Origin of the sequence: Glutamicibacter sp. (genome assembly GCF_050701915.1) — a bacterium.
Taxonomy (GTDB): domain Bacteria; phylum Actinomycetota; class Actinomycetes; order Actinomycetales; family Micrococcaceae; genus Glutamicibacter.
In genome coordinates this window covers 1-56,177 of sequence record NZ_JBOGEG010000015.1, presented here as the reverse complement: position 1 = coordinate 56,177, position 56,177 = coordinate 1, and the positions used below count along the sequence as shown (strand labels likewise).

The window sequence follows — 56,177 nt, the reverse complement described above, 5'->3', positions numbered from 1 at the left end:
TGGCCGGAGCCATGTTGCCCAGCTCGAAGTACTCTCCCGGGCCGGTAATGGTCCAGCCTTGATTCCGCCATTCAGGGCGGTCCAGGACGTTGCGTCCGTCAATCAGCTGCTTGTTGGCCACTACGTCCGCCAGATCCGACGGGTTCAGGTCGCGGAATTCGTTCCATTCGGTCAGCACCAAGGTCAGGTCCGCGTTCTTAGCCGCTTCCTTGCAGGAATCAACGTAGTTCAAGCGCGGGAATCGTCCGGCCGCGTTGGCGTTGCCTTCTGGGTCATAGACCGAGACTTCAGCACCTTCGTTGTACAGGCGGACAGCGATATCCAAGGCTGGTGAGTCCCGCACATCATCGCTGTTCGGCTTGAAGGTCACCCCGAGTACGCAGACATGCTTGCCTGCCAGCTCATTGCCCAGCATGTGCGAGGCCAACGAGACCACGCGGTCCCGGCGGCGCAAGTTGATCTGGTCGACTTCAGCCAGAAAGCCCATGGTCTGGCTCAGGCCAAGTTCGCTGACGCGTGCCTGGAGGGCCCGGATGTCCTTAGGCAGGCAACCACCGCCAAATCCCACTCCAGCGTTCAGGAAGCGGCGTCCAATGCGCTTATCGTGGCCAATCGCGTCGGCAAGGACCTTGATGTCGCCGCCTACAGTCTCAGTAACCTCGGCAAAAGCGTTGATGAAGGAAATCTTGGTAGCCAGGAAGGCGTTGGCCGCGACCTTGACCAGTTCTGCAGTCTCCAGATCCGTAGCGATCTCCGGGGTGTCCAGGGCAAGGATCGGCGCATAGACTTTGCGCAGCAGCTCCAGTCCGCGTCCATTATCCAAGCCATAGACCAGGCGGTCGGGGCGCAGGGTGTCCTGGACGGCGAATCCTTCGCGCAGGAACTCCGGATTCCACGCGAGCGCGATATTGCTTCCTGGCTTGGCAGCTTGAGCGATCCTCTCGTTCAACCGGCGTGCGGTGCCTACCGGGACAGTGGACTTGCCAACGATCAGCGCTTCGCCGGTGATGTGCTCCAGCAGGGAATCCACGGCACCGTCCACGTAGGACATGTCTGCGGATTGCGAGTCGGCGCGCTGCGGGGTGCCCACAGTAATGAAGTGGATATCAGCGCCGGCAGCGACTTCTGCGTAGCTGTCGGTGAAGCGCAGGCGTCCGGAAGCCACGTGCTTGCGCAGCAGTTCAGGCAGGCCTGGCTCATGGAAGGGCAGAACGCCAGCGGCCAGTGCTTCCAGCTTGGCTTTGTCTACGTCCAGTCCAATGACTTCATAGCCCAGTTCAGCCATGCAGGCGGCATGGGTTGCACCGAGGTAGCCGGTGCCGATCACGCTGATGCGTAAAGTCACGAAAGTCCTTCTCTCCGAGAACGCGAACCGATATCAGTTTCTATTAGTTAGCATGCCACACCCCCGCAGCGTGTTCCGGCGTGGAACGCGCTGCGGGGGTGTGAGTTTTCTTGATATTTACGTATTGGTTGCTGGGAAGCTACTGAGCCTAGAGGGCCAGGTGCTCCTTGACCGATTCGGCCAAGGTCTCAGCTTCGGCCTGAGCCTGCTCGTGGGTAGCTGCCTCGACCATGACGCGCACTACTGGCTCGGTCCCCGAAGGACGCAGAAGCACGCGGCCGGTGGTGCCCAAGCGTGCCTCGGCAGCGGCAACTGCCCGCTGCAGCGGTTCGCATTCTGGAACGCTGGCCTTGTCTACGCCGCGTACGTTAATCAGCACCTGCGGCAGGACGGTCAGCACGGCAGCAAGCTCTTTCAGGGACTTGCCGGTAGCCTTCACGCGGGCTGCAATCATCAGGCCGGTCAGTACGCCGTCACCGGTGGTTGCGTGCTTGGAGAAGATCACGTGGCCGGACTGTTCGCCGCCCAGGGAATAATCGCCCTCGCGCATGCCTTCGAGCACGTAGCGGTCGCCCACGCCGGTCTGCTTGACGGTGATGCCAGCTGCTTCCATGGCCAGGGTCAGGCCGAGGTTGCTCATCACGGTGGCAACCAGGGTGTTGTCCTTGAGTTCGCCGCGGTCCTTCATGTCCAGCGCCATGACGGCCATGATCTGGTCACCGTCAACGACGGTGCCTTCGTGGTCAACAGCCAAGCAGCGGTCTGCGTCGCCGTCGTGCGCGATGCCCAGGTCTGCGCCGTGCTCCAGCACAGCGGCCTGCAGCTTCTCCAGGTGGGTGGAGCCATAGCCGTCATTGATGTTGATGCCGTCTGGATCCGCGCCAATCACGATGGTCTCGGCGCCGGCAGCCTTGAAGACCTCCGGGGAGCAGCCTGAAGCTGCGCCGTGGGCGCAGTCCAGGACTACCTTCAAGCCGTCGAGTCGGTTTGGCAGTGCCTGCAGCAGGTGCATGATGTAGCGGTCTTCAGCGTCGGCGAAGCGCGAGACTCGTCCTACTTCACCGCCGGTTGGGCGTGGCTTTGGCATCTTCAAGCAGGCTTCGATGGCGTCTTCCAGCGCATCGTCCAGCTTCTTACCGCCACGGGCCAAGAACTTAATACCGTTATCCGGAGCCGCGTTGTGCGAGGCGGAGATCATGACGCCGAAATCGGCGTTCAAGTCCCCTACCAAGAATGCTGCCGCAGGAGTCGGCAGCGTGCCGGCATCCATGACGTCAACACCGGAGGCAGCCAGGCCAGCCTCGATTGCGGCAGACAGGAAGTCACCACTGATGCGCGGGTCCTTGGCAACCACAGCAACCGGCTTGTAGCCGTCCTCTGGTTGGCTCAAGCCCAGCACCACCGATGCTGCCTGCGCCAGTTCCAGCGCGAGCTCGGGAGTTAACAGTTCGTTTGCTTTTCCTCGGACCCCATCGGTCCCAAATAACCTTGCCATCGCATTCAATCATATGCCCTCTGCATTGATTTAAACGGCTCAAAGTCCCGGAATAACAGTGAAATGAGAAAAGTTTAATGGGATTTTGCGCTCTTCAGGGTTAAATGGCCAAAGGCCCTGGCGTCCTTTGCAGGTTGCCAGGGCCTTTGGAAAGACCTTGAAGTAAGGTTTAGCGCTTCGAGAACTGCGAAGCCTTACGTGCCTTCTTCAGACCAGCCTTCTTACGCTCGATGACGCGTGCGTCACGAGTCAGGTAACCGGCCTTCTTCAGGGTGGCGCGGTTAGCGTCGCGGTCGATCTCATTCAGGGCGCGGGCGATGCCCAGGCGCAATGCGCCAGCCTGACCGGAGATGCCGCCGCCGTTGATGCGTGCGATAACGTCGTATGCGCCTTCAAGACCCAGAACCTTGAATGGTTCGTTAACATCCTGCTGGTGCAGCTTGTTTGGGAAGAAGTTGTCCAGCTCGCGACCGTTTACGGTCCACTTGCCGGAGCCTGGTACCAGGCGAACGCGGGCGATAGCCTGCTTGCGACGGCCAACAGCTGCACCTGGCACGGTCAGTGGAGCGCGCTCGGTGTCAGCAGCAACAGTCGAAGCTGCGGTCTCGGTAGTGTAAGTCGAAGGGGTCTCACCCTCGAATTCAGTGGTTTCTTCAGCGTTCTGAGCCACGATAATCTCCTATTAAGTATTTCTTCTCGGGGCCAGGACTACTGAGCGACCTGGGTAATTTCCAGTGCCTTTGGCGACTGAGCAGCGTGTGGGTGCTCTGCGCCGCGGTAGACCTTCAGCTTGGACAGCTGGGCATCCGAAAGCTTGTTCTTAGGCAGCATGCCCTTGATAGCCTTCTCGACAGCCAGTACTGGGTTCTTTTCCAGCAGGTCTGCGTAGTTGATGCTCTTCAGGCCACCTGGGAAGCCGGAGTGGCGGTAAGCGCGCTTGTTCAGCAGCTTCTTACCGGTCAGTGCAACCTTGTCTGCATTGATGATGATGACATGGTCGCCCATGTCCATGTGTGCAGCATAGGTTGGCTTGTGCTTGCCGCGCAGCAGGGTTGCGGCCTGGACGGCGAGACGGCCGAGTACTACGTCGGTGGCGTCAATGACATACCACTGACGAGTCTGGTCAGCCGGCTTTGGGGTGTACGTACGCACAGTAATTGCCTTACGTTGATTCGTTTCTGGTCAAACAGTCGCTTGGCTGAAGGCGGTGAGATCCCCCAGTGACAGGCACTGTCGTGTTGTTCTTGTGTTTAGACCAGTACGTCAGGTGAGGACTGATGATAACCGGCCGTCCATATGTTGTTCGCACACCCAGCAGACCAGCGACTATGCAACTAAGCCGTCACGCTTGGGCGTGTAGTGTCGAACGTGGACATACACAACTCATAAAAGTTTAGCGGATTAAAGTGTTTCCGGCCAAAAAAGCATGTACGTCGTGAGCAACAACACCCTTAAGATCCCGGGGATTATTGACTAATCAGCTTTCCATGCAGGCTTCATCGACCTCGGCTTCGGTTCGCCGGGCCCGGGTCAGACGTGCTCGCTCTGCCAGTTCTTCAGCCTCTGGGTAGTAGACCTCTTCAAGAACCAAGGCCCGCGGGTGCGAAAGCTTGGTCTTGGAGTCGCGGACCATCTGTTCCAGCCGCTGGGCCAAGAACCCCGGTTGCTCACGCCCATCCCCCACCATCATCGCGGCACCGATCAGCGCACGGACCATGTTGTGGCAAAAGGCATCGGCCTTCAAATGCGCCAGCACCAAGCCGTCGACTCCGCGGGTGAAGCTGAACTCCTGCAAGGTGCGGATGGTCGTGGCATGCGGACGGGGCTTGCAGTAGGTCAAGAAGTCGTGGCGGCCCAGCACGCTCTGCGCCTCGCGGTTCATCGCTTCGACATCCAGCTCTTCACGGTGCCACGTGGTCAGGTGGCGGGTCAGTGGATCCCAACGCTGCTGGCCATCGGCGACCCGGTAGGAGTACCGGCGGGCCAGCGCCGAGAAGCGGGCATCGAAGCCTTCGGGTGCGCGTTCGGCGTCATGTACCCACACGGCACCATCTTGGCGGCCAAGAATGCCATTGATGCGGCGTACGAGCGCAGGACCAGGAGCCAAGGGCGCCTTGCGTGGCAGGCCCGCGTACTCTTCCTCGGTCAGGTCGAAATGCACCACCTGGTGGCGCGCATGCACGCCAGCATCAGTGCGGCCTGCAACAACCACACGCACGCGGCGGCGGATCATCAATTCCAGGGCCTCTTCAACCAGCTGCTGCACGCCCAAGACATTGGGCTGGCGTGCCCAACCGCTATAGGCGGCGCCGTCGTATCCGAGCACCATGCGCATGCGGATCCATGCTGGTGCTTCAGTGGCCCCCAATGCGGTGGTGCCCATTGGATCGATGCTTTCTGGCTGAGTACTCATGTATTCAATTATGCGTAAGGATACGCGCAACCGTCGAATCAGGTGCCCGCCTTCACGCCGTTATCCACAGGCCCAAAGACGAGAATTACTGCCGGAGGTAGCCTATGTGCATTCCACGGACCTGCCGCACGGGCAGCCGTTCCATCCGCACCACCCTAAGGACTCACCATGTTCAAGAGTGCCGCTAGCTTCATCGCGATATCCGCAGCCGTTTCGCTCTGCTTGAGCGGTTGCAGTTCGGGGCAGCTGAACACAAGGCAGTCATGCGCACTGCTTGATGAATTGGCAGTTGAGCATTCCATCGAGGAAAAGTGGGCCCTGGCGTATATGGGGATTCTTGCGCAGAATTCGGAACCTGCAGTTGAAGCTATGGAAACGGCCATCGTGATCTACCGGGCAGTCTCCGAGCAGACTGGCAATAAGCACTTGCGCACTGCGTTGAAGTCCGAAATCAAGAACTACCAAGACTTCATTGGCCTCATTGCCGGTCGTCCCTTTGACGATCCAACGCTGGCGTCAGACGTCGAGGCGGCCAAGGCCGGACTGCAGGATCAATACACCGTCTATGTGCAGGAAACCTGCCCTGCTTCTCTTCCTGATCCTGCCCCGTCCGCACCCTAGGAACTCGTTTTCTGCAGATCCGGTCATGTCATACGCTGACTGTAATAACTCCTGCCTATAGAATAAACAAGTACTTATCGTTGCCTCACCTGCTGGGCCAGCGGATTATCATCGCCTAAGGATCTCCATGTTGAAAAAGATCGCGGCATCTGCCGCTGTACTCACCCTTGCATCCCTCATGCTCACTGGCTGCGGTGCAGGCAAAATGTCCACCGAGGACACCTGCACTTTTATCAATGACCAGGTAGCCGAGCGCGGACTGCAGGAGAAGGCGGAGGACTCCAGCGCAGAGGTCTTGGCTGGCGACACGTCGGCCTATGCCGAGATCATGGACGAATTTGATTCGATTCTGGGCGAAGCCGCTGATAATACGAAGGACAATAAGCTTGCCACGTCGTTGAATGCGGCATCGGAGCAGACCAAGAAAATGGCTGGACTGATGGCTGAGGGCAACAGCAGCAACCTGATGGAGATTTCGCAGAAGATCGCCGAACTGGATACGGCTGAAGCAGCCGAGGCTACCGAATACCTGAATACTGCTTGCCCGGACATGGATTCGTTCAGCTAGGCAGTTCCAAGATGCGGATGCGTTGGCTCTCCACCTGACAGGCAAGAGCCCTCCGCATCTTCACGCAATCAGGCTTAAACAAAAGATTCCCGTTGGTTCCTTGCGGATCCAACGGGAATCTTTTTCGCCCTTGCAGGCGAGGGAGCATTAGCTCGAAGGGGCTTAGGCCTCTTCGGTCTCAGCAGCCTTCTCGGCAGCCTTGGTGGCTTCCTTGACGACAGCCTGCTTTGGCGAAACTGGCTCCATCACGAGCTCGATAACAGCCATAGGAGCGTTGTCGCCCTTGCGGTTACCGATCTTGGTGATGCGGGTGTAGCCACCCTCGCGGTTTGCCATTGCTGGTGCGATGTTCTCGAACAGTTCGTGAACGATCGACTTGTTGGTGCGCGAACGCGAAGCGATGACAGCCTGGACGCGGCGACGCGAAGCCAGGTCTCCGCGCTTAGCGAAGGTGATCAGGCGTTCTGCGTGTGGACGCAGACGCTTGGCACGGGTCAGGGTGGTGGTGATCTTCTTGTTCTCGAAGAGCTGTGCCGACATGTTAGCGAAAATCAATCGCTCATGTGCTGCACTGCCGCCGAGACGCGGACCCTTGGTAGGGGTAGGCATTGTGGTTCTCCTAGATGAATAACCCGTACTGGACGAATATTTCGTTCAGTCGGATGAAGTAGTGTGTCGCTAGACGCGGGTCTTACAGACCTTCGTCGTATTCGTCGCCATCGTCGATGGCGCTACGAGCGGCCAGATCGAAGCCTGGAGGGGAATCCTTCAGGGCCAGACCCAGTTCAACCAGCTTGGCCTTGACTTCGTCAATGGACTTCGCACCGAAGTTGCGGATGTCCATCAAGTCGGCCTCGGAGCGGGTTACGAGTTCACCCACGGAGTGGATGCCCTCACGCTTCAAGCAGTTGTACGAACGAACGGTGAGTTCCAGATCCTCGATCGGCAGCGCCATGTCAGCAGCCATAGCTGCATCGGTTGGCGATGGACCGATTTCGATACCTTCAGCCTGAGTGTTCAGTTCGCGGAACAAACCGAACAGCTCAACCAGGGTGGTACCTGCGGATGCAACTGCATCGCGCGGGGTGATCGATTCCTTGGTCTCCACGTCAACGATCAAGCGATCGAAGTCGGTGCGCTGCTCGACACGGGTTGCTTCCACGCGGAAGGTCACCTTCAACACTGGGGAGTAGATCGAATCAACTGGGATTCGACCGATCTCGCCATCAATGTTCTTGTTCTGAGCGGCAGACACATAGCCGCGGCCGCGCTCAATGGTCAGTTCCATGTCGAACTTGCCATTGGCGTTGAGGGTGGCGATGTGCAGATCAGGGTTGTGGAACTCCACACCTGCTGGAGGGGTGATGTCCGCTGCAGTAACGATGCCCGGGCCCTGCTTGCGCAGGTAGGCAACGACTGGCTCGTCGTGCTCGGAAGATACCGACAGGTTCTTGATGTTCAAGACCAGTTCGGTGACATCTTCCTTGACACCGGCTACGGTGGTGAACTCGTGCAGTACACCGTCAATTCGAACGCTGGTGACAGAGGCACCAGGAATCGAAGAGAGCAGGGTACGGCGGAGCGAGTTACCTAGGGTGTAGCCAAAGCCTGGCTCCAGTGGTTCGATAACGAACCGGGAGCGGTTTTCGGCAACTACTTCTTCGGTCAGGGTTGGGCGCTGCGTAATGAGCACTTACATTTCCTTTCAGCGAGCGTCCGCTATATGACGCTTCACGGGGGTGGAAACGACGGTAGCCTGAGGTGGCCGTTCGTCTTTTTGCAGGCTAATAAGTCCAAGATAGTCACCGGAGCACCCACGAGGGAATGCTTCGGTGACTTCTTAGGCTAAGCCTAGCGAATCAATTAGACGCGGCGACGCTTCGATGGGCGGCAACCGTTGTGAGCGCTTGGGGAAACATCCTGGATGGATCCAACCTCAAGGCCAGCAGCCTGCAGCGAACGGATCGCGGTTTCGCGTCCCGAGCCTGGGCCCTTGACGAAAACGTCAACCTTGCGCATGCCGTGCTCCTGAGCGCGCTTTGCAGCGGACTCAGCAGCCATCTGGGCAGCGTATGGGGTCGACTTACGCGAACCCTTCATGCCTACCTCGCCGGCCGAAGCCCACGAGATAACAGCGCCAGTCGGATCGGTGATCGATACGATGGTGTTGTTGAAGGTGCTCTTGATATGCGCCTGTCCCTGCGCAATATTCTTTTTGTCCTTGCGACGCGGCTTACGTACCGCTCCACGAGTCTTTGGGGGCATTTCTTCTCCTACGAAAAAAGTATTTGAACTAGATCGCTAAGATTTAGCGAGTCTTCTTCTTACCTGCGACGGTACGCTTCGGGCCCTTACGGGTACGTGCGTTGGTCTTGGTGCGCTGACCGCGGACCGGCAGGCCCTTACGGTGACGAATACCTTCGTAGGATCCGATCTCTACCTTGCGGCGAATGTCAGCCTGAACCTCACGGCGCAGGTCACCTTCTACCTTGTAGGTGGCTTCGACGAAGTCGCGCAGCTGCACGAGCTGGTCATCGGTGAGATCCTTCACGCGAGTGTCCGGGCTGATGCCGGTCGCTGCGATGGTCTCTTCTGCACGGGTCTTGCCCACGCCGTAGATGTAAGTCAGCGCGATGATTACGCGCTTCTCGCGTGGAATGTCCACGCCTGCTAAACGAGCCAAGTGGCTACCTTTCAACGAACGGAGGTCTGGAGCAGTACCTTCCGTGATTGCTCACGGCCCCGGCCTCCGAATCCGGGGGTACACCAGGACTTTCGTCCTAGCTGATACTGCCTAATTGACTACGCGTGGGAATCCCGTAAAAACGGAATTAGCCCTGACGCTGCTTGTGGCGTGGGTTCTCGCAGATCACCATGACCACGCCGTTACGACGGATCACCTTGCACTTGTCGCAGATCGGCTTCACGCTAGGGTTAACCTTCAAGGCTTTGTCCTTTTGCGGTTGCAGTTAAATGTGGAGCAGTAAAAAGCTTCGTCCAAGAACATCCATTCAGCGGCCGTTGCACAAAACTGTGCTTCGCACGCTGGGAAAAACTTGGATTCTGCAGATTTACTTGTAGCGGTAAACGATGCGACCTCGGTTGAGGTCGTATGGGCTCATTTCAACCTGCACTCGGTCCTCTGGGAGGATTCGAATGTAGTGCTGACGCATCTTACCCGAGATAGTGGCGAGCACTACGTGTCCATTCGGCAGCTCCACGCGGAACATCGCGTTCGGCAGTGCTTCCGAGACGGTGCCCTCTACCTGGATGACGCCTTCCTTCTTGCCCATTTTCCCCGCTAACTTTTTTTGTTGGCAATTTCCACCAACAAGTAATTGGTTCTGGTCCTCGATCCCTGTACCGAAAACCCGAGAGTTTTAGGCGCAATTAAATCAGGAACCAACAAACAACGATACGGCATTAGTCCACACAGTGCCAATCGTTCATTGACATTTAAAATGTTAGATCCAGCACGCCACAGCCATGTGGCGTACTGGATCCAATGAATTCCAGGCTGGGGCTAGCCCTGAATCGGCGATGGGGTCACGCCGAAAGGAGCCAGCCCGGCTGCTCCCCCGTCATGCGCGGTCAATACCCAGATGCCGCCCATGTGGAACGCTACGGTGTGCTCCCACTGCGAGGCGTTGGACTTGTCGTTGGTGACAACGGTCCAGTCGTCTTCCAGCACAGAGGTCTCGATGCCGCCGCGAACCAGCATTGGCTCGATGGCCAAGCACATGCCCGGCTTGATGCGTGGGCCGCGGTGCCCGGAGTTGTAGTTCAGCACATCCGGCGCCATGTGCATCTGCGAGCCGATGCCGTGGCCGCAGTAGTCTTCGAGGATGCCCAGCTCGTCGCCTGGCTGACTGGTGACGAAGTCATCGATGGCCTGGCCGATCTGTCCGATGAAGCGTGCGTTGGCCGCCGCGGCAATGCCGGCCCACATGGCCTGCTCCGTGATGTCGCTCAGGCGCTGATCGGCCGGGTCGATGTTCTCGCCGACCAACACGGTGCGTGCCGAGTCGGAGTGCCAGCCGTCGATGATGGCCCCACCATCGATCTTCAGCACGTCGCCGTCCTTCAGCTCGTAGTCCGACGGGAAGCCGTGGACTACCTCGTGGTTGACCGAGGCGCAGATATTCGCTGGGAAACCATGGTAGCCAAGGAAGTTGCTGGTCGCGTTGTGGCGTTCAAGCACCTTGCCAAAGGCCTGGTTGATCGCTTCGGTCCGCACACCCGGGCGAGCCATCGCAGCGGCTTCGTCCAGCGCTTCAGCCAGCACCAATCCGGCCTGGCGCATCTTCAGGATCTCGGAATTGGATTTGTACTCGATTTTCGGCTGTCCTAAAGCCAATGTGATTCCCCTGCCTCAAAGTGTGATGCCCTTGCCATGTGCCGCGGCCGGCAACGGCAAGGTCCATCAATGCAAAAAGTACGCAGGGACCGGGCTGCAACATCCATTGTTGCCGCACGGTCCCTGCGCGTTGTAACGCTTGTGTCTAGGCGTTGACGTTCAACGCTGCAAGAACACGATCGGTGACTTCTTCGATAGCGCCCAGGCCATCGACCTTGCGCACGATGCCGCGTTCCTCGTAGCGCTCCACAACGACGCGAGTCTCTTCGTTGTACAGGCCCAGGCGGTGGCGGATGACCTCTTCGGTGTCATCGGCGCGGCCTTCGATCTCGGCACGCTTCAGCAGGCGGGCTACCAGCTCGTCGTCATCGGCGGTCAGCTGCAGCACTGCGTCCAGGGCGATGCCCTTGTTGGCCAGCATCGCATCCAGCGCGTCCACCTGTGCGCTGGTGCGCGGGTAGCCGTCCAGCAGGAAGCCCTTGGCGACGTCGTCCTGGTTCAGGCGGTCTTCAACCATGTTGTTGGTGACCGAATCAGGTACAAAGTCTCCGTTGTCAATGTACTTGCTGGCTTCGAGACCCAGCGGGGTGCCGCCCTTGACGTTGGCACGGAAGATGTCACCGGTCGAGATGGCAACAATGTCCAAGCGCTCGGAGATCTTTACGGCCTGGGTGCCTTTGCCGGCACCGGGTGGTCCAATAATTAGCAGTCGACTCATCGCAGAAGCCCTTCATAGTTCCGTTGCTGCATTTGAGCATTGATTTGCTTGACGGTTTCCAAACCCACACCAACCATAATCAGGATCGATGTACCGCCAAATGGGAAGCTTTGGTCAGCGTTGAACAGCACGAAGGCAATCAGCGGGATCAACGCAACGAACGCGAGGTACAACGCGCCCGGGAAGGTAATACGGGAGATCACGTACTGCAGGTACTCGGCGGTCGGACGACCAGCGCGAATGCCCGGAATGAATCCGCCGTACTTCTTCATGTTGTCGGCGACCTCTTCAGGGTTGAAGGTAATCGCGACATAGAAGTAGGTGAAGCCGATGATCAGCAAGGTGTACACCAGCATGTACCACGGCGAGGAAGTCGCCGAGTGCTCCTGCAGCCACATCGCCCACTGCGGCAAGGTGCCGTCATCGTTCTGGTTGAACTGAACGATCATCTGCGGCAAAGCCAGGATGGAGCTGGCGAAGATCACTGGGATCACGTTCGCCATATTCAGCTTCAAAGGAATATAGGTGGAGGTGCCGCCCACGGTGCGGCGGCCCACGGTGCGCTTGGCATACTGCACCGGAACACGGCGCTGGGACTGCTCGACGAAGACCACCAGGGCCACAATCAACAGGCCCACCAGCAGCACGCCGATGAATGTCATGATGCCCTGCGCCTGGAAGATGGCGCCCATCGAGGATGGGAAGCCCGAAGCAATGGAGATGAAGATCAGGATGGACATGCCGTTGCCGATGCCGCGCTCGGTGATCAACTCGCCCATCCACATGATCAGGCCGGTGCCTGCGGTGAGGGTGATGATCATCAGCATGATGACAATCAATGAGTCATCCGGGACCAGCGGAAGGGTACAGCTTGGGAACAGGCTGCCGGTACGGGCCAGGGTGACCAATGTGGTTCCCTGAAGCAGTGCCAAGGCGATGGTCAGATAACGCGTGTATTGCGTCATCTTGGCCTGGCCGGCCTGGCCTTCCTTGTGCAGGGCCTCGAAGTGCGGGATCACCACACGCAGCAACTGGACGATAATTGCCGCGGTAATGTACGGCATGATTCCCATTGCGAAAACCGAGACCTGCAGCAGGGCGCCGCCACTGAACAGGTTCACGAATGAATAAAGTCCACCGGTGGTTTCACCCATTGCCAGACACTGCTGAACGTTGCTGTAATCAATGCCCGGAGCGGGAATGAATACACCGACACGATAGATCGCAATGATCCCAAGCGTGAACAGCAACTTGTTGCGCAGATCAGGCGTCCGAAAAACTCGGGCTATGGCGCTGAACAAGCGTCCTCCTGAAGTAAGTGCTTGAGCCTGAGGAAGAGATTCTTCCTAGACCTAACGATTCTAGCGGTCTGTTAGGCAATCCTGCCAAATGCGCCACACGAAATGCACGCAAATGTTTGCAGGAATGACGCTAAACCAACTAATCATCCAAGCAATTATAAGAAATCTTAGAATGTTTCGCCGAGAGAAAAAGAAAGTCCCGGTTCACGTTGATTGCTCAACGCGAACCGGGACCATTCAAAGGCTTGACCCTGTATTAGAGGGTGTTTGCCGAGCCGCCAGCAGCAGCGATCTTCTCGGATGCGGAAGTCGAGAAGGCATCAACCTTCACGTCAACCTTAACCGTGATGTCGCCGGTGCCCAGGACCTTGACGGGCTGGTTCTTGCGAACGGCGCCCTTGGCAACCAGTGCCTCGACGGTGACTTCGCCACCTTCTGGGAACAGTTCCGAGATCTTGTCCAGGTTTACAACCTGGAACTCGACACGGAATGGGTTCTTGAAGCCGCGCAGCTTTGGCAGACGCATGTGCAGCGGAAGCTGACCACCTGCGAAGCCTGCCTTCACCTGGTAACGAGCCTTGGTACCCTTGGTACCGCGACCTGCGGTCTTACCCTTGGAGCCCTCACCGCGACCCACACGGGTCTTAGCGGTCTTGGCACCCTCAGCTGGGCGCAGGTGGTGAACCTTAAGTGCTTTTTCTTCAGCCATCTCTACTTCGCCTCCTCGACCTTCAGCAGGTGTGGGACCTTGTTGACCATGCCAACAGTCACAGGATCGGCGGTGCGCACAACGGTCTGACCGATGCGCTTCAGGCCCAGCGAGCGAACAACGTCGCGCTGGCCCTGGTTTCCACCAATGATGGACTTGACCTGGGTGATTGCCAGCTTGGCATCGCTTGGAACAATGTTCTTAGCCATTGATTAAGCACCTGCCTTCTGGGACTGGATGTGACGCAGCATTGCTGCTGGTGCAACCTCGTCCAGCGGAAGACCGCGGCGAGCTGCAACAGCTGCAGGCTCTTCCAGAGCCTTCAGCGCAGCAATGGTGCCCTGAACGATGTTGATCTGGTTCTGCGAACCCATCGACTTCGACAGGATGTCGTGGATGCCTGCGCACTCCAACACGGCGCGCACTGGGCCACCGGCGATAACACCGGTACCAGGAGCTGCTGGGCGGAGCAAGACAACGCCAGCGGCGGCCTCACCCTTGACCAGGTGTGGAATGGTGGTGCCAACGCGTGGAACGCGGAAGAAGGACTTCTTGGCCTCTTCTACGCCCTTTGCGATAGCAGCAGGAACTTCCTTGGCCTTACCGTAGCCAACGCCGACCATACCGTTGCCGTCGCCAACGACCACAAGTGCGGTGAAGCTGAAGCGACGACCACCCTTGACGACCTTGGAGACACGGTTGATTGCTACAACGCGCTCAAGGAACTTGTCCTTGTCTTCGTTGCGGCTATCCTTCTGGTCGCGACCACGACCGCGGCCTTCGCCACGTCCACGGCCTTCACCACGACCGCGGCCTTCGCCGCGACGGGATCCTGCGTTCTCGGTAGCGGGAGCCGATGCAGTCTCGACTGCTTCAGTAGCTTCAGACACCTGAGTTTCCTTCTTGTTAGTTGCTTCGCTCACAGTGCCAGCCCACCTTCACGTGCGCCGTCAGCAACAGCAGCCACGCGACCGTGGTACTTGTTGCCACCGCGGTCGAAGACAACTGCTTCGATGCCAGCAGCCTTGGCGCGCTCTGCAACGAGCTCACCAATGCGCTTGGACTTTGCGGTCTTGTCGGCATCGCTTGCGCGAAGATCTGCTTCCATGGTCGATGCGCTGGCCAGGGTGATACCCTGCGAGTCGTCTACGATCTGTACGAAGATGTGACGAGCCGAGCGGTTGACAACCAGGCGTGGACGAACGGAGGTACCAACGATGTGCTTGCGCAAACGCTGGTGACGACGACCGCGCTGAGCGGACTTGCTCTTGCCCTTGATTCCGATAGCCATGATTACTTACCAGCCTTTCCGACCTTGCGGCGGATGATCTCGCCAGCGTAGCGAATGCCCTTGCCCTTGTAAGGCTCGGTCTTGCGCAGCTTGCGGATGTTAGCGGCAACTTCACCGACGTGCTGCTTATCGATACCAGCAACGGTGATCTTGTTGTTGCCCTCGACCGAGAAGGTGATGCCGTCAACGGCAGCAACCTTCACTGGGTGCGAGTAGCCCAGAGCAAGCTCCAGCTCGGCACCCTTAGCCTGTACGCGGTAACCGGTACCGTGGATTTCGAGCTTCTTCTCGTAACCATCGGTCACACCAGTGATCATGTTGCTGATCAGGGTGCGGGTCAGACCGTGCAGCGAACGAGCCTCGCGGGAGTCGTTCGGGCGGCTGACGGTAACAGTGTTCTCGTCCTTGGCAACGGTGATTGGAGCCTTGACGGTGATCGAAAGTTCACCCTTAGGACCCTTGACGGCGACCAGCTGGCCGTCGACATTCAACTCAACGTTGGCAGGTACGGAAATCGGAAGACGTCCAATACGTGACATTGTATGTTTCCCCTTTCCCGTTACCAGACGTAGGCGAGGACTTCCCCACCCACGCCCTTCTTTGCAGCCTGACGGTCAGTAAGCAGACCGGAGGAGGTGGACAGGATAGCGATACCAAGACCACCGAGCACGTGAGGCAGGTTGGTGGACTTTGCGTAAACGCGAAGACCTGGCTTGGAGATACGGCGTACGCCAGCGATCGAACGCTCGCGCGATGGGCCGTACTTCAAAGTGATAGTCAGAGTCTTGCCGACTTCTGCAGCTACTTCCTCGAACGAGGCGATGTAGCCCTGTTCCTTGAGGATGTTAGCAATGCGCACTTTCAGCTTGCTCGACGGCATCGACACAGTGTCGTGGTAAGCCGAGTTGGCGTTGCGCAGACGAGTCAGCATATCTGCGACTGGATCTGTCATAGACATGTGGGCTTCAGCCCTTCCTCGTTACGGTTTCCTTAGCGGACCTGTAACGTAGTGAGATTAGTTGTTGGTCTTGAATGGGAAGCCCAGAGCCTTAAGCAAGGCACGGCCTTCGTCATCAGTCTTGGCGGTGGTAACGACAGTGATGTCCATACCACGTACGCGGTCAACCTTGTCCACATCGATTTCATGGAACATCGACTGTTCGGTCAGACCGAAAGTGTAGTTGCCATTGCCATCGAACTGGCGGTCGCTCAAGCCGCGGAAGTCGCGGATACGAGGCAGTGCCAGGGTGATCAGGCGGTCGACGAATTCCCACATGCGATCGTTACGCAGGGTGGTGTGGGTACCGATTGGCATGCCTTCGCGCAGCTTGAACTGAGCGATCGACTTGCGGGCCTTGGTAACCACTGGCTTCTGACCGGTAATTGCGGTCAGGTCGCGTACGGCGCCTTCAATGAGCTTCGAGTCCTTGGCTGCTTCGCCAACACCCATGTTCACGACAACCTTGGTCAGGGATGGTACCTGCATTGGGTTGGCGTAGTTGAACTGCTCCTGCAGGGCAGGGCGGATGTCAGCTGCGTACTTAGCCTTCAGACGTGGCTGGATCTTGGTGGCTGCTTCAGTCATTACAGATCCTTTCCGGAAGCCTTGGCGTAACGGACGCGTACAGTCTTGGACACGCCGTTCTTTTCAACGGTTTCCTCGCGGAAGCCGACGCGGGTTGGCTTCTTGGTCTCTGGGTCAACCACTGCAACGTTGGAAACGTGCACTGGAGCCTCGACAACCTCGATGCCGCCGGTGGTCGAACCGGATTCGGTCTGACCTGCCTTGGTGTGCTTGGTGACGCGGTTAACGCCTTCGACCAGCACGCGGTTGGACTCGGTAATGACCTTCAGGACCTTGCCCTGCAAGCCACGTTCCTTGCCAGCGATGACCTGAACCAGGTCACCCTTCTTGATCTTTGCGCCCATGGTTACAGCACCTCCGGAGCCAGCGAAACGATCTTCATGAACTTCTTGTCACGAAGCTCGCGGCCCACTGGGCCGAAAATACGAGTACCACGAGGATCGGCAGCGTCACCCTTGAGGATAACTGCAGCGTTCTCGTCGAACTTGATGTAGGAACCGTCTGCACGACGGATTTCCTTCTTGGTGCGAACGACGACTGCCTTTACGACGTCGCCCTTCTTCACGTTGCCGCCAGGAATTGCATCCTTGACGGTAGCGACAATGGTGTCGCCAATGCTTGCGTAGCGACGCTTCGAGCCACCAAGAACACGAATGGTAAGGATTTCCTTAGCACCAGTGTTATCGGCAACCTTAAGTCGCGACTCCTGCTGAATCACTTCTTACTCCTGTCGTCTCGCTGGTTCTCATGAATGAGCCTTGCGGAACGGATATGGTCTCCACGATACGTATCGCTTACCCCCACTGGCGCGGGCGCACCGAATGCTGATCCCAAATGCCGGCAGGGCCGAGGCGTAAAATATCGAGGCTGCACTTGCACGGCCAAACGGATTTGGACCGCACTGCATTATGTCGAAGGTGGATAGTCCCCGAACAACATGCGCACAGATTCTTAAGTCTAGCCTAGAGTGGCGCGAATCCGAAATGGTGTGGTAAGAGAAAAGCGAGCGTCGTTCGTCACACCAAGCACTGCGCAGATTCCCTGAATTTCGGGGTTTTGGCGCTGGCCTCCAGCTGGGCAACTGGCCGGTCGAGACGGCGTCAGGGTGCCAATCGTGGTGGACCAGGCGCTGCCGAGGATGAAAAGCAGCTGAATCGCCAAAAGTGAAATTAATTTTCGGTCAGCCCTGGGCAGCGCAAGCATCCGGCCAGCACCGGCAGGAATCATCGCTCAGCGAGCGAACTCGACAGTGGCGCTGACCGCAAGATGATCCGAGCCTTCAACGACGTGAGAAGAATAACCCGTCACGGACAGCCCCTTGGCCAGGATATGGTCAATGCCGATCAATGGCGCGAGCCCCCGGCCAGCTGGCCATGTCGAGCGGGGCCAGATTCCATCGGCCTGCTCATAGCCGTCCCCCAGGGCCCGGAATCCTGGATGGGCGCGAACGGAGTTGAAGTCGCCAGCAAGGATTATTGGATGATCCCGCTGCTGATCCGACCAGTCGTTGACCGCCGCCAAGCCCTGGCTCCATCGTTGCGCATCGCCAACCGGCGGGTAGATATGGATCCCGGCCACGCTAACGACCCCACCGGGTGCCTGCACATCGACGACAGGCAAGGCGTACCAACCGGTGTCCCCTGAATCCAGATCGGTGGTGCGCTCCTGCAGTGGATACTTTGAGAAGATCACAGTATCCCGTTCTCCTCCAGCAGGTGCTTCTAGGCTCCGATAGCCAAGTTCATCCAGGGCATCCAGTCCTGCCAGCTGCCGGTGCATAGATTCGCTGGTTTCAACAAGGACGAGAATCTGCGGATCCGTGGTCCTGATCAGTTCAGCTAGCTGTGCCGGGTCCGCTCCTGCCTTCAAGGCATTGAACGATAAGAGAACCAGCTCGGACTTGTCGCTTCCGGCTTGGCCAGCGGCAGAGCTCAATTGCAAATTGGGCAGGGCGCCGCAGACCAAGAACACCAGCACGAACCCGCTGAAGATCCACTGCTTGCGCAGTAGCCCGATAACCAGAACCACGGCCGGGAAGAGCAACAGGTATGGCTGGAACGCCTGCAGCTTGGGAATCCATCCAGCACCGAGGAAACCCAGAAACGGGAGGACGCCAATGGCTAAAGAAGCAACAAGAACCGTTCCAATGGGCCATCCCAGGCAAGGTTTTCGGGGACGTGTCATCATCCTCTGAGCTTATTCGAAGTAAACGACGATTCCACTCAGGATACTTTCGGCTCCGTTGGATTGCGACCGGGTTCGATTGCGGCTGGCCATTGGCTAATTCATGACTGCTGCGACGCCCACTGCGCTACGCGCTGGGCGCTCTCTTCCAGCGACAGGTCTTCCACCCTGGACATGATGGACCAACGCACTCCAAAGGGATCCAGGATCGAGGCAAAACGGTCCCCCGAGACGAAGTTGCTCAGTGGTTCACGAATGCTGGCTCCGGCGTCCACGGCCCTGGCCACCACAGCATCTGCATTTTCGCAGTAGAACCCCAAGGAGTAGCAGGCGTTCGGCGTAGTTGGCGGGCTGACTAGTCCGTAGGCCGGCGAAGGTTCCCCGATCTGCAAACGGCCATTGCCGAATTCAATTTCTGCATGCACGACAACGCCACCTATTGCTGTGGAATCAAGCACTGTCGCACCGAACACTTCTTCATAGAATGCCAGCGCTGCCCTTGCATTGGGCACAGCCAAGAATGGAGTCAGGCTGGTGAATCCATGAGGGACACCAGCAGTCGTATGTTTTCCCGTCACGCCTAGCGTGGCTTCATCTGGATTTTCCATATCCCTAGGCTAGGACTGTGTGGCACGCTGGTTCTTGTAAATATGCGACAACCTGCACGGGCGGTAGAGGCCATGGAATCAGCACCGGATCCCCGAGGCGTTCTCTACCCTGCCCGGCTACCGGCAATCGAGCGATTCTCTCCCGGTGCAGGCCTCCAGGATTTGGTCTCCTGGTTTTGGCTGGTGGATTGGAACATTGCGCCCGGACGCACCTCACGGCAGGAGCTCCTGCCGTTTCCGCAAATGAATCTGGTCATTGAACCAGAGGGCATCACGCTATCCGGCCCTGCCAGCGGTGCTTCGCACCGCGACCTGTCCGGGAGCAGTTGGGCAGTCTCGGCCTTGTTGCGGCCAGCGGCTGCGCAGGCTCTCAAGGTGGCTCCCGTCGAGTTGCTGGACCAGGAAATGCAGTTCAGCGCACCTGGGCTGCTGGCCGCGATAGCCAAGATCAAGGCTCAACCCGAGCAAGCGGACGCTGGGCCGGCGTGTGCTGAGCGCTTCGGTTCGTGGCTCACCGCTCACCTTCCAGCAGCCACAAGTTCTGGCCTTCAAGCCAATGAGCTGCTCGACACCGTCGCCGCGGAGCGCGGAATCGTAAGGGTTTCCCAATTGGCCCAGCGCCTGTCGCTCAGTACACGCAGCCTGCAACGGATTTCGGAAAGGTATTTGGGCCTGGTCCCGCTGGCGGTGATTCGGCGGTACCGTTTGCAAGAAGCTGCTCATCGGCTGCGCGAGGATCCTGCAGTTTCCATCGCTGGCATCGCTGCGGAGCTGGGATATGCGGATCAAGCCCACCTTGCGGCAGACTTCCGCAAAGTCTTGGGCTACTCCCCCGGCACCTATCGAAAGGCCGAAACTAGTCTGCCGGCACTGCCGCCACGGCACTGATTTCAACCAGCGCTCCTGGCAAACCGAGCTTCGCGACGAAGGCTGCAGTCACCAGTGGCGGTTCAGCAGCTGCCAATTGCGGGCCGATGGCGGCATAAACGCTATCGATGTCGATTCCTTCCACCAGGAGCACATTCCATTGCACAACGTCTTGGAGGCTCGCTTTGGCGGCAGCCAAGGCGAGCTTGGCATTTCCCAGCGCCTTGGCCGCCTGCGCTGCGGCGTCCCCGGCTCCGATCAGCTGCCCGGTGCCGTCTACGGCGTTCTGCCCACCCACATAGATAGTGCTGGCACCCGGCGGGACGATGGCTACGTGGCTGAAACCTGGCGAGTTGACGAGCCCTGCAGGGCGCAGTTTCCTGATCTGTTCCATAGTCCAGTGTGGCATTTTGCCCGCTGCTTTTTAAGACAGAAATGCCCCGAACTCTTCTTGCGAAAAGTCCGGGGCATTCTTCAATCACGAGATCCGTGAAATCGAAGCGAAAGCTTACTTAGCCTTCTCCACGATCTCAACGAGACGCCAGCGCTTGTCAGCCGACAGCGGGCGGGTCTCAGCGATTACAACCAAGTCGCCGATGCCGGCGTCGTTGTTCTCGTCGTGAGCCTTCACGTTCTTGTTGCGACGCATGACCTTGCCGTAAAGGGCGTGCTTAACACGGTCCTCAACGTCTACGACGATGGTCTTCTGCATCTTGTCAGATACCACGTAACCACGGAGGGTCTTGCGGTCGTTACGCTCGGTAGCGTTATCCACACCGTTCTCCTTCTCGCTCATTACTTGGAATCCTTCTTGGTTTCTTCAACCGGAACAACGACATCCTGACGAATGCCCAGCTCGCGCTCGCGCAGCACAGTGTAAATGCGTGCGATATCGCGCTTGATGGTCTTCAGGTTCCCGTGGGAATCCAGCTGGCCGGTAGCCGACTGGAAACGCAGGTTGAACAGTTCTGCCTTGGCCTTCTTCAATTCCTCGTTCAAACGAGCGGTATCGAAGCCGTCCAGGGACTCAATGCTAAGGTCTTTCGAGCCGATAGACATCCCTATTCACCACCTTCACGACGCACGATGCGTGCCTTCATTGGCAGCTTGTGGATTGCAAGACGCAATGCCTCTTTAGCTACCTCTTCACTGACGCCACCGAGTTCAAACATGACTCGTCCTGGCTTGACGTTGGCGACCCACCACTCCGGCGAACCCTTACCGGAACCCATGCGGGTTTCGGCAGGCTTCTTGGTAAGCGGACGGTCTGGGTAGATGTTGATCCAGACCTTACCGCCACGCTTGATGTAACGGGTCATGGCGATACGAGCGGCTTCGATCTGACGGTTAGTCACGTAAGCCGGGGTCAACGCCTGGATGCCGTACTCACCGAAAGCAACGGTGGTACCGCCCTTGGCAGCACCCGAACGCTTTGGGTGGTGCTGCTTGCGGAACTTCACACGACGTGGGATAAGCATTTAAGCCTGTCCTCCTTCCGCAGCCGGAGCTGCAGCGCCCTTGCGATCGTTACGACGACGGCGTTCGCCGCCACGTGGACGATCGTTGCCGCCGCCGCGGCCGCCACGAGCTGGAGCAGCAGCTTGCTGTGCAGCCAGTTCCTTGGCGGTTACGTCACCCTTGTAGATCCAGACCTTCACGCCGATACGGCCGAAGGTGGTCTTGGCTTCGAACTTGCCGAAGTCGATGTTCGCGCGCAGGGTGTGCAGTGGCACACGGCCTTCGCGGTAGAACTCCTTGCGGGACATTTCTGCGCCGCCAAGTCGACCGGAGCACTGAACGCGGATGCCCTTGGCACCAGCGCGCATTGCCGACTGCATTGCCTTCTTCATCGCACGGCGGAAAGCCACGCGGGAAGCAAGCTGCTCGGCGATGCCCTGGGCGACCAGCATGGCCTCCATGTCAGGGTTCTTGACCTCGAGGATGTTCAGCTGAACCTGCTTCTTGGTGAGCTTTTCCAGCTCGCCACGAATACGGTCAGCTTCTGCACCGCGACGACCAATTACGATACCTGGACGTGCAGTGTGGATATCCACACGTACGCGGTCACGGGTACGCTCGATCTCGACGCGGGCGATGCCAGCGCGGTCCATGCCGTTAGACAGCAGGGCGCGGATCTGGACATCTTCCTTCACGTAGTCAGCGTAACGCTGGCCTGGCTTGCTGGAATCAGCGAACCAGTGGGAAACGTGATCGGTGGTGATGCCGAGACGGAAACCGTTCGGGTTAATCTTCTGTCCCATTTAGTTCTCCCCACCCTTCTGCGTGGTTGAAACAACCACAGTCACGTGGCTGGTGCGCTTCTTGATCTGGAATGCGCGACCCTGTGCACGCGGCTGGAACCGCTTCATGGTCGGACCTTCGTCAACAAACGCTTCGCTGATAAACAGCTCGTCCTCATTGAATGCTTCACCTGCGCGGTCCGCGGCGGCACGGGCGTTAGCCACTGCCGATGCGACAACCTTGTATACCGGCTCCGAAGCTGCCTGTGGGGCAAACTTCAAGATGGCCAGTGCTTCGTTGGTCTGCAGACCACGAACAAGGTTGACGACGCGCCGGGCCTTCATAGGCGTTACGCGGATGTGACGCGCAATTGCCTTGGCTTCCATTGCTATCCTTCTCTCGTCTATCGAAGAAGTGCTAAGCGATACTAGTTCCCTTGCGGGGCCTAGCGGCGCTTGCCCTTCTTGTCGTCCTTCACGTGGCCACGGAACGTACGGGTTGGGGCAAACTCTCCGAGCTTGTGTCCAACCATGGATTCGGTTACGAACACAGGAATGTGCTTGCGACCGTCATGTACGGCGATGGTGTGTCCCAGCATGTCCGGGATGATCATCGAACGGCGGGACCACGTCTTGATGACGTTCTTGGTGCCCTTATCGTTTTCAGCAACGACCTTTAGGAACAGGTGCTGATCGACGAAGGGGCCTTTCTTCAGGCTGCGTGGCATGTTTCCAGGCTCCTATCGCTTGTTCTTGCCGGTCTTGCGGCGACGCACAATGAGCTTGTCGCTTTCCTTGTTTGGACGACGGGTGCGTCCCTCACGCTTACCGTTAGGGTTGACCGGGTGACGACCACCGGAGGTCTTGCCCTCACCGCCACCATGTGGGTGGTCAACTGGGTTCATGACAACGCCACGAACGGTTGGGCGTACGCCCTTCCAGCGCATACGGCCGGCCTTGCCCCAGTTGATGTTGATCTGCTCGGCGTTGCCAACTTCGCCGATGGTTGCGCGGCAGCGCACATCAACGTTGCGGATTTCGCCCGAAGGCAAACGCAGCTGAGCGTAGCGGCCCTCACGGGCTACCAGCTGGATCGAAGCACCAGCGGAACGAGCCATCTTAGCGCCGCCGCCTGGGCGAAGCTCAACAGCGTGAATCACGGTACCAACCGGGATGTTACGCAGTGGCAGGTTGTTGCCTGGCTTGATGTCGGCGCTTGCGCCGGCCTCAATTGGGTCACCCTGCTTGAGGTTGTTCGGTGCGATGATGTAGCGCTTGGTGCCGTCCACGTAGTGGAGCAGTGCGATACGAGCGGTACGGTTCGGGTCGTACTCGATGTGAGCGACCTTTGCCGGAACGCCGTCCTTGTCGTGACGACGGAAGTCGATAACACGGTAGGCGCGCTTGTGTCCGCCACCCTTGTGACGGGTGGTGATCTTACCGGTGTTGTTACGGCCGCCTGACTTGGTCAGGGGACGAACCAACGACTTTTCCGGAGTCGATCGGGTGATTTCTGCGAAGTCGGCTACCGACGAGCCGCGAAGGCCCGGGGTAGTCGGCTTGTACTTACGAATTCCCATTATTAATATTCCTCGTTAAAGTGGTCTCCGCTTAGGAAAGCGGACCGCCGAAGATGTCAATCGAGCCGTCCTTCAGGGTGATGATGGCGCGCTTGGTGCTCTTGCGCGTTCCCCACCCGAAGCGGGTGCGCTTGCGCTTACCAGCTCGGTTGATGGTGTTTACGGAGTCAACCTTGACGTTGAAGATAGCTTCAACGGCGTACTTGATTTCCGACTTGTTGGAGCTTGGTGCCACCTCGAAGGTGTACTGACCTTGATCGATCAGACCGTAGCTCTTTTCCGATACGACAGGTGCGATGACCACGTCGTGTGGAGCCTTTGAGAACGCGCTCACTTGGCTTCCTCCTTCTGGACCAGGGCATCGAAGGCAGCCTTGGTGAAGACTACGTCATCCGAAACCAGAACATCGTAGGTGTTCAGCTGGTCGACGTACAGAACGTGCACATTGACAAGGTTGCGAACCGAAAGGGCTGCAACATCGTTGGCGCGATCGATGACGACAAGCAGGTTCTTGCGCTCGGTGAGCGAACGCAAGGTAGCCAGAGCATCCTTGGTCGATGGCGTTTCGCCAGCAACCAAGTTCTCAATCACGTGAACGCGATCGAAGCGTGCGCGATCAGACAGGGCGCCGCGCAGTGCAGCAGCCTTCATCTTCTTCGGGGTACGCTGCGAGTAATCACGTGGGGTTGGACCGTGGACAATGCCACCACCGGTCATGTGTGGAGCACGGATCGAACCCTGACGGGCGCGGCCGGTACCCTTCTGCTTGAACGGCTTGCGACCTGCACCCGAAACCTCGGAGCGGTCCTTGGTCTTGTGGGTACCCTGGCGGGCAGCAGCAAGCTGTGCAACGACAACCTGGTGCAGCAGCGGGACGTTGGTCTGTACGTCGAAGATCTCTGCAGGCAGTTCGACGTTAAGTGCCTTAGTCATTTACTTATGCTCCCTTCACGGCGTTGCGTACGAGAACGACGCGGCCGCGGGCACCTGGAACGGCACCCTTGATCAGCAGGAGGTTCTTCTCAACGTCGATAGCGTGAATGGTCAGGTTCTGAGTGGTAACACGCTCAGCACCCATGCGACCGGCCATCTTCTGTCCGCGGAATACGCGACCTGGGGTCGATGCGCCGCCGATGGAACCTGGCTTACGGTGGTTCTTGTGAGCACCGTGCGATGCGCCAACACCGTGGAAGTTGTGACGCTTCATAACGCCGGCGAAGCCCTTACCCTTCGAGGTGCCTACGACGTCGACCTTCTGGCCGGCTTCGAAGACCTCTACGGAAAGTTCCTGGCCTGCGGTGTACTCGGCAGCGTCTGCGGTGCGCAGTTCTACCAAGTGGCGACGTGGGGTGACGCCAGCAGCCTCGAAGTGACCAGCCAGTGGCTTGGTGACCTTGCGAGGATCGATCTGGCCGTAGCCGATCTGAACTGCGGTGTAGCCATCGCGCTCTTCGTTGATGAGCTTGGTGACAACGTTGCTATCAGCCTGCACGACGGTGACAGGGATCAGGTTGTTGTTCGAATCCCAAACCTGGGTCATGCCGAGCTTCGTGCCCAGCAGGCCCTTGAAATTACGGGTTGCGGTCATAGTTTTCTCGCCACCTCCCCTTAAAGCTTGATTTCGATGTTGACATCCGCTGGCAGGTCGAGACGCATCAGCGAATCAACAGCCTTCGGGGTCGGATCGACGATGTCGATCAGACGCTTGTGCGTGCGCATTTCGAAGTGCTCACGGCTGTCCTTGTACTTGTGTGGCGAACGGATAACGCAGTACACGTTCTTCTCCGTTGGCAGCGGCACTGGGCCGACTACGGTTGCGCCTGCGCGCGTGACCGTCTCAACGATCTTCCGGGCCGAAACGTCAATGACCTCGTGGTCATACGACTTCAGCCGGATGCGGATTTTCTGTCCCGCCATGGCGTCATGCCTCTTTCTGTTAGCACTATCTAAAGTTTCTGTGCCTATATACGGGTCTTTGCAGACCGGCACGCCTTGCTCTGCGGCTGAATCCGAATCAGATCCGGGTTCCTCACCCGCAGGTGGCTCCGACCCCCGCGCTCGGGCGTGTCGCGAAATTTTCAGTCGCAACACTCCCACAAAGTTTTCACTTTATCGAAGGGCCTTATAGCTTGAAGCAGTCGTATCGATCCCGAACCCCAGGCATTATCCTGCGTGAGAGTCGATCCCGGTCGTTCAAACCAGACCGGTTACCCCATAAATGGGGACCGGGTTGCATTGAAGCAACTTATCTAGTCTGACAGGTCGGCAACGATCGCGCAAATCTTTTATGCCTATCCGCGCCCGTGATCTTGACCTCACGCCTAGCGTGGCTCATCATGGCCGGTCGGTTCCTGCCCCGGAGGCGTCGGTGGATCAACAGGGCTGTCCGGATTCGCCGGCACAGAATTCTGCTTGTCGACCTTCACCAGCTTGAAGACCGCGGCAGCAATCAACCCCAAGCCAATGATCACCAGCCAGAGGAAAGCCAGATCACGCAGGAACCACAAGACGGCCAAGGTGATAGCCACCGCACCCCACCAAATGTACAGCCGCTCCCCCAGCTTCAAGCCCCAGGCCACCAAGCCACCGAAGAAGACCAGGCCGATCACCTGCGCATCACCATTGGAGTCGATCAGCGCGGTGAGCAAGGCCAGGCTGCCGGACACCGAGGCGGCCAGCAGGTAGATCTTCTCCAATTGCGCGTTGGCCCTGATATTGCGCCACGCCACCAGCACGACCGCAATGATGCAGGCGTAGGCTGCCAAGTTGCTGGCTCGCGGGGTGCCAAGGATCTGCGCATAGCTGCTCAGCGCAAGCAGCGCACCCAGGAGGATGAAGCCGTCCACCGCGTAGGGCACAAGCCGTTGCGGTAGCTCAAATAGCCGCACCAGCACCGCAACGCCGAAGACCAGCAGCGCTCCGCCTACCACCCGCCAGTTCGCACCGCCATCCAGGTGGGCGATGCCACCGGCCAGCAAGAGGGCCAGGAGCATTCCAGCGAAGTACAACCGCGAGGCGCTGCCGGGCGGATCGGCGTGGCGGTAGCCGAATTCCGGATAGCCGGGCATCGGGTCCTTCATCCGCCCATGGAAGATGGCCAGCAGGTACAGCGCTATGCCCGCGCCAATCAGCGCCCATGCGACATCCATCGGCGCGAGGATCCACGCCCCGCCAGCTTGCCGCATTTCGAAGACGGCACGCAGGATGGCGACGCACAGCATGATGCTGGCTCCGGCGGCATACCAGGCACTCTTACGCGTGTGCACCATCAGGATGAAGGCCAGAGCCAGCAGCAGGTGCGTGCCAACTGCCCACCACGACCCCGCCTGCCACGCGGCGGCCCAAGCAGCCGGGAGGAAGATGGCCAGGCCCAGGGCCATCGAGTACTGCTTATTCGTACGCAACCGCCATTCAAGGAAGAGCGCCGCCAGGCTCAGGGCAAGCAGCATCGCGCAAGCAACCTGCGAACTCCACCACGTGGAGCGGACCCATCCGGTCCCATCGCCCATGGCCAGCGCCGGAATGCTGATCATCAGGATCAGTGACAGGATCGGGGCAAACAGATAGAACTGGCCCTTGGCCACCGTTAGGGTGGTCTCGGCCTTGAATGCGGCCAAGCCGTGCAGTCCGAAGAACAGGCAGGCCAAGAGCGCCGCTCCCCGATCCATGCCGCCCATGAACTGGCCATAGGCCAGCGTCGCCACTGGGATGCCAACCAGCAGCCCAACAGCCATCCAGCGCAATTCCCTGCGCAGCGCTTTGCCCGTGCGGATGCTGGCCAGCAAACGGAACAGCTGCGGGATGGCCACCGAAACCAGCAGCAGGCAGAACCGGCCGTGGATGTCGAATTCCATGCTGTAGGCAAACCACCACACCATGGAGCTGAAGAGCACCTGGGCCAGCGCGGCATAGAGGATCTTCCACTGCGTCTTGGTGCTGCGGCGCAGGCACCAGATGAAATACCCCAAGCTTGCCGAGCCGATGAGGATCGCCAGCAGCCAGATGTCCTTGCCGAAGCTGAGCGCATAGAGCCCCATCAGCAGGCAGGCCGCCGCCAGGTTGACCGGCTTATCCAGCTCGGGGCGCTGAGCAGGAAGATCTCGAAGCTTCCAACCCGAGGCAATGACCAGGCCAACGGCGATCGCGAGGCCAGTGATGAACCAGGCCAGTCCGCCGATGCCAAGGAACAGCACGTTGCCTTCGCTTGCGTAGCCATAGTCGCCAGCGGTTGACAGCAGTCGCAGGCCAATGAGCAGCACCGCGCCAAGCAATGCCGAAGCGGCCATGCGGCCCAGGCGGTGCCCCTGCGCCATGCCGGGATCCAGCAAGGCACGGTTCGCCAGATTCGCCGCCCACAAGATGAACAGCACGAAGAGCACCGCAATCAACGGGGCAGAGTTCTCGGACTTCCCGGAGTCCCCGGCCGTGAGCTCATGGAGCGCAGCGCCGAGCACGCCTGCGCCAACCAGCGTGAGAACCCAGCGCGCACGGCCCGCCATTTCCCTAGGCAAGTCGCGGGCGTTGCGATGAGCCAGCGAAAGCCCGAGCAGGGCCAGGGCGAATACCACCAGCGGGCGCCAGCTGTGGTTCTGCATATCAACCAGCGCTACCAGGGGAAGGACCGCGATGACTCCCGCTTCCATCTTGGCGCTGCGCAGCAGGCCAGGAATGCACAACACCAAGAAGATGGGAACCGCGATGTAGCTGAGCACGAAGGCCTCGAAGCCCTGCGCGTAGAGATAGGCGCCGGTCACTGAAACGACACCCGAGCACCACAGCACCGCACGTTCACTTTGCAGATGCCTGCGCGCCAGTCCAAGTCTCTGCTGGTAGCCGGTGGAGCAGAGCAATACCGCTACGGCCTGGAGCCCGAAGGCGAAGGCGAGCACCAGCCAGGTGCTCGTCCCGGAGAAGCCGAGGTAGTTGCAGCCGGCCACGAGCATCGCCATGAAAGCAGCGCGGGCAGCGTAGGTGCGAAGCAACCGCAGGTTGGGAAGCAGCCTGACGCTGAGCAGCAACTGGGCGGTGAGCAAGGCGAAGATCCAGAACAAATCACGGCTGGTGAGCATCTCGAAGAGGATCACCGAGAGCGCGAAGACAAACGCAGGCAGCAGCTGCGCGGTGCCCAGCAGAGCCTGGAAGAAGATTGAGTGGCGGATCCTTTCGCTGCGTACCCCCAGGAGCATCAGCACAATCGAGAGCACCAGCAGGATCAGCATGTAGTACAGGACGCCACGCTGCATCGCGGCCGCGCTGGCCATGGCGGTGCTGACCAGAATCAGCACGGCGACCCAGGCCAATACACGGGACTTGAACGTAATCGTTGCGTAGCCCACGGCTACCGTACCGATGGCCGAGAAAACCAGCCAGGTCGCAGGGCCGGATATGGTCACGGTGTTGTAGGTAGCGATGGCGCACAGCGGCAGCAGGGCCAGCCCGGTGCCGGCAAAGGCGGCTCCGGCCGGCCGCAAGGATGGCTTCACCGCGAAGGTTACAAGGCCGCCGCCGTAGAAGGCGGCTGACAGCAGGAAGAAGGCGATGAGCTTTGACAGCGGCGGGAGCGCGAAGCTCAGGAATAGTGCGCCGGCGGCAACGATCATCAAGGCCGCGACGTAGAGCGTGATGTTGATGTTGCGCAGTTCGCGCTCGCGCTTGGTAAGCACCTTGATGGGCTTTGCTGGCGCAGCGGGCCGGGGCGGGGCCATGGGGGCAGGCGCGCGGTAGGCGGGAGCAGGACCGGCCGCGGCTGGCTGGAGGTATGGCTGGCTGGCAGGGGCCATCGGTGCAGCCGGCGCCGCATCGCCGCTACTTGATGCCTGCGGCCGGGCTGGCTGCGGCTGGAGCTGCGGTGCCGGGATTCCGGGTGCTTCGGCAGCTGTCGGTGCCGGTGCCGGGGCAGCCGGTGGCCCGGCTTGCCCCAGGTACTTCACTGCCTCGTCGTAGCCTTTCTGCCAGGCTTCGCCCAGTGCATCAAGCTGTTGCTGGCTTTGCGATTTCCCGCGTTGGCCCTGGCGCCGGCCGAGGCCGAAAGCCAACAGGACCAAGATGATAGAAACGATGATCCAGCCCATCATTGAAGCCACTCCCCCACTTAGCGAATTGTTGCGCTCTCCAATTAGACCACCTTCTAGATATATTCACTAGCTGACGCTCGCATTTAACGAAAAAATCCCCCAGCACATAAGTGCTGGGGGAATTTTCAGTCCGCTAGGGAACTACATCCACAAGTATTGACTACTTGGTGATGGTGGTAACCTTGCCCGAACCAACGGTGCGGCCGCCTTCGCGAATTGCGAAGCCGAGGCCCTCTTCCATGGCGATTGGCTGGATCAGCTCAACCGACATTTCGGTGTTGTCGCCAGGCATAACCATTTCGGTGCCCTCTGGGAGGGTGATAACGCCGGTTACGTCGGTGGTGCGGAAGTAGAACTGCGGACGGTAGTTCGAGTAGAACGGGTTGTGACGTCCGCCTTCGTCCTTCGACAGGATGTAGACGTTAGCTTCGAAGTTGGTGTGTGGGGTGATCGAGCCTGGAGCTACGATAACCTGGCCACGCTCAACATCGTCGCGCTTCAGACCGCGAAGCAGCAGACCACAGTTCTCGCCAGCCCATGCTTCGTCGAGCTGCTTGTGGAACATCTCGATACCGGTAACGGTAGTCTTCTGGATTGGGCGGATGCCTACAATCTCAACTTCCGAGTTCAGTGCCAGGGTGCCACGCTCGGCGCGACCGGTAACAACGGTACCGCGGCCGGTGATGGTGAAGACATCTTCAATTGGCATCAGGAATGGCTTGTCGCGGTCGCGAACTGGATCTGGGATGAAGCTGTCAGCAGCGTCCATCAGTTCCTCAACAGCTGCAACCCACTTTGGATCGCCTTCCAGAGCCTTCAGGCCCGAAACGCGGATAACTGGAGCGTCGTCGCCATCGAAGCCCTGCGAGGACAGAAGTTCGCGAACTTCCATCTCCACGAGCTCGAGCAGCTCTTCGTCATCAACCATGTCCGACTTGTTCAGTGCAACCATCAGGGTTGGAACACCAACCTGGCGGGCCAGCAGAACGTGCTCGCGGGTCTGAGCCATCGGGCCATCGGTAGCGGCAACAACGAGGATTGCGCCGTCCATCTGAGCAGCACCGGTGATCATGTTCTTGACATAGTCAGCGTGACCTGGAGCGTCTACGTGTGCGTAGTGGCGCTTCTCGGTCTGGTACTCGATGTGCGAGATGTTGATGGTAATACCGCGCTGGCGCTCTTCCGGTGCCGAGTCGATGTTAGCGAAGTCGCGCTGTTCGTTCAGGTCTGGGTACTTGTCAGCCAGAACCTTGGAGATTGCCGCGGTCAGAGTGGTCTTACCGTGGTCAACGTGACCGATGGTACCAATGTTGACGTGCGGCTTGTTGCGCTCGAACTTTGCCTTTGCCACAAGTTCCTCCTAGAAACATTTACAGAAGACATTCTTCGTCTGCGCGGTTCGCAAACGAACTAGAAATAGTCTACTGGGGGCTTGGATAATTTAGGAAATTCCGGTCCTCTGCGGGGCCTGCATTGTGATGCAAATCCCTCGTTGGCCGTTTGCGGTGCCGGCTCCGTTTTTCAACGGAACCGGCCCGCGATCGGCCACTTCCCCGCTAAGGGGGTCACGGCCAGGTTTTTATTCCGAGACGATTACTCGCCGCGGGACTTCTGGATGATCTCGTCGGCAACTGCCTTCGGGACCTCAGAGTAGCTGTCGAAGGTCATCGAGTAAACTGCGCGACCCTGGGTCTTGGAACGCAGGTCACCAATGTAACCGAACATCTCGGACAGTGGCACACCAGCGCGGATGACCTTGACGCCAGCAGCGTCGGACATCTCCTGGATGGAACCACGGCGGGAGTTCAAGTCACCGATGACATCGCCCATGTACTCTTCTGGGGTACGGACTTCAACGCTCATCAGTGGTTCAAGCAGAACAGGGTTAGCGCGGCGTGCGCCTTCCTTGAATACCTGGGAACCAGCGATCTTGAAGGCCATTTCCGAGGAGTCGACATCGTGGTAAGCACCATCGATGAGGGTAGCCTTGACGCCAACCAGTGGGTAGCCTGCGAGGATACCGTACTGCATTGCGTCCTGGATACCAGCGTCAATGGAAGGGATGTATTCGCGAGGAACACGACCACCGGTTACGGCGTTCTTGAACTCGTAGGTTACGCCGTCAACAACTTCCAGAGGCTCGAACGAGACCTGGACCTTTGCGAACTGGCCCGAACCACCGGTCTGCTTCTTGTGGGTGAAGTCAACCTTCTCCACAGCCTTCTTGATGGTTTCGCGGTATGCAACCTGTGGCTTGCCGACGTTGGCCTCAACGCGGAATTCGCGCTTCATGCGGTCAACGAGGATGTCCAAGTGAAGCTCGCCCATGCCGCCGATTTCGGTCTGGCCGGTGTCTTCGTTCAGGGAGACGGTGAAGGTTGGATCTTCTGCGGACAGCTTCTGGATAGCGGTCGACAGCTTTTCCTGGTCACCCTTGGTCTTTGGTTCGATGGCAACGAAGATCACTGGATCCGGGAAGCTCATCGACTCAAGAACGATTGGGTTCTGCGGATCGCACAGGGTGTCACCGGTGGTGGTGTCCTTCAGGCCGATCACAGCGTAGATGTGACCTGCGTGGATCTCGTCTACCGGCTGCTCCTTGTTGGAGTGCATCTGGAAGAGCTTGCCAACGCGTTCCTTCTTCTGCTTGGTGGAGTTCAGCAGCTGTGCGCCGGACTCTGCCCTGCCCGAGTAAACGCGGATGAAGTTCAACTGGCCGAAGAATGGGTGAGCAGCAATCTTGAATGCCAGCGCCGAGAATGGTGCATCCTCGGAAGGCTCGCGAGTGAGCTCGATTTCTTCGTTCTTTGGATCGTGACCAACCATTGCGCCCACGTCGAGCGGGGAAGGCAAGAAGTCGATAACAGCGTCGAGCATTGGCTGCACGCCGCGGTTCTTGAAGGCCGAACCACAGAATACTGGGTAAGCTTCCGAGTTCACGGTCAGCTTGCGGATGCCAGCCTTCAGTTCCTCGATCGAGACCTCTTCGCCTTCGAGGTACTTCTCCATGAGCTCTTCGGATGCCTCAGCGACATCTTCAACCAGCTTGGCGCGGTACTCTTCAGCCTTTTCCTGCAGGTCTGCTGGGATTTCCTGGACTTCGTAAGCAGCGCCCATGGTGACGTCACCCTTGGAGTCGCCTTCCCAAACGAAAGCCTTCATGGTCAGCAGATCCACAACGCCGGTGAACTCCGACTCGGAGCCGATTGGCAGCTGCATTACCAGCGGCTTGGCACCCAAGCGCTTGATGATGGTCTCTACGGTGAAGTAGAAGTCAGCACCCAGCTTGTCCATCTTGTTGACGAAGCAGATACGTGGAACGTCGTACTTGTCAGCCTGGCGCCAAACGGTCTCAGACTGAGGCTCAACGCCTTCCTTGCCATCGAAGACGGCAACGGCGCCATCGAGCACGCGCAGCGAGCGCTCCACCTCAACGGTGAAGTCAACGTGGCCCGGGGTATCGATGATGTTGATCTGGTTCTTATTCCAGAAGCAGGTAACGGCCGCGGAGGTAATGGTGATACCGCGTTCCTTCTCCTGCTCCATCCAGTCGGTGGTCGAAGCACCGTCGTGGGTTTCACCGAGCTTGTGGTTCACACCCGTGTAGAAAAGGATGCGCTCAGTAGTAGTGGTCTTACCGGCATCGATGTGAGCCATGATGCCGATGTTGCGGACCTTGTTAAGGTCAGTAAGCACGTCCTGTGCCACGTTGTCTCCCTATAAGGTGAGGCCGGAATTGCTGGGCATCGGTTGATGCCCAGCTTTTCCGAGCGGTTCTTACCAGCGGTAGTGTGCGAAGGCCTTGTTGGACTCGGCCATCTTGTGAGTGTCTTCGCGACGCTTCACAGCGGCACCCAGACCGTTCGATGCGTCCAGGATCTCGTTCATCAAACGTTCGATCATGGTCTTCTCGCGGCGAGCCTTCGAGTAGCCAACCAGCCAGCGCAGAGCCAGTGCGGTTGCACGGCCTGGCTTGACCTCAACAGGAACCTGGTAGGTAGCGCCACCGACACGGCGGGAACGAACCTCGAGGGCTGGACGGATGTTGTCCATGGCCTTCTTGAGGGTCGAAACAGCGTCGGCGCCGGACTTTGCTGCGGCACCTTCGAGTGCACCGTAAACAATGCGCTCTGCAGTGGACTTCTTGCCGTCTACGAGAACCTTGTTGATCAACTGGGTGACCAATGGGGAGTCGAAGACTGGATCAGAAACTAGTGGGCGCTTTGGCGCCGGACCCTTACGAGGCATTACTTACCATCCTTCTTTGCACCGTAGCGGGAACGAGCCTGCTTACGATCCTTCACACCCTGGGTATCCAGAGCACCACGAACAATCTTGTAGCGAACACCTGGAAGGTCCTTTACACGACCACCGCGAACGAGCACGATGGAGTGTTCCTGCAGGTTGTGTCCGACACCTGGAATGTAAGCGGTAACTTCGATGCCACCGGCAAGGCGCACACGTGCGACCTTACGCAGAGCCGAGTTTGGCTTCTTCGGGGTGGTGGTGTACACACGGGTGCACACGCCACGGCGCATTGGGTTGCCCTTAAGGGCAGGGGCCTTGGTCTTGACGACCTTAGGCGAGCGGCCCTTGCGGACCAGCTGCTGAATAGTAGGCACTTTCGTGTCCTTCCATTGTCTAAGTTCTTCGGCAACACGACGAAAACGCCTAAGCCTAGAAAAGTTTTAGCGCTTCGCAATGTAGCTAGCTGCTTGCTTTACCGCCCACTCAGAATCAAAAGTCCCTAGGCGTGCGAAAGTGTGGCATTCGTTGCGCAACCTACCCGCAACCCGGACGGAGTCCATTTTGCCACACATAAAACAATTGATCTCAGTCTAGCATTAATCCACCGAGCCACCACGTACAGTAAGCTATCTCACCGACCGGCCACCCTTGGCCCCCGCCGCCATCGAGACGGTTTGGGTAGTGACTACGCTACCGGCCCCAGCTGAACGCCGTGGGGCCACCAGGTGAAAACCACCTGAATCCGCGGCTGGCCGCTGCCTGCTTGCCGGCGGATGCGCTCCGGGCAAATACTGGATACTAAATCTCCCAGGCGATCAATCTACTAATATCCTCTCCCCCTGGCTGCGCGTTTGCCCCAGCGCGCAGATCACGGAGAACTTCCGGGGTTAAACGCCCAATGCCTGCCCGCACAGTGTGCGGGCAGGCATTGGGTCAAACTACCTTACGGTGCCAGGGCTTCCGGTTTAGCGGAAGTCCGAGCCGTGATCGTAGTCGTCCATCGAGATGGCACGGAATTCAGGCGACAGCCCGCCTTCCAGCGCATCGTCGTACAGGCCCGAGGAGAAGGCCGAGGTGCCGGTGAACAAAGTCGCCTTTGCTTCATCGGTTGGCTCGACGTTGACCTGGGTGTAGCGATCCAGACCGGTACCGGCCGGGATCAGCTTACCGATGATCACGTTTTCCTTCAGACCGCGCAGTGGGTCTTCCTTGCCTTCCATCGCAGCCTGAGTCAGGACGCGGGTGGTTTCCTGGAAGGAAGCAGCCGACAACCACGAATCGGTGGCCAGCGAGGCCTTGGTGATGCCCATCAGCTCGTCACGGCCGGCAGCTGGACGCTTGCCTTCCGAGACGGCCTTGCGGTTCGCAGCGGTGAAGCGCGAACGATCGGCCAACTCGCCTGGCAGCAAGTCGGTCTCGCCGGACTCGATGACGGTGACGCGGCGCAGCATCTGGCGGACGATGACTTCCACGTGCTTATCGTGGATGCCTACACCCTGGGACTGGTACACGTCCTGGACCTCGCGGACCAGGAACTTCTGTGCCTCACGCGGGCCGAGGACTCGAAGAACCTGCTTCGGATCCAAGGTACCGCTGGTGAGCTGGGTACCGGCAATGATGCTTTCGCCCTCTTCAACCAACAGGCGGGCACGACGCAGAACCGGGTAGGCCTGCTTCTCGTCGCCGTTGTCTGGAGTGACTACAACACGCAGCTGCTTCTCGTCGTCTTCGATCGACACGCGACCGGAAACCTCGGACATCGGAGCCACACCCTTAGGGGTACGGGCTTCGAACAGTTCCTGGATACGAGGCAGACCCTGGGTGATATCGTCAGCCGACGCAACACCACCGGTGTGGAAGGTACGCATGGTCAGCTGGGTACCAGGCTCGCCGATGGACTGCGCGGCGATAATGCCCACAGCCTCGCCGATGTCCACGGTCTTGCCGCTGGCCAGCGAACGGCCGTAGCACAGTGCACAGGTTCCAACAGCCGAGTCGCAGGTCAGCACGGAGCGAACGCGGATCTCGTCCACGCCTGCAGCGTACAGCTCGTCGATCAGCACGTCGCCGACATCCGAACCGGCGGTAGCCAGTACGGTGCCTTCGGCGTTCTTGACATCGGTAGCCAGCGTACGGGTGTACGCCGAGTTCTCGACGGTCTCGTGCTTGACGCGGATGCCAGCAGAGTTATCCGCAATGGCAACGGTCAAGCCGCGCTTGGTGCCGCAGTCCTCTTCGCGAACGATAACGTCCTGCGAAACGTCCACCAGACGACGGGTCAGGTAACCCGAGTTAGCGGTCTTCAGCGCGGTATCCGCCAGGCCCTTACGGGCGCCGTGGGTCGCGATGAAGTACTCCAGAACCGACAGGCCTTCACGGTAGGAAGACTTGATCGGGCGAGGAATGATTTCACCCTTAGGGTTGGACACCAGACCACGGATACCCGCGATCTGACGCAGTTGCAGGTAGTTACCACGAGCCTTGGAAGTCACCATTCGGTTAATGGTGTTCAGCTCTTCCATGCCGTTCTTCATCGCCTCGGCAACCTCGTCGGTAGCCTTGGTCCAGATGTCGATCAGGTCCTGGCGGCGCTCGGTATCTGCAATCAGGCCCTTGTCGTAGGAAGCCTGGACCTTGGCGGCCTTTACCTCGTAAGGAGCCAAGATGGCTGCCTTATCCATGTTCGAGGTAATGTCCGAGATCGCCACGGTGACACCCGAGCGGGTCGACCAGTAGAAACCGGCGTCCTTCAGGTTATCCAGGGTAGCGGCGGCAATGATCTTCGGGTAGCGCTCTGCCAGATCGTTGACGATCTCCGAGAGCGCATCCTTGCCAGCCACGGTGGCTACCCATGGGTAGTCCCCAGGCAGGGTGTCGTTGAACAGCACCTGGCCAAGCGAGGTATCCAGCAGTGCTGGGGTACCTGGCTCCCAGCCCTCAGGGGCTGGCTGGTCTGCGGAAGGAACGAAGTTCTCCACGCGGACCTTGATCGGTGCGTTCAGGTGCAGTTCGCCCAGGTCCTTGGCCATGATGGCCTCAGATACGGTAGCGAACACGCGGCCGGCGCCCTTTTCGGTTGCACGCTTGGTGGTCAAGTGGTGCAAGCCGATGATCATATCCTGCGAAGGCTGTGCCACTGGGCGGCCATCGGAAGGCTTCAAGATGTTGTGCGAGGACAGCATCAAGATGCGAGCTTCAGCCTGCGCTTCGGGGCTCAGCGGCAGGTGAACTGCCATCTGGTCGCCGTCGAAGTCAGCGTTGAACGCGCCGCAAACCAATGGGTGCAGCTGCAGGGCCTTGCCTTCGATCAGCTGTGGTTCGAAGGCCTGGATGCCCAAGCGGTGCAGGGTAGGTGCACGGTTCAGCAGCACCGGGTGCTCGGTGATGATCTCTTCGAGAACATCCCAAACCTGTGGACGGTAACGCTCGACCATGCGCTTAGCCGACTTGATGTTCTGTGCGTGGTTGAGGTCAACCAGGCGCTTCATCACGAAAGGCTTGAAGAGCTCCAGGGCCATCTGCTTTGGCAGACCACACTGGTGCAGCTTCAGCTGCGGGCCGACCACGATGACCGAACGGCCCGAGTAGTCAACGCGCTTGCCAAGCAGGTTCTGACGGAAACGACCCTGCTTGCCCTTGAGCATGTCGCTCAGGGACTTCAGCGGGCGGTTACCTGGACCGGTCACCGGACGGCCACGACGGCCGTTATCGAACAGCGAGTCAACAGCTTCCTGCATCATGCGCTTTTCGTTGTTCACGATGATCTCTGGCGCACCGAGATCAAGCAGGCGCTTGAGGCGGTTGTTGCGGTTGATCACACGGCGGTACAGGTCGTTGAGGTCCGAAGTAGCGAAACGGCCACCGTCGAGCTGAACCATTGGGCGCAGTTCTGGCGGGATCACTGGAACGGCGTCAAGCACCATGCCCTTAGGCGAGTTGCCATTGACCAAGAAGGCGTTGACAACCTTCAGGCGCTTGAGGGCGCGAGCCTTCTTCTGGCCCTTGCCGTTTTCGATGATGGTCTTCAGCTCTTCAGCTTCGCCCGCCAGATCGAAGTTCTCAAGGCGCTTCTGGATTGCTTCTGCACCCATCGAGCCTTCGAAGAACAGTCCGTACTTCTCACGCATGGTGCGGTACAGTCCTTCGTCACCCTCAAGGTCAGCGACCTTCAGGCCCTTGAAGCGTTCCCAGACCGCACGCAGGCGCTCGGCCTCGGCCTTGGCGCGCTTGTCGATCTGCAGAACGGTCTTCTCAGCCAGGGTGCGAGCCTTGTTCAGCTCAGCGTTCTTGGCGCCGTCTGCTTCCATGCGCTCCAGCTCAGCTTCCAAGTCGGCTGCGACAGCCTTCTTGTCAGCTTCTGCGTTGTTCGCAAGGTTGCGCAGTTCCAGGTCGTGCTGGGCCTGCAGGTTAGGCATTTCGGCATGGCGACGTGCCTCGTCAACACCGGTGATCATGTAGGCAGCGAAGTAGATGACCTTTTCGAGGTCCTTCGGAGCCAGATCGAGCAGGTAGCCCAAGCGCGATGGAACGCCCTTGAAGTACCAGATGTGGGTCACTGGAGCTGCAAGCTCGATGTGGCCCATGCGCTCACGACGAACGTTCGCACGGGTCACCTCAACGCCACAACGCTCGCAGATGATGCCCTTGAAGCGCACGCGCTTGTACTTGCCGCAGTAGCATTCCCAGTCGCGGGAAGGACCGAAGATCTTTTCGCAGAAAAGACCGTCCTTCTCCGGCTTCAGGGTGCGGTAGTTAATGGTTTCCGGCTTCTTTACCTCGCCGTAGCTCCATCCACGGATTTCATCCGCGGTGGCAAGGTTGATTCGCATGAGGCCGAATGAGGAATCGTTGGACATATGGTCCTTTTCTCTCTTCTGTGGTGTCTGAAGTCGATACGAATGAGGGTTGAATTCTCGGCCGCTGCCTGCACGTTCAGCGCAGGCAGGGCGTCAAATTAAACTTCCTCTACGGAGTTCGGCTCCGACCGGGAAAGGTCGATGCCCAGCTCTTCAGCGGCGCGGAACGATTCCTCGTCCGACTCACGCATTTCGATAGTGTTGCCGTCGGTACCAAGTACCTCGACGTTCAAGCACAGCGACTGCATTTCCTTGATAAGCACCTTGAACGATTCTGGAACACCAGGCTCTGGAACGTTCTCGCCCTTGACGATTGCTTCGTAGACCTTCACACGACCGTGGATATCATCCGACTTGATGGTCAGGATTTCCTGCAGCGTGTAAGCGGCACCGTATGCTTCCAGTGCCCAAACTTCCATCTCGCCGAAGCGCTGGCCACCGAACTGGGCCTTACCGCCCAGTGGCTGCTGGGTGATCATGGAGTAAGGACCGGTGGAACGGGCGTGGATCTTGTCGTCCACCAGGTGGTGCAGCTTCAAGATGTACATGTAGCCCACGGAAACCGGATCCGGCAGCGGGTCGCCGGAGCGGCCGTCGAACAGCTTCGCCTTGCCGGAGTTGCCAATCAGGCGCACACCGTCACGGGTCTTGCTGGTCGCATCCAGGATGCCGCGGATTTCCTCTTCCGAAGCGCCATCGAAGACCGGGGTCGCCACGGTGGTGGAACCGGACTCGCGTGGCAGGTTCGGCAGATCGCGGACCCATTCAGGCTCGCCTTCGATCTTCCAGCCCTGCTTGGCAGCCCAGCCCAGGTGGATTTCCATGACCTGGCCGACGTTCATGCGGCCTGGCACACCCAGCGGGTTCAGGATGACGTCCAGCGGGGTGCCGTCTTCGAGGAATGGCATGTCCTCAAGCGGCATGATGCGCGAGATGACACCCTTGTTGCCGTGGCGGCCTGCGAGCTTGTCGCCGATCGAGATCTTGCGCTTCTGCGCAACGTAGACGCGGACCAGCTGGTTCACACCAGGGGAAAGATCATCGTCGTTGTCGCGGTCGAAGATGCGCACACCGATCACGGTGCCGGACTCGCCGTGTGGAACCTTCAGCGAGGTATCGCGAACTTCGCGGGACTTCTCACCGAAGATGGCACGCAGCAAGCGCTCTTCCGGGGTCAGCTCGGTCTCGCCCTTAGGGGTGACACGGCCTACCAGTACGTCGCCAGCTTCAACTTCAGCACCGATGTAGACGATACCGCGGTCATCGAGCTGGGAAAGGATATCTTCCGAGACATTCGGGATGTCGCGGGTGATTTCCTCGGCACCAAGCTTGGTGTCGCGAGCGTCAACTTCGTGCTCTTCGATGTGAATCGAGGTCAGCACATCATCGAAGATCATGCGCTGGGAGAGGATGATCGCATCCTCGTAGTTGTAGCCTTCCCAAGACATGAATGCCACGAGCAGGTTCTTACCCAGCGAAAGCTCACCGGAGTCGGTCGAAGGACCGTCGGCGATGATCGACTGGAACTCCAGGCGGTCGCCTTCCGACACGCGAACGCGCTGGTTGTAGGCGTTGCCCTGGTTCGAACGAGCGAACTTCATGATCGGGTACATCGACTCGGTGCCGTCATCGTTCATGACAACAACCAGGTCAGCAGATACTTCGGTGACCACACCTGGCTTGGCCGCAACAACGGAGTCGCCGGCGTCAACTGCCGCGAACTTCTCCATGCCGGTACCAACCAGTGGGCGCTCGGACTTCAACAGCGGCACAGCCTGGCGCTGCATGTTGGCGCCCATCAGTGCTCGGTTGGCATCGTCGTGCTCGAGGAATGGAATCAGCGCGGTTGCAACCGAAACCATCTGGCGCGGCGAAACGTCCATGAAGGTCACTTCAGCGGCGTCGACGATAACAGGCTCGCCGCCACCGCCCTTTTCACGAACCAGAACGGTCTCTTCAACGAAGCGGCCGTTCTCATCCAGTGGCGCGTTGGCCTGTGCGATGTAGTGCTGCAGCTCGTCATCGGCGGTCAGGTAGTCAACCTCGTTGGACACGACGCCATTGGCGACGCGGCGGTACGGGGTTTCGATGAAGCCGAAGGAGTTGATCCGTCCGTAGGTAGCCAACGAACCGATCAGGCCGATGTTCGGGCCTTCCGGGGTTTCAATTGGGCACATGCGTCCGTAGTGGGACGGGTGGACGTCTCGAACTTCCATGCCTGCGCGGTCACGGGACAGGCCGCCTGGGCCCAGAGCCGACAAGCGGCGCTTGTGGGTCAGGCCGGCCAGTGGGTTGTTCTGGTCCATGAACTGCGAGAGCTGCGAGGTTCCGAAGAACTCCTTGATGGCAGCCACAACAGGGCGGATGTTGATCAGGGTCTGCGGGGTGATCGCCTCGACGTCCTGGGTGGTCATGCGCTCGCGCACAACACGCTCCATGCGGGACAGGCCGGTGCGGACCTGGTTCTCGATCAGTTCGCCCACGGCGCGGATGCGGCGGTTGCCGAAGTGGTCGATGTCGTCGACGTTAACAGGAATGTCGACGATCTCGCCCTTGCGGGTGCCCTGAACGGTCTTCTCGCCTGCGTGCAGTGCAACGAGGTAGCGGATCATTGCTACCAGGTCGTCCAGCGACAGCACCGAAGCGCTCTCGGCGTTAACCGGAGTCTCCACGCCCAGCTTGCGGTTGATCTTGTAACGGCCAACCTTTGCCAGGTCGTAGCGCTTAGGCTCGAAGTACATGTTCTTCAGCAGTGCCTGGGCGGCCTCAACCGTAGGAGGCTCGCCTGGACGCAGCTTGCGGTAGATGTCCAGCAAGGCTTCGTTCTGATCCTTGATGCTGTCCTTTTCCAAGGTAGCACGCATCGAATCGTACTGGCCGAACTCGGACAGGATCTGCTCTTCGCTCCAGCCCAGGGCCTTGAGCAAGACGGTGACCGACTGCTTGCGCTTGCGATCAAGGCGTACGCCGATCTGGTCGCGCTTGTCGATTTCCAGCTCGAACCATGCACCACGCGATGGGATGATACGTGCCGAGAAGATCGTCTTGTCACTGGTCTTGTCCGGCGTGGACTCGAAGTACGCACCTGGGGAACGAACCAGCTGGGACACAACGACACGCTCGGTGCCGTTGATGATGAAGGTGCCCTTTTCGCTCATCAGCGGGAAATCGCCCATGAACACGGTCTGCTGCTTGATTTCGCCGGTTTCATTGTTCATGAATTCGGCCTTGACATACAGCGGTGCCGCGTAGGTGGCGTCGCGGTCCTTGCACTCTGCGATCGAGTACTTAGGATCAGCGAACTCCGGATCCGAGAAGCTCAAGGACATGGTGTCCTGGAAGTCCTCGATTGGGGAGATTTCCTCGAAGATTTCTGCCAGGCCCGAGGTGTTGGGCACGCTGAAGTCACCAGCGGCCTCTGCCTTGGCCAGGCGCTCTACCCAGTTCTGGTTGCCGACGAGGCGGTCAAAGCTCTCGGTCTGCAATGCCAGCAGGTTAGGCACTTCTAGGGGTTCGTGAATCTTTGCAAAAGAAAGTCGGCCAGCGTATGCAGCATCGCGAGCCGAACTAGCGGTTTGGTTGTTAGGGTTGCTCGAGGCGACCAAGATGGATCCTTCCAAAGACCGTCAGGTTTCCGAACGCTTACCGTGCTAAGGTTCCTGCCATAGGACAGTTCCTCTTTTTTCGTCCGCACGAACCCACCGCTATATGAAGGCCGCGCGCGCAAACAGTAAGGCGCAAATTTCTACTCTACCGGAGGAAAATCCGGTTGTCGATACTCGGTGCAGAAATTCGTGCTATAGTTTTCGCCCCCACTTTCGCACGGGCCGCCGATCAGGTTTCCAAGCACACCTCCGGCGCGAAACCCGGCTGCACCGCCCGGCGAGAAGGCCACGCATTTTCCCAACTGACACCCTAGTTTTCGCGGATTCGAGCGCATTGCCAAGCCCTTGGCCTCGCTGGCCTCGGTATCCGGATTCCGAACACCGGGCAAGATTATGCGTTTTGTCACATCCGCCTCGATAGGCCTCTAAAACCGCAATTTTTCGCCGCTTCAGCACTATGGCGAACTTTCTTGGCAATTTTTTCCGGTCGTCTTGGAGCCTTGAACCAGCGCGCTCCACCAGCAGATATTAGCTTCCGCGGCGTCGTGTGTCCGGTGGCTTCTTCCGTGGCCACTAGCTATGATCGAGCAAACATCCACGGTTAGGAGACGAAGTGAATAAGCTGCAGTCAGATGAAGCACTGACCCGAGTTACCCTGGACGCCTCGCGCCGGAACATCCCCATCGAGATTGTGCCGCGCGACAAGGTCCGCTCGCTGGAAGAAGCTGCGGACGCCTTGGGCATCTCGGCCTCGGCATTGCTCAAGACGCTGGTTATCAAACGCGCGGACGGCACCTTCGTTTTCGCGCTCATTCCCGGTGGGCGGAAACTCGATTGGGCGAAGCTGCGTGGCGCCATGGGGGTCAATAAGCTCTCCCTGCCATCATCCGATATCGCCTGGGATGTCACGCACTACGAGAGCGGAACCATTACGCCCTTTGGCTCACACACGGTGCTGCCGGTTTACATCGATGCCAGCGTATTCGAAGAGCCCGTACCGGAACAGATAGGACTGGGCAGCGGGGATCGTGCTCATGGACTGCTTGTTCGCGCCAAGGATCTGGTTAGCGGATTTGATGCCACGATTGCCGATATTTCGACTCTGGAATAACCAGCCCTGGCTTAGCCAATGCCTTCTTGGCCCAGGCGTGGGCCTTGGTCAATCCCTTGATCGTAGCGTTGCGCAGCGGCAAGCCCAGCGGTTGCTCGACGAAGCGTGCCACCAGGTAGGCGATTCCAAGCATCAGCACCAGCAAACCGGCCAGCAGCACGTACTTGTTCACAACGCCATGCAGCTGGTTGATCAGCCACCAGCCCCACAACTGGTGTACCAGGTACAGCGGGTAGGTCAGCGAACCGGCCACAGCCAGCCATTTGCCCTGGACATTCTTGAGCGGGGTCAAGGCGCATACTGCAAGCAGCAATACGCACAGTACTGTCAGCAGCTGGAAATGCCAGGCCGGGATGTCCATGCCCGAGAGCAAGTCCGCGTCGGTGCGTCCCTTGATGCCGGTGAAGAATGCAGCGATGGCGGTATTGCCTGCGACCATGGACCAACGCAGAATGCTGTGGCCGCTTTGATAGATCAAGAAGAGCACCATGCCGGCTGCGAACAGTGCCGCGTACTGCCCGGCAATCCATTCCTGCAGTTCGTCCATGCTCGTGAAATGCAGGTATAGGCCCAAGACAGGCCAGATGGCCGAGAGCAAGAGGATGTGCTTGTTCTTCACGAAGCCCATGGACAAGAGCACGGCGAGCAGCACGTAGAAACGCAGCTCGACCCAAAGGGTCCAATAGACACCGTCCATATCGGTGACGCCGAATCCTGCCTGCATCATGCTCAGGTTGGGCAGAATATCGCTGGCCGAGCGTCCTTCGTTGCCCGAGGGCCAGATCCCAAGCGAGAGTACTGTCGCTGCGAGTACCGCGAGCCAGTAGGCCGGGTAGAGCCGGCCCACGCGCGAGCCGATGAAACCAATGACGTTCTTTCCCTGGAGGGACATCAGGATAACGAAGCCCGATATCAGGAAGAATAGCTGCACACCCAGCTGTCCGTAGCGGGTGAATTCGGAGAGAACCGGCCAGAATTCCGAGGCCTGCCTCCCCCAGTGGTCATGTCCCCATGCGGTGTAGTGGTAGAGAACGACAATGAGCGCAGCTGTAATCCTCAATGCGTCTAGGAGCCCTAGCCGCGGTGCTGGTTTCTGGTTCTGGGTAGCTACGGTTTTTGACACATTTTCACTGTAAACAATGAACTTGAATAAACGCTGTTAATAGAAACGTTATAAAACAATTGCTATGGACTCCCCAGCTTAACGGCCAAAGGCCCACAGACTTTCGTCTGTGGACCTTTGGCAATAAGTTGCGAGTGACCGCTGAACTTACTTAACGGTGACGGTAGCGCCGGCAGCTTCCAGAGCTTCCTTGGCCTTCTCGGCAGCGTCCTTTGCAACACCCTCAAGCAGAGCCTTTGGAGCAGCGTCAACGAGCTCCTTGGCTTCCTTCAGGCCCAGGGAAGTCAGTGCGCGAACTTCCTTGATAACTGCGATCTTCTTGTCGCCAGCCGATTCGAGGACTACGTCGAATTCGGTCTTCTCTTCAGCAGCAGCTTCGCCGCCTGCAGCTGGACCAGCAACTGCAACAGCAGCAGCGGTTACGTCGAAGGTCTCTTCGAATTCCTTAACGAACTCGGACAGTTCGATGATGGTCATTTCCTTGAATGCGGAAAGCAGCTCTTCGTTGCTGAGCTTCGCCATGGTGGGCGTCCTTTCGGTTTTTGGCCTTGAGGGCCGATGAATTTGGGTTTACGTTGCGAGAGAACTCGAAAGCTTAGGCTTCTGCCGGAGCTTCCTCGGCAGCTTCGCCACCGTTCTCTTCGAGCTTTGCACGCAGAGCTTCGACAGCGCGGGCAGCAGCGGAAGCTGGAGCCAGCAGCACTGCTGCAACGCGGGCGAGCTGAGTTTCGCGGGATTCCAGCGCAGCCAAAGCAGCGATGCCGCTCTGGTCCAGTGCCTTGCCTTCGAACCAACCGGTCTTGATGACCAGCTGCTCGTTAGTCTTGGCGAATTCCGTGAGGCTCTTAGCGGCAGCAACTGCGTCGCCCTTAATGAAGGCGATTGCGGTTGGACCAGAAAGCTGATCATCGAATGCATCGATGCCGGCGTTCTTCGCTGCGATTGCGGTCAAGGTGTTCTTTACAACTGCGTACTTGGTCTCCTGACCAAGCGAGCGGCGCAGATCCTTGAGCTGTGCAACGGTAAGCCCACGGTATTCGGTCAAGACAGCCGCCGACGAATCGTTGAATTCCGTAGTGATTTCTTCAATCGCTGCAGTCTTGCTTGGGGTTGCCATAACACTCCTTCCGGGGATTTGTTCGGTACCGTTTCAAAACCGGCGAGGCCATAAAAATAGCCCCGCGCAGGAGCACAGGGCGTTTCAACTTATTCAAAGTCAAAAAATCTATGTAACCTGCGTTGGTCATCCTTGCGGATCTTTAGGAACAGTTGGAAACCAAATGTTCAACCGACGGTCTTCGGTAGTTCTAGTTTATAGGAGCAGTCCAGTCCACAGCAAATCAATGCCGGAGCCAATCTCATGATCCTGGTCACTAGTGGATTCAAATTGGAATGGCGGGACTCAATTACCAGCGCTTGGGGAACGCGGGTAGTGAGTCCCGCCGATACAAAAGCTTTGGGGAAACTTCCGTATCTCATCCGCGTAGGGCCTTGGGGGATCCATACGCGGATGACCGAAATACTCGGTAGTCAAAGCTTATCATCGGCTACCGGTCGGCATGAAACATGAATGCGCTTTTTCTGCGGCCGGGGCCATCGCATGGAGTGCTGCCTTAAAAGGTAAGGGAGCATACCGAAAATCGGCATGCTCCCTCAAGCTAGTTAGCTACTAGACTTAGGCCTCAACGCGGGTTACGTTCGCGTCAACAGGAATACCTGGACCGAAGGTGGTAGCGATGGTTGCCTTCGAGATGTAGCGACCCTTCGAAGCCGAAGGCTTCAGGCGCATAACCTCGTCCAGAGCTGCAGCGTAGTTCTCGGTCAGCTGCTTGGCGTCGAACGAAACCTTGCCAATGATGAAGTGCAGGTTCGAGTGCTTGTCGACGCGGAAGTCGATCTTGCCGCCCTTGATGTCGGTAACAGCCTTGGCCACATCCATGGTCACGGTGCCGGTCTTAGGGTTTGGCATCAGGTTACGAGGACCCAGTACCTTACCCAAGCGGCCAACCTTGCCCATGAGGTCAGGGGTTGCAACTGCTGCGTCGAAGTCGGTCCAGCCGCCCTGGATCTTTTCGATCAGGTCGTCAGAGCCAACGAAGTCGGCGCCAGCTTCACGAGCTGCTTCTGCCTTGTCACCGTTAGCGAAAACAACCACGCGGGCGGTCTTACCGGTGCCGTGTGGAAGGTTTACGGTACCGCGAACCATCTGGTCAGCCTTGCGTGGGTCAACACCCAGGCGGAAAGCAACCTCAACGGTCGAGTTGGTCTTATCGCCTGCGGTCTCCTTAGCCAGGGCAATTGCCTCGGCTGGAGCGTAGACGTTGTTGTCGGCATCGATCTTAGCCGCGGCGGCTACGTATGCTTTGCTGCGCTTTGCCATCTGCGTTATCTCCTTATGCAGTCGTGGTCATATGGACCGCGCGGGGTCCTGCCACGGGCGAATCGATCAGTTGACCGTTTCGCCTTAGATTAAATTCTTAAGTGCTATCCAACGGGTGAACAGCGGAAGGCGGGATTAGCCTTCTACGGTCACACCCATGGAGCGGGCGGTGCCGGCGATGATCTTTGCTGCAGCAGCCAGATCGTTTGCGTTCAGGTCAGCCATCTTGGTGGTGGCGATTTCCTCAACCTGGGACTGGGTCAGGTTAGCAACCTTGTCGGTGTGTGGAACACCCGAACCCTTTGCAATGCCAGCAGCCTTCTTGATCAGCTCAGCTGCAGGAGGAGTCTTGGTGATGAAAGTGAACGAACGGTCTTCGTATACGGTGATCTCAACTGGAACAACGTTACCGCGCTGCGACTCGGTCGCTGCGTTGTAAGCCTTGCAGAATTCCATGATGTTGACGCCGTGCTGACCAAGGGCTGGACCGATTGGAGGAGCTGGGTTAGCAGCACCTGCCTGGATCTGCAGCTTGATGAGTCCGGTGACCTTTTTCTTTGGGGCCATGTCGGGTCCTTCTTACTCTTGCGTTTCCCGCGGCACAGGAGCGTGGCACGGGGATCTGGCTATCGTGGCGCGACAGCCAAACGTACCCTCATATCGATAAGCGACCGATGCGGGGCACGAAGACTTAATACTACTGGATCTTGGTGACCTGGTTGAAGTTCAGGGTCACTGGGGTTTCACGTTCGAAGATCGAAACCAGTACGACCAGCTGTGCGGCATCCAGCTTGATTTCCGAGATGGTTGCCGGCATGGTTTCGAATGGCCCGTCGTTGACGATAACCGATTCTCCAACTTCGAAGTCCACAGTGACCTCAGTAATTGGAGCACGGCCTGGCTTCGAAGCCGATGGCTGCTCTACTGGATCAACGATGGTGTGCTCGAGCATGGAGAACACTTCATCAAGGCTCAGTGGGTTTGGATCGTGGGCATTGCCAACGAATCCAGTGACACCTGGAGTGTGTCGAACAACACCCCACGAAGCGTCGGTCAGCTCCATGCGAACCAGGACGTAGCCCGGGATGCGCACGCGGCGAACGATCTTGCGCTGAGTGTTCTTGACCTCAACGACCTCTTCCATTGGAACCTGGATATCGAAGATGAACTCATCCATGTCCTGGGTCTGGATACGGGTCTCAAGATTGACCTTCACGCGGTTTTCGTAACCGGCGTAGGTGTGAATGACAAACCAGTCACCTGGAAGGCGACGGAGCTTAGCGCGGAATTCTTCCTTGAGCTTAGCTACATTGTCTTCGCCTTCAGCTTCTTCAGCGTCGGCTTCAGCTTCGTTGTCTTCGCCTTCAGCTTCCTCAGCGTCGGCTTCAGCTTCGTTGTCTTCGCCTTCAGCTTCTTCAGCTTCGGCGGCTGCGCCTTCGGTTACCTGAGCGTCTTCAGCGTCCTGTGCTGGTGCTTCGGTTGGGTCGACGTCAGCTTCAACAGCTGGCTCTACCTGATCGCCGGCGGCTTCAACGAACTCGTTTTCGACCTCGTCATTAATCTGCGGTTCGAGTTCCTTGTCGGACACTGCAGCTCCTGCTTTCTTTGACTGAATGACACTAAATTGCCTCGGGGTAATCATACCTCCGAGGCAACAAAATTACTGTTCGACCTTGTTGGTGAACAGGAGGATCGAACCCTGCCCAAACACGAAGTCCAGGGCCGTCACGATCAGCATCACCACGACCACAAAACCGACAACAACCAGGAAGTAGTTCACTAGTTCGCTGCGGGTCGGGGTGACGACCTTTTTAAGTTCTGCGATTACCTGGCGGAAAAACAAGAAGATCCGGGCAAAGAAACCCAACTTCTGTCCACCCTTACCGGAGCTGAGAGCAGATTCGGTCATGTTCTTCCTCGTTTCAAAAATTTGGCCAGTTGAAACAATCACGGTGTGCCATAGTCTATTCGACTGCAACACACCGTGATGAGATAATTCGCTTAGCGATAAATCGCTATTGCGCAGGGCAGACAGGACTCGAACCTGCAACCTGCGGTTTTGGAGACCGCTGCGCTACCAATTGCGCCACTACCCTTCGGAGCTTTTTACCGCTCCCACCTAGAACATCTTAGCGGATAGAGCATTTAGCTTTGTCCGTTGCGATGTCTCGGCAACGAGTAATAACTTTACGCAACGAAATCGGAAATGTCGAACTGACAACCTCCGGTGTGGCGCAGAACGCATTCTCGCGCCCCGTTCTGCACCTTATTGTGTCATTTTCAAAATTGTGATGCTGAAGTGCATGGTTGCGAACTAAACTGAGGTGTAACAGCTGTCCCCATAGACTTCAGGACGAATCCCCAATGTCTCGCATTTCTCGCCGCATCGGCGCAATTTCCGAATCCGCGACTCTCGCAGTAGATGCCAAGGCGAAGGCTCTTAAAGCAGCAGGTCGACCAGTAATCGGTTTCGGCGCCGGCGAACCTGACTTCCCAACCCCTGACTACATTGTTGAAGCAGCAGTCAAGGCGGCCCAGGATCCAAAGAACCACCGCTACTCCCCTGCAGCCGGCCTTCCTGAGCTGCGCGAAGCAATCGCCACCAAGACCATGCGCGATTCGGGCTACGAGCTCAAGGCCAACCAGGTTCTGGTCACCAACGGCGGCAAGCAGGCGGTGTACAACACCTTCGCAACCCTGCTTGATCCAGGCGACGAGGTCATCGTTCCGGCTCCGTACTGGACCACCTATCCTGAAGCCATCCAGCTCGCCGGCGGCAAGGCCGTATCAATCTTCGCCGGCCCGGAGCAGGGCTACAAGGTCACCGTTGAACAGCTCGAGTCCGTGCTGACCGAACGCACCAAGGTGCTGTTGTTCGTCTCTCCTTCAAACCCAACCGGTGCCGTATACACCCCGGAGCAGGTTCGCGAGATCGGCCTGTGGGCTGCTTCCAAGGGCCTGTGGGTTGTTACCGATGAAATCTACGAGCACCTGACTTACGGCGATGCCACCTTCAGCTCCATCGCGACCTTGGTCCCCGAGCTCGAAGACCGTGTTGTCATCCTCAACGGTGTCGCAAAGACCTACGCCATGACCGGCTGGCGCGTGGGTTGGATGGCAGGTCCGCTGGACGTCATCAAGGCCGCCACCAACCTGCAGTCCCACGCCACCTCGAACGTTTCCAACGTCTCGCAGCGCGCCGCCCTGGCTGCCGTTGCCGGGCCGCTGGATGCCGTGAACGACATGAAGGTTGCCTTCAACCGGCGTCGCCTGGCCATCGTTGAATCGCTGAACGCGATTGACGGCCTGCACTGCCCAACCCCGGAAGGCGCGTTCTACGCGTATTCGGACGTTCGCGGCCTGCTGGGTCGCGAAATCCGCGGCGTTGTGAACAACACCAGTGCAGAACTGGCTGCCTTCATCCTGGAACAGGCAGAAGTTGCCGTCGTTCCAGGTGAAGCCTTCGGCCCTTCCGGCTACATCCGCATGTCCTATGCACTGGGTGATGTTGACCTTGAAGAAGGCGTCGCACGGATGGCCAAGCTGCTGGGCGAAGCCAAATAAATACGCCGCTCCGCTAAAGAAGCCGGAGAGTCCAAGATCATCTTGGATTCTCCGGCTTCCTTGCTTTTTCCGCAGTGCCGCTTAAAGGATCTTGCGGTCCACAGCCCAACGGGTAAGTTCATGGCGGTTGGATAACTGGAGTTTGCGCAGCACATTGGAGACATGCGATTCTACGGTCTTCACCGAGATGAACAGTTCCTTGGCGACTTCCTTATAGCTGTATCCCCGGGCAATCAGGCGCATAACCTGCAATTCGCGGTCGGAGAGCAAATCCAGCTCTTCATCAATTTCTGCCACCGGTGCACTGTTGCCAAAGGCATCCAAGACGAACCCGGCCAAGCGTGGCGAGAACACAGCATCTCCCCCGGCCACACGACGTACCGCATCTGAAATTTCGGCCCCGGATATGCTCTTGGTGACATACCCCCGAGCACCGGAACGAATGACCGTCACCACGTCCTGCGCTGCGTCGGAAACGCTTAAAGCCAAGAAGCGCGTGGATCCCAGCAACCCGGTGCAGCCCTTGAGCACTTCGGCCCCGCCCCCGCCTCGGCCGCCGGGCAGATGCACATCCAGGAGAACCACATCCGGTTGCTGTTCGGTGATCACCTCGATGGCTTCTTCTACGGTGCCGGCTTCCCCGACAATCTGGATGTCCTGGGCCAAGTCGGCACGTAATCCGGAACGGAAGATGGCATGGTCATCCACCAGCACTACACGGTAAGGCTCGGTGGTGTTCTCGGCGCTCATGTTTCTATTCTTCCTCCATGTTAAGTGGCATGCTCAGCTGCACCTCAGTTCCGGAATCATCGCTCCGGATCTGTGCCATGCCGCCTACGCGTTCCATGCGACCAATAATTGATTCCCTGACGCCGTGCCGGTCTGCCGGAATCCCAGCTACTTCAAAACCGGTACCGCGGTCACGCACATACACTTCTACTTGTTCGGCCGAGCATTCGATGAATACCGAAATCTTGCCGTCCGCATGCTTGGCCGCGTTCATCATCGCCTCACGGCTAGCGGCGACCAACGCCTGCTGCCCGGCAAAGCCCTGCGCATTACCCACGGAAATGACTTCTACATCGCGCAATAGCAGTTGTTCAATGTAGCTGGCCTCGTGCTGGATCTCAACGATCACATCTTCGTCATCAAGGTCCTGGTTGCCATACAGCCATTGGCGCAGTTCACGCTCTTGGACGCGCGCCAAGGTTCTCACCGCGGCCGGGTCTTCACTGCGTTTCTGAATCACGGCCAAGGTCTGCAAGACCGAGTCGTGCAGGTGGGCTGCGAATTCTGCACGTTGGGCCGCAGCCTGGCGCGAGCTTCGTTCAGCAATGAAATCGCGCCATAGCCGAGTTCCCCAAGGAAGCAAGACCACGACTGCGCCGACAATGATCGCCAAGGCCGCCCACAGGCCGCCGAGCAGGTCTGCAGCTCCGACAGTGTTGCCCAGCAGCGCCAATAGTCCGCCGATGACCAGGACCAGGCCGAAGGCCAAACGCAGCAACAGGGGCAGTGCCGGGCGCTTCTTCTGCTCGGTGATTCCTTCATCGAATTGGATCCATGCCAGCACAATACCGGCGATAACGCCCAAGGAGGGCCAGATCAGATCCCAGCGGATATTCCAGCCGGTCCACTGTCCGTAAGCCAGCACGGCGAGCGCCAGCAAGCCCGCACCGATCAACGTGTCACGCCAGGTTGAGTTCCTTTCCCATCCTTCGCGTGGACGGAAGATGCCTTGCTGCACTCGGTTCATTTCTTCAGCAAGGCTGCGCGACCTGGTGCCCCAGGAGCGAAGCTCATCAGCGTGCGCCTCTTCGGCGCTCGGGACGAATACCCAGAGCCAGGCGTAGAGCAGAATGCCGATGCCGCCCAGTGCGGATAGTCCCAGGAAACCAAGACGCACGTACCCAAGCGGGATGCCCAGGTGTTCTGCGAGGCCGCCGCAGACACCGGCGACAAGCCGGTTCTCGCTGCGCACAATCAAACGTCGTTCAGGACTTTCCATAGTTCTAAGTCAAGCACGTTCTTGCCGTTTCATCCCTGATGATCACCAGATCTAGGGTCACCCCTAGGGGAAGTTCAGGGTATCCCCTCATAGCGCGCGACCCCTGCCGCGCGAGAACATTGAACTATGAACAATGAAGGCTCTCAACGTCGTCGCGGCTTTTACGACCAGCTGCGCAAATCACCGATCACTCGCCATGACTCGCAGTGGCTCGGTGGCGTTGCAACTGGTGTTGCCGACTATTTCAAGGTCGATGTGGTGCTGATCCGCGGCATCTTCGTGGTGCTCGGTGTCCTAGGCGGCCTGGGCATGGTGCTCTACGGACTGGCTTGGGCATTGCTTCCTGATGCCGAGGGCAAGATGCATCTGGAAAGCGCCGTGAATCGGAACTGGACCAGCGGCATGACTGGCGCGGTGATCATCTTTGCGCTCGGCATCTTCCCTGCTCCTTGGTTCCTGGATTCGCTGGCACCGATCCTGTGGCCCCTGGCAATTGTTGCGGCCATCGCATTCATTATCTTCAGCCGGAAGAACACCCGGTTCGCTCGTCCGGACCAGGCACCCAAACCGGAACCAACCGGTGCCAGCCCTGCTGATCCGCCAACGGCTGCCGGCAAGAGCACCGCGTTGGAACATCCTTGGCGGGAAGAAGGCACCCAGAGTTTCAAAGCGAGCGCAGCTAGCGGGTTCGACACCGGCTACCCGGCTGCGCCAACTAAGGAGCACCCCATGAGTTCAGGTGATTCTGGCCCCGCAGGCCAGTACGAAAATAGCTATTCACCGGATCCTGCCTACACCAAGGCCTACAGTGCCAAGGCGAATCGCAAGCCGATCAGCCGCCCGATTCCGGGATGGCTTGGTACCACCGTCTTTGGCCTTACCGTTTTGGTGGTCGCCGTGGTCATGTTGGCTGATTACTTGGATATCGTGGCCTTGCCTGGTTCGGGTTGGACCGTGGCCTTGGCTTGCGGCCTGTTGCTAGTTGGTCTGGCCATTGTCCTCGCCGCACTGTCCGGGCGCACCAGTGGAGGCCTTTTGGGTTTGGCGATTCCGCTGCTGGTATTGACTGTGATCTTCTCTGCAACGTCCTTCGAGGAATCGGCCCGCGGGTTCGTGCGATCGGCAACCGGCAGCGATAGCCAATACAGTGCAGCTTTCAGCAGCTCCACAGTTGATCTGACCCATCTGGGCAGTATCACCGAACCGACTACGGTGGAGATCGATTCGGTCTTCTCCAGGATGGATCTGCTGCTGCCAGAGAATGTTCCGGTAAGGATCGAGACCGAGGGCGCGTTCCTATCCGGAATGGATATGGAACTGCCGCAGGATCTGCAGTCCTTGCCAGAAAATGCACCAGTGCTGACCGTTGAGGTTGACGGCGCGTTTTCCTCGTTCTCCACGACCGTGGATGATCCCGACATCCTGAACCCCAGCAACAAGGATTTCTAAGGACTGAGCTTCATGAATACTTCTTCCACTCCAGCTAGGAAGTTCCCTACTGGCACCTTGGTCTTCGGCCTGATTCTGATAGTTGTCGCCCTGGCATCGCTCAGCCGTCTGGTTTTGCAGTGGAGCTTCGATATGCCGCTGTTCTTCATTGCTATCGTCGCGTTGGCCGGAGTTGCCATGATCTTCTCCGGCTTGGCATCGGCCGGCAAGGCACGCAAATCCGAAGTCGAACCACCGGTTCCCACCGACCCCAACCTCTAAGCCTTCACGCATTTCCAACAATTAGGAGTTCTCTGATGGATGCATTCTTCAACTCGCTTCGTTCCATGCCCCTTCGCCGCGGACCAGGCCGATTGGCCGGTGGCGTCGCCGGCGGCATAGCCGACAAGTTCGGGTGGGATGTCACCTTGGTGCGTATTGCGCTGCTGCTCTCGTTCTTGCTTCCAGTAATGGGTGTTGCCGCATATATTCTGGCGTGGATCCTGATCCCTGCACAGGACAACACCATCATCTTGCAGAACTGGCTGCGTAAATTCTAAGTTCCATCGCCAGCCGGCCGGCTGGGGAACGACGCTTGGCATCATTAGCCGACTAGGGCGAGACTCATGCACTTCCGTGACATGAGACTCGCCCTAGTGGCTTTAAGCACGTACAATGGCACGCAGAGTAGATGCTCAATGGCGCGCGGATATTGAATGAAATCCGAATGGAACTCTTTGCTGCTACAGCGTTATCACGGGGCCTGCTCGCTCCAGCTGTTGCACAAGGCTTTCCCATTATTAAGCGAGGGCCAATGCGCATTGGAATCATGACCTCCGGCGGCGACTGCCCCGGTCTGAACGCTGTCATCCGCGGTGCGGTATTGAACGGCATCAAAAGCTACGATTACGAATTCGTCGGTTTTCGCGACGGCTGGCGTGGCGTCAAGGAAGGCGACTTCTTCGACCTTCCCCGAACCGCTGTGCGCGGCATCGCCAAGCAGGGCGGTACCATTTTGGGCACCTCACGCACCAATGCGTTTGAAGGGGAACTTGGTGGCCCCGAGAACATTTCCGAAGTCCTCAAATCCAATAGCATCGATGCGCTGATTGCCATCGGCGGCGAAGGCACCCTAGCTGGCGCCCAGCGCCTATGCGAAGCCGGCCTTCCTATCGTTGGCGTTCCCAAGACCATCGACAATGACCTGGACGCTACGGATTACACCTTCGGTTTCGATACCGCTAATCAAATCGCGGTCGAAGCCATTGACCGCCTGCGCACCACCGGGGATTCCCACCACCGCTGCATGGTGGCCGAGGTGATGGGCCGCCACGTAGGCTGGATTGCACTGCACGCTGGTATGGCATCCGGCGCGCATGCGGTGCTCATCCCAGAGGTTTCCACCACCATGGAGCAGATCTGCCAGTGGGTGAACGAAGCCCATGAGCGCGGACGCGCCCCGTTGGTCGTTGTGGCCGAAGGCTTTGTGCCCGAGGGCATGGAAGAAGCTTTCTCGGTACGTGGTCTCGACTCCTTCGGACGCGCCCGTCTTGGCGGCATCGGGGAGATGCTCGCGCCGGTCATTGAGGAACGTACCGGCATTGAAACGCGTGCGACCGTGCTGGGCCATATTCAGCGCGGCGGCGTCCCTACCGCTTTCGACCGTGTCCTTGCCACCCGCTTGGGAATGGCTGCGGTGGATTCCATCCATGCCGAGGCATGGGGCACCATGGTGGCGTTGCACGGCACCAAGGTGCTGCGCGTGCCGTTGCGTGCCGCATTGAACAACCTCAAGCGCGTCCCCATGGAACGCTATGAAGAAGCCGCCGTGCTCTTCGGCTAGGCCTGGAGATAGACCAAGGGCGTGGGTTGAAGTGCTTTTCACAGCACTTCAACCC

The 56,177-nt window shown here is 58.5% G+C and carries 61 protein-coding genes, 1 tRNA gene and 1 pseudogene (1 of these 63 running past the window's edge); 9 read left to right on the top strand and 54 right to left on the bottom strand.

Going from position 1 to position 56,177, the window contains the following annotated elements; translation table 11 throughout:
* The 5 genes from ACRDT3_RS10645 to truA all read right to left on the bottom strand — a co-directional run.
* Positions 1–1,345, bottom strand: the 5' portion of a protein-coding gene (locus tag ACRDT3_RS10645) for a UDP-glucose dehydrogenase family protein (RefSeq protein WP_431492939.1). The gene continues 26 nt to the left of window position 1, outside the view; only the first 1,345 of its 1,371 coding nucleotides appear in the window; its start codon is at positions 1,343–1,345; its stop codon lies beyond the left edge, outside the window.
* Between the two features lie 148 nt (positions 1,346–1,493).
* Positions 1,494–2,840 (bottom strand): phosphoglucosamine mutase, encoded by a 1,347-nt coding sequence (gene glmM, locus ACRDT3_RS10640; protein ID WP_431492938.1) that lies wholly within the window; start codon positions 2,838–2,840, stop codon positions 1,494–1,496.
* Positions 2,841–3,009: 169 nt separating this feature from the next.
* Positions 3,010–3,510 carry a 30S ribosomal protein S9 gene (gene rpsI, locus ACRDT3_RS10635; protein WP_128471129.1) on the bottom strand — a complete coding sequence of 167 codons (501 nt, stop codon included), beginning with the start codon at positions 3,508–3,510 and terminating at the stop codon, positions 3,010–3,012.
* Between the two features lie 38 nt (positions 3,511–3,548).
* Positions 3,549–3,992, bottom strand: a complete 444-nt coding sequence (gene rplM / locus ACRDT3_RS10630; RefSeq protein WP_038992172.1) for a 50S ribosomal protein L13 — start codon at positions 3,990–3,992, stop codon at positions 3,549–3,551.
* Positions 3,993–4,317: 325 nt separating this feature from the next.
* Complete coding sequence (gene truA, locus ACRDT3_RS10625; protein ID WP_431492937.1) at positions 4,318–5,253, bottom strand: tRNA pseudouridine(38-40) synthase TruA; 936 nt, start codon at positions 5,251–5,253, stop codon at positions 4,318–4,320.
* Positions 5,254–5,421: 168 nt separating this feature from the next.
* Between truA and ACRDT3_RS10620 the strand changes: the two genes are divergently transcribed.
* Complete coding sequence (locus ACRDT3_RS10620) at positions 5,422–5,874, top strand: hypothetical protein (protein WP_431492936.1); 453 nt, start codon at positions 5,422–5,424, stop codon at positions 5,872–5,874.
* Positions 5,875–6,001: 127 nt separating this feature from the next.
* The gene (locus ACRDT3_RS10615; RefSeq protein ID WP_431492935.1) at positions 6,002–6,442 is read left to right on the top strand and encodes a hypothetical protein; all 441 of its coding nucleotides are present in this window, start codon (positions 6,002–6,004) and stop codon (positions 6,440–6,442) included.
* Between the two features lie 168 nt (positions 6,443–6,610).
* Here the strand turns inward: ACRDT3_RS10615 and rplQ are convergent.
* The 20 genes and pseudogenes from rplQ to ACRDT3_RS10515 all read right to left on the bottom strand — a co-directional run.
* Positions 6,611–7,051 (bottom strand): annotated as a pseudogene (gene rplQ, locus ACRDT3_RS10610) (50S ribosomal protein L17); the annotation flags it as partial.
* Between the two features lie 82 nt (positions 7,052–7,133).
* The gene (locus ACRDT3_RS10605) at positions 7,134–8,135 is read right to left on the bottom strand and encodes a DNA-directed RNA polymerase subunit alpha (protein WP_105657647.1); all 1,002 of its coding nucleotides are present in this window, start codon (positions 8,133–8,135) and stop codon (positions 7,134–7,136) included.
* A gap of 170 nt (positions 8,136–8,305) precedes the next feature.
* On the bottom strand, positions 8,306–8,707 hold the full coding sequence (gene rpsK, locus ACRDT3_RS10600) for a 30S ribosomal protein S11 (protein ID WP_038992179.1): 402 nt from the start codon (positions 8,705–8,707) through the stop codon (positions 8,306–8,308).
* A 43-nt stretch (positions 8,708–8,750) separates the two neighbouring features.
* On the bottom strand, positions 8,751–9,125 hold the full coding sequence (gene rpsM, locus ACRDT3_RS10595; RefSeq protein WP_431492934.1) for a 30S ribosomal protein S13: 375 nt from the start codon (positions 9,123–9,125) through the stop codon (positions 8,751–8,753).
* A 148-nt stretch (positions 9,126–9,273) separates the two neighbouring features.
* Positions 9,274–9,387: a 50S ribosomal protein L36 gene (rpmJ, locus tag ACRDT3_RS10590; protein ID WP_013349661.1), complete on the bottom strand. Its 114-nt coding sequence runs from the start codon at positions 9,385–9,387 to the stop codon at positions 9,274–9,276.
* Positions 9,388–9,513: 126 nt separating this feature from the next.
* On the bottom strand, positions 9,514–9,735 hold the full coding sequence (gene infA / locus ACRDT3_RS10585) for a translation initiation factor IF-1 (protein ID WP_013349662.1): 222 nt from the start codon (positions 9,733–9,735) through the stop codon (positions 9,514–9,516).
* A gap of 230 nt (positions 9,736–9,965) precedes the next feature.
* Positions 9,966–10,799, bottom strand: a complete 834-nt coding sequence (gene map / locus ACRDT3_RS10580) for a type I methionyl aminopeptidase (protein ID WP_431492933.1) — start codon at positions 10,797–10,799, stop codon at positions 9,966–9,968.
* A 145-nt stretch (positions 10,800–10,944) separates the two neighbouring features.
* Positions 10,945–11,517 (bottom strand): adenylate kinase, encoded by a 573-nt coding sequence (locus ACRDT3_RS10575; RefSeq protein WP_431492932.1) that lies wholly within the window; start codon positions 11,515–11,517, stop codon positions 10,945–10,947.
* The gene (gene secY, locus ACRDT3_RS10570) at positions 11,514–12,818 is read right to left on the bottom strand and encodes a preprotein translocase subunit SecY (RefSeq protein WP_431492931.1); all 1,305 of its coding nucleotides are present in this window, start codon (positions 12,816–12,818) and stop codon (positions 11,514–11,516) included. The genes ACRDT3_RS10575 and secY overlap by 4 nt, the downstream gene beginning before the upstream one ends.
* 256 nt (positions 12,819–13,074) lie before the next feature.
* Positions 13,075–13,527, bottom strand: coding sequence for a 50S ribosomal protein L15 (gene rplO / locus ACRDT3_RS10565; protein WP_431492930.1), 453 nt, complete (start codon positions 13,525–13,527; stop codon positions 13,075–13,077).
* A gap of 2 nt (positions 13,528–13,529) precedes the next feature.
* Positions 13,530–13,736, bottom strand: a complete 207-nt coding sequence (rpmD, locus tag ACRDT3_RS10560) for a 50S ribosomal protein L30 (RefSeq protein ID WP_431492929.1) — start codon at positions 13,734–13,736, stop codon at positions 13,530–13,532.
* Positions 13,737–13,739: 3 nt separating this feature from the next.
* Positions 13,740–14,417 (bottom strand): 30S ribosomal protein S5, encoded by a 678-nt coding sequence (gene rpsE / locus ACRDT3_RS10555; protein WP_173362795.1) that lies wholly within the window; start codon positions 14,415–14,417, stop codon positions 13,740–13,742.
* Positions 14,418–14,446: 29 nt separating this feature from the next.
* Entirely contained in the window at positions 14,447–14,818 is a 372-nt protein-coding gene (gene rplR / locus ACRDT3_RS10550; RefSeq protein ID WP_105657654.1) for a 50S ribosomal protein L18, read from the bottom strand.
* A 2-nt stretch (positions 14,819–14,820) separates the two neighbouring features.
* The gene (rplF, locus tag ACRDT3_RS10545; protein ID WP_431492928.1) at positions 14,821–15,357 is read right to left on the bottom strand and encodes a 50S ribosomal protein L6; all 537 of its coding nucleotides are present in this window, start codon (positions 15,355–15,357) and stop codon (positions 14,821–14,823) included.
* Positions 15,358–15,377: 20 nt separating this feature from the next.
* Positions 15,378–15,776, bottom strand: coding sequence for a 30S ribosomal protein S8 (gene rpsH, locus ACRDT3_RS10540; RefSeq protein ID WP_013349671.1), 399 nt, complete (start codon positions 15,774–15,776; stop codon positions 15,378–15,380).
* 57 nt (positions 15,777–15,833) lie between these two features.
* Positions 15,834–16,403: a 50S ribosomal protein L5 gene (gene rplE / locus ACRDT3_RS10535; RefSeq protein ID WP_038992189.1), complete on the bottom strand. Its 570-nt coding sequence runs from the start codon at positions 16,401–16,403 to the stop codon at positions 15,834–15,836.
* A complete protein-coding gene (rplX, locus tag ACRDT3_RS10530) occupies positions 16,403–16,747 on the bottom strand; it encodes a 50S ribosomal protein L24 (RefSeq protein WP_013349673.1) in 345 nt (114 codons plus the stop codon). Before rplX ends, rplE begins: the two co-directional genes overlap by 1 nt.
* A 2-nt stretch (positions 16,748–16,749) precedes the next feature.
* Entirely contained in the window at positions 16,750–17,121 is a 372-nt protein-coding gene (rplN, locus tag ACRDT3_RS10525; protein ID WP_013349674.1) for a 50S ribosomal protein L14, read from the bottom strand.
* Between the two features lie 512 nt (positions 17,122–17,633).
* Positions 17,634–18,590 (bottom strand): endonuclease/exonuclease/phosphatase family protein, encoded by a 957-nt coding sequence (locus ACRDT3_RS10520; protein WP_431492927.1) that lies wholly within the window; start codon positions 18,588–18,590, stop codon positions 17,634–17,636.
* A 98-nt stretch (positions 18,591–18,688) separates the two neighbouring features.
* Positions 18,689–19,195, bottom strand: a complete 507-nt coding sequence (locus tag ACRDT3_RS10515) for a VOC family protein (protein ID WP_431492926.1) — start codon at positions 19,193–19,195, stop codon at positions 18,689–18,691.
* Between the two features lie 72 nt (positions 19,196–19,267).
* Between ACRDT3_RS10515 and ACRDT3_RS10510 the strand changes: the two genes are divergently transcribed.
* Positions 19,268–20,083 (top strand): helix-turn-helix domain-containing protein, encoded by an 816-nt coding sequence (locus ACRDT3_RS10510; RefSeq protein ID WP_431492925.1) that lies wholly within the window; start codon positions 19,268–19,270, stop codon positions 20,081–20,083.
* Here the strand turns inward: ACRDT3_RS10510 and ACRDT3_RS10505 are convergent.
* The 19 genes from ACRDT3_RS10505 to ACRDT3_RS10415 form a co-directional block, all read right to left on the bottom strand.
* On the bottom strand, positions 20,052–20,471 hold the full coding sequence (locus ACRDT3_RS10505; RefSeq protein WP_431492924.1) for a RidA family protein: 420 nt from the start codon (positions 20,469–20,471) through the stop codon (positions 20,052–20,054). The genes ACRDT3_RS10510 and ACRDT3_RS10505 overlap by 32 nt on opposite strands.
* A gap of 99 nt (positions 20,472–20,570) precedes the next feature.
* On the bottom strand, positions 20,571–20,858 hold the full coding sequence (gene rpsQ / locus ACRDT3_RS10500) for a 30S ribosomal protein S17 (protein WP_105657660.1): 288 nt from the start codon (positions 20,856–20,858) through the stop codon (positions 20,571–20,573).
* A complete protein-coding gene (gene rpmC / locus ACRDT3_RS10495; protein ID WP_105657661.1) occupies positions 20,858–21,121 on the bottom strand; it encodes a 50S ribosomal protein L29 in 264 nt (87 codons plus the stop codon). The genes rpsQ and rpmC overlap by 1 nt, the downstream gene beginning before the upstream one ends.
* 2 nt (positions 21,122–21,123) lie before the next feature.
* Entirely contained in the window at positions 21,124–21,540 is a 417-nt protein-coding gene (gene rplP, locus ACRDT3_RS10490; RefSeq protein ID WP_105657662.1) for a 50S ribosomal protein L16, read from the bottom strand.
* A complete protein-coding gene (rpsC, locus tag ACRDT3_RS10485; RefSeq protein ID WP_013349682.1) occupies positions 21,541–22,323 on the bottom strand; it encodes a 30S ribosomal protein S3 in 783 nt (260 codons plus the stop codon).
* Positions 22,324–22,689 (bottom strand): 50S ribosomal protein L22, encoded by a 366-nt coding sequence (gene rplV, locus ACRDT3_RS10480; RefSeq protein ID WP_013349683.1) that lies wholly within the window; start codon positions 22,687–22,689, stop codon positions 22,324–22,326.
* A gap of 59 nt (positions 22,690–22,748) precedes the next feature.
* Positions 22,749–23,030 (bottom strand): 30S ribosomal protein S19, encoded by a 282-nt coding sequence (gene rpsS / locus ACRDT3_RS10475; protein WP_013349684.1) that lies wholly within the window; start codon positions 23,028–23,030, stop codon positions 22,749–22,751.
* A gap of 12 nt (positions 23,031–23,042) precedes the next feature.
* On the bottom strand, positions 23,043–23,882 hold the full coding sequence (rplB, locus tag ACRDT3_RS10470) for a 50S ribosomal protein L2 (RefSeq protein WP_105657663.1): 840 nt from the start codon (positions 23,880–23,882) through the stop codon (positions 23,043–23,045).
* Between the two features lie 31 nt (positions 23,883–23,913).
* Positions 23,914–24,216 (bottom strand): 50S ribosomal protein L23, encoded by a 303-nt coding sequence (gene rplW / locus ACRDT3_RS10465; protein WP_431492923.1) that lies wholly within the window; start codon positions 24,214–24,216, stop codon positions 23,914–23,916.
* Positions 24,213–24,815: a 50S ribosomal protein L4 gene (gene rplD, locus ACRDT3_RS10460; RefSeq protein ID WP_105657664.1), complete on the bottom strand. Its 603-nt coding sequence runs from the start codon at positions 24,813–24,815 to the stop codon at positions 24,213–24,215. The genes rplW and rplD overlap by 4 nt, the downstream gene beginning before the upstream one ends.
* 4 nt (positions 24,816–24,819) lie before the next feature.
* A complete protein-coding gene (gene rplC, locus ACRDT3_RS10455; RefSeq protein ID WP_431492922.1) occupies positions 24,820–25,470 on the bottom strand; it encodes a 50S ribosomal protein L3 in 651 nt (216 codons plus the stop codon).
* Between the two features lie 20 nt (positions 25,471–25,490).
* Positions 25,491–25,799 carry a 30S ribosomal protein S10 gene (gene rpsJ, locus ACRDT3_RS10450; protein ID WP_013349689.1) on the bottom strand — a complete coding sequence of 103 codons (309 nt, stop codon included), beginning with the start codon at positions 25,797–25,799 and terminating at the stop codon, positions 25,491–25,493.
* A 404-nt stretch (positions 25,800–26,203) separates the two neighbouring features.
* Positions 26,204–29,965 carry a hypothetical protein gene (locus ACRDT3_RS10445; protein WP_431492921.1) on the bottom strand — a complete coding sequence of 1,254 codons (3,762 nt, stop codon included), beginning with the start codon at positions 29,963–29,965 and terminating at the stop codon, positions 26,204–26,206.
* 151 nt (positions 29,966–30,116) lie between these two features.
* Positions 30,117–31,307, bottom strand: a complete 1,191-nt coding sequence (gene tuf, locus ACRDT3_RS10440; RefSeq protein ID WP_431492920.1) for an elongation factor Tu — start codon at positions 31,305–31,307, stop codon at positions 30,117–30,119.
* 242 nt (positions 31,308–31,549) lie between these two features.
* The gene (gene fusA, locus ACRDT3_RS10435; protein WP_431492919.1) at positions 31,550–33,664 is read right to left on the bottom strand and encodes an elongation factor G; all 2,115 of its coding nucleotides are present in this window, start codon (positions 33,662–33,664) and stop codon (positions 31,550–31,552) included.
* Positions 33,665–33,733: 69 nt separating this feature from the next.
* Complete coding sequence (gene rpsG / locus ACRDT3_RS10430) at positions 33,734–34,204, bottom strand: 30S ribosomal protein S7 (RefSeq protein ID WP_013349693.1); 471 nt, start codon at positions 34,202–34,204, stop codon at positions 33,734–33,736.
* Complete coding sequence (rpsL, locus tag ACRDT3_RS10425) at positions 34,204–34,578, bottom strand: 30S ribosomal protein S12 (RefSeq protein ID WP_047119685.1); 375 nt, start codon at positions 34,576–34,578, stop codon at positions 34,204–34,206. The genes rpsG and rpsL overlap by 1 nt, the downstream gene beginning before the upstream one ends.
* 591 nt (positions 34,579–35,169) lie before the next feature.
* Positions 35,170–39,060, bottom strand: a complete 3,891-nt coding sequence (locus ACRDT3_RS10420; protein ID WP_431492918.1) for a DNA-directed RNA polymerase subunit beta' — start codon at positions 39,058–39,060, stop codon at positions 35,170–35,172.
* Between the two features lie 98 nt (positions 39,061–39,158).
* Positions 39,159–42,665: a DNA-directed RNA polymerase subunit beta gene (locus tag ACRDT3_RS10415; RefSeq protein WP_431492917.1), complete on the bottom strand. Its 3,507-nt coding sequence runs from the start codon at positions 42,663–42,665 to the stop codon at positions 39,159–39,161.
* Between the two features lie 613 nt (positions 42,666–43,278).
* Between ACRDT3_RS10415 and ACRDT3_RS10410 the strand changes: the two genes are divergently transcribed.
* Positions 43,279–43,776 (top strand): aminoacyl-tRNA deacylase, encoded by a 498-nt coding sequence (locus ACRDT3_RS10410; protein ID WP_431492916.1) that lies wholly within the window; start codon positions 43,279–43,281, stop codon positions 43,774–43,776.
* Here the strand turns inward: ACRDT3_RS10410 and ACRDT3_RS10405 are convergent.
* From ACRDT3_RS10405 to ACRDT3_RS10370, 8 genes are all read right to left on the bottom strand, one after another.
* On the bottom strand, positions 43,730–44,836 hold the full coding sequence (locus ACRDT3_RS10405; protein WP_431492915.1) for an acyltransferase family protein: 1,107 nt from the start codon (positions 44,834–44,836) through the stop codon (positions 43,730–43,732). The genes ACRDT3_RS10410 and ACRDT3_RS10405 overlap by 47 nt on opposite strands.
* 210 nt (positions 44,837–45,046) lie before the next feature.
* Positions 45,047–45,421: a 50S ribosomal protein L7/L12 gene (gene rplL, locus ACRDT3_RS10400; protein WP_133833621.1), complete on the bottom strand. Its 375-nt coding sequence runs from the start codon at positions 45,419–45,421 to the stop codon at positions 45,047–45,049.
* A gap of 73 nt (positions 45,422–45,494) precedes the next feature.
* Complete coding sequence (gene rplJ / locus ACRDT3_RS10395; protein WP_431492914.1) at positions 45,495–46,016, bottom strand: 50S ribosomal protein L10; 522 nt, start codon at positions 46,014–46,016, stop codon at positions 45,495–45,497.
* Positions 46,017–46,574: 558 nt separating this feature from the next.
* Complete coding sequence (gene rplA / locus ACRDT3_RS10390; protein ID WP_431492913.1) at positions 46,575–47,279, bottom strand: 50S ribosomal protein L1; 705 nt, start codon at positions 47,277–47,279, stop codon at positions 46,575–46,577.
* Between the two features lie 135 nt (positions 47,280–47,414).
* On the bottom strand, positions 47,415–47,846 hold the full coding sequence (gene rplK, locus ACRDT3_RS10385) for a 50S ribosomal protein L11 (protein WP_431492912.1): 432 nt from the start codon (positions 47,844–47,846) through the stop codon (positions 47,415–47,417).
* A gap of 130 nt (positions 47,847–47,976) precedes the next feature.
* A complete protein-coding gene (nusG, locus tag ACRDT3_RS10380; RefSeq protein ID WP_431492911.1) occupies positions 47,977–48,867 on the bottom strand; it encodes a transcription termination/antitermination protein NusG in 891 nt (296 codons plus the stop codon).
* Between the two features lie 72 nt (positions 48,868–48,939).
* On the bottom strand, positions 48,940–49,188 hold the full coding sequence (gene secE / locus ACRDT3_RS10375; protein WP_038992215.1) for a preprotein translocase subunit SecE: 249 nt from the start codon (positions 49,186–49,188) through the stop codon (positions 48,940–48,942).
* Between the two features lie 114 nt (positions 49,189–49,302).
* Positions 49,303–49,375: transfer RNA gene (locus tag ACRDT3_RS10370), tRNA-Trp, on the bottom strand.
* 268 nt (positions 49,376–49,643) lie between these two features.
* Here ACRDT3_RS10370 and ACRDT3_RS10365 point away from each other — a divergent pair.
* Positions 49,644–50,843 (top strand): pyridoxal phosphate-dependent aminotransferase, encoded by a 1,200-nt coding sequence (locus ACRDT3_RS10365; protein ID WP_431492910.1) that lies wholly within the window; start codon positions 49,644–49,646, stop codon positions 50,841–50,843.
* 81 nt (positions 50,844–50,924) lie between these two features.
* On the opposite strand, the gene ACRDT3_RS10360 is transcribed toward ACRDT3_RS10365, so the two are convergent.
* A complete protein-coding gene (locus ACRDT3_RS10360) occupies positions 50,925–51,593 on the bottom strand; it encodes a LuxR C-terminal-related transcriptional regulator (RefSeq protein WP_431492909.1) in 669 nt (222 codons plus the stop codon).
* 4 nt (positions 51,594–51,597) lie between these two features.
* On the bottom strand, positions 51,598–52,851 hold the full coding sequence (locus tag ACRDT3_RS10355; RefSeq protein ID WP_431492908.1) for an ATP-binding protein: 1,254 nt from the start codon (positions 52,849–52,851) through the stop codon (positions 51,598–51,600).
* A gap of 126 nt (positions 52,852–52,977) precedes the next feature.
* Here ACRDT3_RS10355 and ACRDT3_RS10350 point away from each other — a divergent pair, with 126 nt between their 5' ends.
* From ACRDT3_RS10350 to ACRDT3_RS10335, 4 genes are all read left to right on the top strand, one after another.
* Positions 52,978–54,300, top strand: coding sequence for a PspC domain-containing protein (locus ACRDT3_RS10350; protein WP_431492907.1), 1,323 nt, complete (start codon positions 52,978–52,980; stop codon positions 54,298–54,300).
* Positions 54,301–54,312: 12 nt separating this feature from the next.
* Positions 54,313–54,561 carry a hypothetical protein gene (locus ACRDT3_RS10345; protein ID WP_431492906.1) on the top strand — a complete coding sequence of 83 codons (249 nt, stop codon included), beginning with the start codon at positions 54,313–54,315 and terminating at the stop codon, positions 54,559–54,561.
* A gap of 35 nt (positions 54,562–54,596) precedes the next feature.
* Positions 54,597–54,839 (top strand): PspC domain-containing protein, encoded by a 243-nt coding sequence (locus tag ACRDT3_RS10340; protein WP_105656871.1) that lies wholly within the window; start codon positions 54,597–54,599, stop codon positions 54,837–54,839.
* Positions 54,840–55,093: 254 nt separating this feature from the next.
* Positions 55,094–56,122 (top strand): 6-phosphofructokinase, encoded by a 1,029-nt coding sequence (locus ACRDT3_RS10335; RefSeq protein ID WP_431492905.1) that lies wholly within the window; start codon positions 55,094–55,096, stop codon positions 56,120–56,122.
* The last annotated feature ends 55 nt before the right edge of the window (positions 56,123–56,177 follow it).

What these genes read in the sequence shown, in the direction of transcription:
- glmM (WP_431492938.1), bottom strand. Translation starts at nt 2,840, where the DNA reads ATGGCAAGGTTATTTGGGACCGATGGGGTCCGAGGAAAAGCAAACGAA.
- truA (WP_431492937.1), bottom strand. Translation starts at nt 5,253, where the DNA reads ATGAGTACTCAGCCAGAAAGCATCGATCCAATGGGCACCACCGCATTG.
- ACRDT3_RS10620 (WP_431492936.1), top strand. Translation starts at nt 5,422, where the DNA reads ATGTTCAAGAGTGCCGCTAGCTTCATCGCGATATCCGCAGCCGTTTCG.
- ACRDT3_RS10615 (WP_431492935.1), top strand. Translation starts at nt 6,002, where the DNA reads ATGTTGAAAAAGATCGCGGCATCTGCCGCTGTACTCACCCTTGCATCC.
- rpsK (WP_038992179.1), bottom strand. Translation starts at nt 8,707, where the DNA reads ATGCCCCCAAAGACTCGTGGAGCGGTACGTAAGCCGCGTCGCAAGGAC.
- infA (WP_013349662.1), bottom strand. Translation starts at nt 9,735, where the DNA reads ATGGGCAAGAAGGAAGGCGTCATCCAGGTAGAGGGCACCGTCTCGGAA.
- ACRDT3_RS10575 (WP_431492932.1), bottom strand. Translation starts at nt 11,517, where the DNA reads ATGAGTCGACTGCTAATTATTGGACCACCCGGTGCCGGCAAAGGCACC.
- rplO (WP_431492930.1), bottom strand. Translation starts at nt 13,527, where the DNA reads ATGGCTGAAGAAAAAGCACTTAAGGTTCACCACCTGCGCCCAGCTGAG.
- rpmD (WP_431492929.1), bottom strand. Translation starts at nt 13,736, where the DNA reads ATGGCTAAGAACATTGTTCCAAGCGATGCCAAGCTGGCAATCACCCAG.
- rplR (WP_105657654.1), bottom strand. Translation starts at nt 14,818, where the DNA reads ATGGCTATCGGAATCAAGGGCAAGAGCAAGTCCGCTCAGCGCGGTCGT.
- rplF (WP_431492928.1), bottom strand. Translation starts at nt 15,357, where the DNA reads ATGTCACGTATTGGACGTCTTCCGATTTCCGTACCTGCCAACGTTGAG.
- rpsH (WP_013349671.1), bottom strand. Translation starts at nt 15,776, where the DNA reads ATGTCTATGACAGATCCAGTCGCAGATATGCTGACTCGTCTGCGCAAC.
- rplE (WP_038992189.1), bottom strand. Translation starts at nt 16,403, where the DNA reads ATGACTGAAGCAGCCACCAAGATCCAGCCACGTCTGAAGGCTAAGTAC.
- rplX (WP_013349673.1), bottom strand. Translation starts at nt 16,747, where the DNA reads ATGGGCGCAAAGATCAAGAAGGGTGACCTGGTTCAGGTCATCGCTGGC.
- ACRDT3_RS10520 (WP_431492927.1), bottom strand. Translation starts at nt 18,590, where the DNA reads ATGATGACACGTCCCCGAAAACCTTGCCTGGGATGGCCCATTGGAACG.
- ACRDT3_RS10515 (WP_431492926.1), bottom strand. Translation starts at nt 19,195, where the DNA reads ATGGAAAATCCAGATGAAGCCACGCTAGGCGTGACGGGAAAACATACG.
- ACRDT3_RS10510 (WP_431492925.1), top strand. Translation starts at nt 19,268, where the DNA reads ATGGAATCAGCACCGGATCCCCGAGGCGTTCTCTACCCTGCCCGGCTA.
- ACRDT3_RS10505 (WP_431492924.1), bottom strand. Translation starts at nt 20,471, where the DNA reads ATGCCACACTGGACTATGGAACAGATCAGGAAACTGCGCCCTGCAGGG.
- rpsQ (WP_105657660.1), bottom strand. Translation starts at nt 20,858, where the DNA reads ATGAGCGAGAAGGAGAACGGTGTGGATAACGCTACCGAGCGTAACGAC.
- rpmC (WP_105657661.1), bottom strand. Translation starts at nt 21,121, where the DNA reads ATGTCTATCGGCTCGAAAGACCTTAGCATTGAGTCCCTGGACGGCTTC.
- rplP (WP_105657662.1), bottom strand. Translation starts at nt 21,540, where the DNA reads ATGCTTATCCCACGTCGTGTGAAGTTCCGCAAGCAGCACCACCCAAAG.
- rpsC (WP_013349682.1), bottom strand. Translation starts at nt 22,323, where the DNA reads ATGGGACAGAAGATTAACCCGAACGGTTTCCGTCTCGGCATCACCACC.
- rplV (WP_013349683.1), bottom strand. Translation starts at nt 22,689, where the DNA reads ATGGAAGCCAAGGCAATTGCGCGTCACATCCGCGTAACGCCTATGAAG.
- rpsS (WP_013349684.1), bottom strand. Translation starts at nt 23,030, where the DNA reads ATGCCACGCAGCCTGAAGAAAGGCCCCTTCGTCGATCAGCACCTGTTC.
- rplB (WP_105657663.1), bottom strand. Translation starts at nt 23,882, where the DNA reads ATGGGAATTCGTAAGTACAAGCCGACTACCCCGGGCCTTCGCGGCTCG.
- rplD (WP_105657664.1), bottom strand. Translation starts at nt 24,815, where the DNA reads ATGACTAAGGCACTTAACGTCGAACTGCCTGCAGAGATCTTCGACGTA.
- rplC (WP_431492922.1), bottom strand. Translation starts at nt 25,470, where the DNA reads ATGACCGCAACCCGTAATTTCAAGGGCCTGCTGGGCACGAAGCTCGGC.
- rpsJ (WP_013349689.1), bottom strand. Translation starts at nt 25,799, where the DNA reads ATGGCGGGACAGAAAATCCGCATCCGGCTGAAGTCGTATGACCACGAG.
- rpsG (WP_013349693.1), bottom strand. Translation starts at nt 34,204, where the DNA reads ATGCCTCGTAAGGGTCCGGCGCCAAAGCGCCCACTAGTTTCTGATCCA.
- ACRDT3_RS10420 (WP_431492918.1), bottom strand. Translation starts at nt 39,060, where the DNA reads ATGTCCAACGATTCCTCATTCGGCCTCATGCGAATCAACCTTGCCACC.
- rplL (WP_133833621.1), bottom strand. Translation starts at nt 45,421, where the DNA reads ATGGCGAAGCTCAGCAACGAAGAGCTGCTTTCCGCATTCAAGGAAATG.
- rplJ (WP_431492914.1), bottom strand. Translation starts at nt 46,016, where the DNA reads ATGGCAACCCCAAGCAAGACTGCAGCGATTGAAGAAATCACTACGGAA.
- rplA (WP_431492913.1), bottom strand. Translation starts at nt 47,279, where the DNA reads ATGGCAAAGCGCAGCAAAGCATACGTAGCCGCCGCGGCTAAGATCGAT.
- rplK (WP_431492912.1), bottom strand. Translation starts at nt 47,846, where the DNA reads ATGGCCCCAAAGAAAAAGGTCACCGGACTCATCAAGCTGCAGATCCAG.
- secE (WP_038992215.1), bottom strand. Translation starts at nt 49,188, where the DNA reads ATGACCGAATCTGCTCTCAGCTCCGGTAAGGGTGGACAGAAGTTGGGT.
- ACRDT3_RS10365 (WP_431492910.1), top strand. Translation starts at nt 49,644, where the DNA reads ATGTCTCGCATTTCTCGCCGCATCGGCGCAATTTCCGAATCCGCGACT.
- ACRDT3_RS10360 (WP_431492909.1), bottom strand. Translation starts at nt 51,593, where the DNA reads ATGAGCGCCGAGAACACCACCGAGCCTTACCGTGTAGTGCTGGTGGAT.
- ACRDT3_RS10355 (WP_431492908.1), bottom strand. Translation starts at nt 52,851, where the DNA reads ATGGAAAGTCCTGAACGACGTTTGATTGTGCGCAGCGAGAACCGGCTT.
- ACRDT3_RS10350 (WP_431492907.1), top strand. Translation starts at nt 52,978, where the DNA reads ATGAACAATGAAGGCTCTCAACGTCGTCGCGGCTTTTACGACCAGCTG.
- ACRDT3_RS10345 (WP_431492906.1), top strand. Translation starts at nt 54,313, where the DNA reads ATGAATACTTCTTCCACTCCAGCTAGGAAGTTCCCTACTGGCACCTTG.
- ACRDT3_RS10340 (WP_105656871.1), top strand. Translation starts at nt 54,597, where the DNA reads ATGGATGCATTCTTCAACTCGCTTCGTTCCATGCCCCTTCGCCGCGGA.
- ACRDT3_RS10335 (WP_431492905.1), top strand. Translation starts at nt 55,094, where the DNA reads ATGCGCATTGGAATCATGACCTCCGGCGGCGACTGCCCCGGTCTGAAC.